This window comes from Streptomyces sp. NPDC029159 (assembly GCF_055564055.1).
Map to the genome: position 1 here is coordinate 115344 of NZ_JBVHWT010000007.1, position 55922 is coordinate 171265.

Annotated in this window: 50 protein-coding genes and 1 pseudogene (2 of these 51 cut by a window edge); 16 read left to right on the top strand and 35 right to left on the bottom strand. The window is 72.6% G+C overall.

Annotation, left to right across the window (positions count from 1 at the left end; all coding sequences use genetic code 11):
• A protein-coding gene (locus ACZ4U4_RS16230; protein WP_467874114.1) for a 3-hydroxybutyryl-CoA dehydrogenase crosses the window boundary here: on the top strand, positions 1-176 show its final stretch. It extends 694 nt beyond the left edge of the window; only the last 176 of its 870 coding nucleotides appear in the window; its start codon lies beyond the left edge, outside the window; its stop codon occupies positions 174-176.
• A 327-nt stretch (positions 177-503) separates the two neighbouring features.
• Here ACZ4U4_RS16230 and ACZ4U4_RS16235 read toward each other — a convergent pair whose 3' ends face one another.
• The gene (locus tag ACZ4U4_RS16235) at positions 504-1202 is read right to left on the bottom strand and encodes a type 1 glutamine amidotransferase domain-containing protein (RefSeq protein ID WP_467874117.1); all 699 of its coding nucleotides are present in this window, start codon (positions 1200-1202) and stop codon (positions 504-506) included.
• A 397-nt stretch (positions 1203-1599) separates the two neighbouring features.
• On the opposite strand from ACZ4U4_RS16235, the pseudogene ACZ4U4_RS16240 reads away from it, so the two are divergent.
• Together ACZ4U4_RS16240 and ACZ4U4_RS16245 are read left to right on the top strand one after the other, a co-directional pair.
• Positions 1600-1836 (top strand): annotated as a pseudogene (locus ACZ4U4_RS16240) (MmyB family transcriptional regulator); the annotation flags it as partial.
• A gap of 150 nt (positions 1837-1986) precedes the next feature.
• A complete protein-coding gene (locus ACZ4U4_RS16245) occupies positions 1987-3363 on the top strand; it encodes an amidase (RefSeq protein ID WP_467874591.1) in 1377 nt (458 codons plus the stop codon).
• Between the two features lie 35 nt (positions 3364-3398).
• Here the strand turns inward: ACZ4U4_RS16245 and ACZ4U4_RS16250 are convergent, their stop codons facing one another.
• Positions 3399-4814, bottom strand: coding sequence for a DUF7507 domain-containing protein (locus ACZ4U4_RS16250; RefSeq protein WP_467874120.1), 1416 nt, complete (start codon positions 4812-4814; stop codon positions 3399-3401).
• A 426-nt stretch (positions 4815-5240) separates the two neighbouring features.
• Positions 5241-5981 (bottom strand): flavin reductase family protein, encoded by a 741-nt coding sequence (locus ACZ4U4_RS16255; protein WP_467874122.1) that lies wholly within the window; start codon positions 5979-5981, stop codon positions 5241-5243.
• A 68-nt stretch (positions 5982-6049) separates the two neighbouring features.
• Between ACZ4U4_RS16255 and ACZ4U4_RS16260 the strand changes: the two genes are divergently transcribed.
• The gene (locus tag ACZ4U4_RS16260) at positions 6050-6769 is read left to right on the top strand and encodes a helix-turn-helix domain-containing protein (protein ID WP_467874125.1); all 720 of its coding nucleotides are present in this window, start codon (positions 6050-6052) and stop codon (positions 6767-6769) included.
• A gap of 18 nt (positions 6770-6787) precedes the next feature.
• Positions 6788-7009, top strand: coding sequence for a hypothetical protein (locus tag ACZ4U4_RS16265; RefSeq protein ID WP_467874128.1), 222 nt, complete (start codon positions 6788-6790; stop codon positions 7007-7009).
• 20 nt (positions 7010-7029) lie between these two features.
• Here ACZ4U4_RS16265 and ACZ4U4_RS16270 read toward each other — a convergent pair whose 3' ends face one another.
• Positions 7030-7995: an NAD(P)-dependent alcohol dehydrogenase gene (locus tag ACZ4U4_RS16270; protein WP_467874130.1), complete on the bottom strand. Its 966-nt coding sequence runs from the start codon at positions 7993-7995 to the stop codon at positions 7030-7032.
• A 100-nt stretch (positions 7996-8095) separates the two neighbouring features.
• Between ACZ4U4_RS16270 and ACZ4U4_RS16275 the strand changes: the two genes are divergently transcribed.
• The gene (locus tag ACZ4U4_RS16275) at positions 8096-8776 is read left to right on the top strand and encodes a TetR/AcrR family transcriptional regulator (protein ID WP_467874593.1); all 681 of its coding nucleotides are present in this window, start codon (positions 8096-8098) and stop codon (positions 8774-8776) included.
• A gap of 472 nt (positions 8777-9248) precedes the next feature.
• Here the strand turns inward: ACZ4U4_RS16275 and ACZ4U4_RS16280 are convergent, their stop codons facing one another.
• On the bottom strand, positions 9249-9635 hold the full coding sequence (locus tag ACZ4U4_RS16280; RefSeq protein WP_467874132.1) for an ArsR/SmtB family transcription factor: 387 nt from the start codon (positions 9633-9635) through the stop codon (positions 9249-9251).
• A 114-nt stretch (positions 9636-9749) separates the two neighbouring features.
• On the opposite strand from ACZ4U4_RS16280, the gene ACZ4U4_RS16285 reads away from it, so the two are divergent.
• Positions 9750-11729, top strand: coding sequence for a heavy metal translocating P-type ATPase (locus ACZ4U4_RS16285; RefSeq protein WP_467874134.1), 1980 nt, complete (start codon positions 9750-9752; stop codon positions 11727-11729).
• A 417-nt stretch (positions 11730-12146) separates the two neighbouring features.
• The gene (locus tag ACZ4U4_RS16290; RefSeq protein WP_467874137.1) at positions 12147-12404 is read left to right on the top strand and encodes a hypothetical protein; all 258 of its coding nucleotides are present in this window, start codon (positions 12147-12149) and stop codon (positions 12402-12404) included.
• 51 nt (positions 12405-12455) lie between these two features.
• Here the strand turns inward: ACZ4U4_RS16290 and ACZ4U4_RS16295 are convergent, their stop codons facing one another.
• From ACZ4U4_RS16295 to infC, 10 genes are all read right to left on the bottom strand, one after another.
• A complete protein-coding gene (locus ACZ4U4_RS16295; protein WP_467874140.1) occupies positions 12456-12986 on the bottom strand; it encodes an NUDIX hydrolase in 531 nt (176 codons plus the stop codon).
• Between the two features lie 57 nt (positions 12987-13043).
• Positions 13044-14381 carry a transcriptional regulator gene (locus ACZ4U4_RS16300; RefSeq protein WP_467874142.1) on the bottom strand — a complete coding sequence of 446 codons (1338 nt, stop codon included), beginning with the start codon at positions 14379-14381 and terminating at the stop codon, positions 13044-13046.
• A 96-nt stretch (positions 14382-14477) separates the two neighbouring features.
• Complete coding sequence (locus tag ACZ4U4_RS16305) at positions 14478-15779, bottom strand: PP2C family protein-serine/threonine phosphatase (protein ID WP_467874145.1); 1302 nt, start codon at positions 15777-15779, stop codon at positions 14478-14480.
• A 457-nt stretch (positions 15780-16236) separates the two neighbouring features.
• Complete coding sequence (pheT, locus tag ACZ4U4_RS16310) at positions 16237-18762, bottom strand: phenylalanine--tRNA ligase subunit beta (RefSeq protein ID WP_467874147.1); 2526 nt, start codon at positions 18760-18762, stop codon at positions 16237-16239.
• A gap of 1 nt (position 18763) precedes the next feature.
• The gene (pheS, locus tag ACZ4U4_RS16315; RefSeq protein ID WP_467874149.1) at positions 18764-19888 is read right to left on the bottom strand and encodes a phenylalanine--tRNA ligase subunit alpha; all 1125 of its coding nucleotides are present in this window, start codon (positions 19886-19888) and stop codon (positions 18764-18766) included.
• A 180-nt stretch (positions 19889-20068) separates the two neighbouring features.
• Positions 20069-21181 (bottom strand): sensor histidine kinase, encoded by a 1113-nt coding sequence (locus tag ACZ4U4_RS16320; RefSeq protein WP_467874151.1) that lies wholly within the window; start codon positions 21179-21181, stop codon positions 20069-20071.
• Between the two features lie 96 nt (positions 21182-21277).
• The gene (locus ACZ4U4_RS16325) at positions 21278-22132 is read right to left on the bottom strand and encodes a TrmH family RNA methyltransferase (protein ID WP_467874152.1); all 855 of its coding nucleotides are present in this window, start codon (positions 22130-22132) and stop codon (positions 21278-21280) included.
• Positions 22133-22249: 117 nt separating this feature from the next.
• Positions 22250-22633 (bottom strand): 50S ribosomal protein L20, encoded by a 384-nt coding sequence (rplT, locus tag ACZ4U4_RS16330; RefSeq protein ID WP_030278319.1) that lies wholly within the window; start codon positions 22631-22633, stop codon positions 22250-22252.
• A gap of 101 nt (positions 22634-22734) precedes the next feature.
• On the bottom strand, positions 22735-22929 hold the full coding sequence (gene rpmI / locus ACZ4U4_RS16335) for a 50S ribosomal protein L35 (RefSeq protein ID WP_030278317.1): 195 nt from the start codon (positions 22927-22929) through the stop codon (positions 22735-22737).
• Positions 22930-23048: 119 nt separating this feature from the next.
• Positions 23049-23744 (bottom strand): translation initiation factor IF-3, encoded by a 696-nt coding sequence (gene infC / locus ACZ4U4_RS16340; protein WP_467874155.1) that lies wholly within the window; start codon positions 23742-23744, stop codon positions 23049-23051.
• Positions 23745-24097: 353 nt separating this feature from the next.
• On the opposite strand from infC, the gene ACZ4U4_RS16345 reads away from it, so the two are divergent.
• Positions 24098-24478, top strand: a complete 381-nt coding sequence (locus tag ACZ4U4_RS16345; RefSeq protein WP_391641798.1) for a DUF1844 domain-containing protein — start codon at positions 24098-24100, stop codon at positions 24476-24478.
• A 73-nt stretch (positions 24479-24551) separates the two neighbouring features.
• On the opposite strand, the gene ACZ4U4_RS16350 is transcribed toward ACZ4U4_RS16345, so the two are convergent.
• Both ACZ4U4_RS16350 and ACZ4U4_RS16355 read right to left on the bottom strand, forming a co-directional pair.
• A complete protein-coding gene (locus tag ACZ4U4_RS16350) occupies positions 24552-25301 on the bottom strand; it encodes an MIP family channel protein (RefSeq protein ID WP_467874158.1) in 750 nt (249 codons plus the stop codon).
• Positions 25302-25414: 113 nt separating this feature from the next.
• The gene (locus ACZ4U4_RS16355; protein WP_467874161.1) at positions 25415-26149 is read right to left on the bottom strand and encodes an SseB family protein; all 735 of its coding nucleotides are present in this window, start codon (positions 26147-26149) and stop codon (positions 25415-25417) included.
• A gap of 127 nt (positions 26150-26276) precedes the next feature.
• Here ACZ4U4_RS16355 and ACZ4U4_RS16360 point away from each other — a divergent pair, with 127 nt between their 5' ends.
• Positions 26277-26717, top strand: a complete 441-nt coding sequence (locus ACZ4U4_RS16360; RefSeq protein ID WP_467874163.1) for a PPOX class F420-dependent oxidoreductase — start codon at positions 26277-26279, stop codon at positions 26715-26717.
• 280 nt (positions 26718-26997) lie between these two features.
• Here ACZ4U4_RS16360 and mycP read toward each other — a convergent pair whose 3' ends face one another.
• Both mycP and ACZ4U4_RS16370 read right to left on the bottom strand, forming a co-directional pair.
• Entirely contained in the window at positions 26998-28182 is a 1185-nt protein-coding gene (gene mycP, locus ACZ4U4_RS16365; protein WP_467874166.1) for a type VII secretion-associated serine protease mycosin, read from the bottom strand.
• On the bottom strand, positions 28179-29555 hold the full coding sequence (locus ACZ4U4_RS16370) for a hypothetical protein (protein ID WP_467874168.1): 1377 nt from the start codon (positions 29553-29555) through the stop codon (positions 28179-28181). The genes mycP and ACZ4U4_RS16370 overlap by 4 nt, the downstream gene beginning before the upstream one ends.
• Before the next feature lie 1152 nt (positions 29556-30707).
• Between ACZ4U4_RS16370 and ACZ4U4_RS16375 the strand changes: the two genes are divergently transcribed.
• Entirely contained in the window at positions 30708-31925 is a 1218-nt protein-coding gene (locus ACZ4U4_RS16375) for an amino acid deaminase/aldolase (protein WP_467874170.1), read from the top strand.
• 119 nt (positions 31926-32044) lie between these two features.
• Here ACZ4U4_RS16375 and ACZ4U4_RS16380 read toward each other — a convergent pair whose 3' ends face one another.
• The 4 genes from ACZ4U4_RS16380 to ACZ4U4_RS16395 all read right to left on the bottom strand — a co-directional run bounded on the left by ACZ4U4_RS16380 (position 32045) and on the right by ACZ4U4_RS16395 (position 36979).
• On the bottom strand, positions 32045-33340 hold the full coding sequence (locus tag ACZ4U4_RS16380; protein ID WP_467874173.1) for an HAD family hydrolase: 1296 nt from the start codon (positions 33338-33340) through the stop codon (positions 32045-32047).
• A gap of 94 nt (positions 33341-33434) precedes the next feature.
• On the bottom strand, positions 33435-34235 hold the full coding sequence (locus ACZ4U4_RS16385) for a 3-oxoacyl-ACP reductase (protein WP_467874176.1): 801 nt from the start codon (positions 34233-34235) through the stop codon (positions 33435-33437).
• Positions 34232-35602 carry an aldehyde dehydrogenase family protein gene (locus tag ACZ4U4_RS16390; RefSeq protein ID WP_467874179.1) on the bottom strand — a complete coding sequence of 457 codons (1371 nt, stop codon included), beginning with the start codon at positions 35600-35602 and terminating at the stop codon, positions 34232-34234. Before ACZ4U4_RS16390 ends, ACZ4U4_RS16385 begins: the two co-directional genes overlap by 4 nt.
• A 9-nt stretch (positions 35603-35611) precedes the next feature.
• Positions 35612-36979 (bottom strand): glutamine synthetase family protein, encoded by a 1368-nt coding sequence (locus ACZ4U4_RS16395; RefSeq protein WP_467874182.1) that lies wholly within the window; start codon positions 36977-36979, stop codon positions 35612-35614.
• A gap of 92 nt (positions 36980-37071) precedes the next feature.
• Between ACZ4U4_RS16395 and ACZ4U4_RS16400 the strand changes: the two genes are divergently transcribed.
• From ACZ4U4_RS16400 to ACZ4U4_RS16410, 3 genes are all read left to right on the top strand, one after another.
• Positions 37072-37803 (top strand): FadR/GntR family transcriptional regulator, encoded by a 732-nt coding sequence (locus tag ACZ4U4_RS16400; protein WP_467874184.1) that lies wholly within the window; start codon positions 37072-37074, stop codon positions 37801-37803.
• A 154-nt stretch (positions 37804-37957) separates the two neighbouring features.
• Complete coding sequence (gene eat / locus ACZ4U4_RS16405) at positions 37958-39427, top strand: ethanolamine permease (protein WP_467874187.1); 1470 nt, start codon at positions 37958-37960, stop codon at positions 39425-39427.
• 48 nt (positions 39428-39475) lie between these two features.
• Positions 39476-40162, top strand: a complete 687-nt coding sequence (locus ACZ4U4_RS16410) for a gamma-glutamyl-gamma-aminobutyrate hydrolase family protein (RefSeq protein WP_467874190.1) — start codon at positions 39476-39478, stop codon at positions 40160-40162.
• 94 nt (positions 40163-40256) lie between these two features.
• Here the strand turns inward: ACZ4U4_RS16410 and ACZ4U4_RS16415 are convergent, their stop codons facing one another.
• Both ACZ4U4_RS16415 and ACZ4U4_RS16420 read right to left on the bottom strand, forming a co-directional pair.
• Complete coding sequence (locus tag ACZ4U4_RS16415) at positions 40257-42866, bottom strand: ABC transporter permease/substrate binding protein (protein WP_467874192.1); 2610 nt, start codon at positions 42864-42866, stop codon at positions 40257-40259.
• Complete coding sequence (locus ACZ4U4_RS16420) at positions 42859-44058, bottom strand: quaternary amine ABC transporter ATP-binding protein (protein WP_467874195.1); 1200 nt, start codon at positions 44056-44058, stop codon at positions 42859-42861. Before ACZ4U4_RS16420 ends, ACZ4U4_RS16415 begins: the two co-directional genes overlap by 8 nt.
• Before the next feature lie 249 nt (positions 44059-44307).
• Between ACZ4U4_RS16420 and ACZ4U4_RS16425 the strand changes: the two genes are divergently transcribed.
• Entirely contained in the window at positions 44308-45222 is a 915-nt protein-coding gene (locus ACZ4U4_RS16425) for a 5'-3' exonuclease (RefSeq protein ID WP_467874595.1), read from the top strand.
• Between the two features lie 50 nt (positions 45223-45272).
• The gene (locus ACZ4U4_RS16430) at positions 45273-46121 is read left to right on the top strand and encodes a siderophore-interacting protein (protein WP_467874198.1); all 849 of its coding nucleotides are present in this window, start codon (positions 45273-45275) and stop codon (positions 46119-46121) included.
• An 87-nt stretch (positions 46122-46208) separates the two neighbouring features.
• On the opposite strand, the gene ACZ4U4_RS16435 is transcribed toward ACZ4U4_RS16430, so the two are convergent.
• The 10 genes from ACZ4U4_RS16435 to pafA form a co-directional block, all read right to left on the bottom strand.
• On the bottom strand, positions 46209-49025 hold the full coding sequence (locus ACZ4U4_RS16435; protein ID WP_467874597.1) for a DEAD/DEAH box helicase: 2817 nt from the start codon (positions 49023-49025) through the stop codon (positions 46209-46211).
• Positions 49026-49218: 193 nt separating this feature from the next.
• Entirely contained in the window at positions 49219-50133 is a 915-nt protein-coding gene (tatC, locus tag ACZ4U4_RS16440) for a twin-arginine translocase subunit TatC (RefSeq protein WP_467874599.1), read from the bottom strand.
• A gap of 121 nt (positions 50134-50254) precedes the next feature.
• A complete protein-coding gene (gene tatA, locus ACZ4U4_RS16445; RefSeq protein ID WP_467874201.1) occupies positions 50255-50536 on the bottom strand; it encodes a Sec-independent protein translocase subunit TatA in 282 nt (93 codons plus the stop codon).
• Positions 50537-50739: 203 nt separating this feature from the next.
• Positions 50740-50970: a hypothetical protein gene (locus tag ACZ4U4_RS16450; protein ID WP_467874204.1), complete on the bottom strand. Its 231-nt coding sequence runs from the start codon at positions 50968-50970 to the stop codon at positions 50740-50742.
• 50 nt (positions 50971-51020) lie between these two features.
• Positions 51021-51278, bottom strand: a complete 258-nt coding sequence (locus tag ACZ4U4_RS16455) for a hypothetical protein (RefSeq protein WP_467874207.1) — start codon at positions 51276-51278, stop codon at positions 51021-51023.
• A gap of 36 nt (positions 51279-51314) precedes the next feature.
• Positions 51315-52265, bottom strand: coding sequence for a helix-turn-helix transcriptional regulator (locus ACZ4U4_RS16460; RefSeq protein ID WP_391641776.1), 951 nt, complete (start codon positions 52263-52265; stop codon positions 51315-51317).
• A 13-nt stretch (positions 52266-52278) separates the two neighbouring features.
• Complete coding sequence (locus ACZ4U4_RS16465) at positions 52279-53262, bottom strand: helix-turn-helix transcriptional regulator (RefSeq protein ID WP_467874211.1); 984 nt, start codon at positions 53260-53262, stop codon at positions 52279-52281.
• A gap of 113 nt (positions 53263-53375) precedes the next feature.
• Positions 53376-53750 carry an FKBP-type peptidyl-prolyl cis-trans isomerase gene (locus ACZ4U4_RS16470; RefSeq protein ID WP_467874214.1) on the bottom strand — a complete coding sequence of 125 codons (375 nt, stop codon included), beginning with the start codon at positions 53748-53750 and terminating at the stop codon, positions 53376-53378.
• A gap of 57 nt (positions 53751-53807) precedes the next feature.
• Positions 53808-54827 (bottom strand): FKBP-type peptidyl-prolyl cis-trans isomerase, encoded by a 1020-nt coding sequence (locus ACZ4U4_RS16475; protein ID WP_467874217.1) that lies wholly within the window; start codon positions 54825-54827, stop codon positions 53808-53810.
• Between the two features lie 133 nt (positions 54828-54960).
• Positions 54961-55922 carry the 3' portion of a Pup--protein ligase gene (gene pafA, locus ACZ4U4_RS16480; protein ID WP_467874220.1) on the bottom strand. It continues 400 nt past the right edge of the window, so only the last 962 of its 1362 coding nucleotides appear in the window; its start codon lies beyond the right edge, outside the window; its stop codon occupies positions 54961-54963.

The window sequence follows — 55922 nt, forward strand, 5'->3', positions numbered from 1 at the left end:
CGATGGGCCCGCTCAGGCTCTCCGACCTGATCGGCCTCGACACCGTCGCCTCGGTCGCCGCCTCGATGTACGAGGAGTACAAGGAGCCGCTGTACGCCGCGCCGCCGCTCCTCGCCCGGATGGTCGACGCGGGGCGGCTGGGCCGCAAGAGCGGTTCCGGGTTCTACTCGTACTGAGCCCGTCGGCGACGCCGTCAAGTGCCTTTATGCAAAGGCGAGTTCATCGGGAGGCAGTGCCACTTTCGGCACTGCCTCCCGGTGTTTTTGCTGCCCGGAGGGCCCTCGCAGCCCGGGCCGTCCGGCAGCACCGCTCCCGTCCGTACGCGCGAATTCCTCGACGCGTTCCAGTAGGAGGCCGTGGGCGCGGCGCAGGATCTCGGCCCGGCGGGGAGGAACGGCCGCCCCGTCGGCCGGCGTGGCGTCGGCCACCTCGCACGGCGTCCGGCCTGTGGCCGGGCCACTCGTACGGGCGAAGGGCCCGCCCGTCGTGCGCCGGGTGGTGGGTCAGCGCAGCGCGGCGATCATGTCCTCGGCCAGCCTGGCGCTGGAGGCGGGGTTCTGGCCGGTGAAGAGGTTGCCGTCGATGATGTTGTGCTGCTGGTACGCCGCCCCTCCGACGTGGACCCCACCCAGCTCCCGCAGGCGGGAGGCGAGCAGCCACGGAGCGCCCTCGGCCGTGCCGAACAGCTGCTCCTCCTCGTCGGTGAACGCCGTCATCCTGCGGCCGGCGAAGAGCCAGTTCCCGTCCTCGTCCTCGGCGCTCAGCAGTGCGGCCGGACCGTGGCAGACCGCGCCGATGGGCTTGCCGTCCTTCTCCGCCTTCGCCAGCAGACGGCCCAGGTCGGCGTCCTGGAAGAGGTCGACCACCGGGCCGTGGCCGCCGGGCAGCACCACCGCGGCGTAGTCGTCGATGTCGATCTCGTCGAGCTTCAGCAGCGGGCCGAACTCCTTCAGCGCCTTCCGGGCGTGTGCCACGTAGTGACCGCACTCCTCGCCCGCGACCGCCGGGTCAGCGCTGTGCTCGTCCAGCGGCTGCAGCACCCCGCCCGGAGAAGCGAAGTCGACCGTGTAACCGGCCGCCACGAACTTCTCGTGCGGAGCGGCCAACTCCTCCGCCCAGTAACCCGTCGGGTACTTCGATCCGTCGGTGCGCTCCCACACCTCGGCAGCCGACATGACGAGGAGAACCTTGCCCTTGCTCATACGCGTTCCTTTTCCATGAAAAACCGTCCGGAGAAAGCGGCGGCTTGCTCCGGGAAAGCCATTGGTCAGGCATGACGCGATGGCGCCGGAGGACATGAGCGCGCCGCGTCCCCTGCCATTCGCCCTGATGAGGACGTGCATTCAGCATGGCCCGCCGCCGTCCCCCCCCCCCCCCCGCGGGCGCCCATAGCAGGGCCTGCGCGACAGCGGACCCGGCAAACCAGGACTGAGAGAGCCACGCGGGAATCACCCCCCATCCTCGATACTGCTTGGTATGGCCCACAACAACCGTGAGTTGGGAAACTTCCTGCGGAAGGCGCGCAGTCAGGTGGCTCCCGAGCAGGCCGGTCTTGCGCCGGACAGCCGTACACGGCGTGTTCCGGGCCTGCGCCGTGAAGAGGAGCACCGGGTCCACCAGCGCACCCACGGCTCCAAACGCCTCCACCACCCCCTGGTCGGTGAACTGACGGTGGAGTACGAGACGCTGATCCCACCGGGAGACCCCGACACCACCCTTTTCCTCTACACCGCGGAGCCCGGCTCGTCGTCCAGACAAGCACTCGACCTCCTGGCCATGTGGACCCTCACCGGCGCCGAAACACCACGGACCGGCTCAGCGCCCGAACACGACTGACACACCGACGGCCGGACCGACGCACCCGCCACATCGGGCCCCGCGGTCCCCCGCGTACGTGGCCTGACACGGTGTGAGGCCGCCCCTCGTAGGGCGAGTTGAACAGGCAGGAACAGGAAGTTTGTTGCGAAGGAAGGGGACTTGGAGCCGATGGAGCCGAGCGATCTCGTATGGCATGACGCGATCGGCCTCGCGAGTCTGATCTCAGCGGGCACGGTGAGCGCCGTCGAGGTGGTGGCCGCCCATCTCGACCGGATCGAGGCGGTCGGGGACCGGGTGAACGCCTTCGTGACCGTGCTCGGTGAGCAGGCTCTGCACGCCGCGGCGCGGCCGGCCGACGGCCCCCTCAGTGGGGTCCCCTTCACGGTCAAGGACTCCTTCGACACCGCAGGGGCCCCCACCACCTGGGGATCGAGGCTCTTCGCCGACCGGGTGCCCGATACCGACGCCACCCCGGTGGCCCGCCTTCGGCAGGCCGGCGGCATCCTGCTGGCCAAGACGAATCTGCCGGAGATGTCCTACTGGACCGAGACGGACAACCGCCTCATCGGCAGGTCCCTGAACCCCTACGATCCGCAGCGCACTCCCGGGGGCTCCAGCGGCGGTGAGTCGGCGGCCATCGCGAGCGGGCTCTCGCCGCTCGGTATCGGGAGCGACGTCGCCATCTCCGTGCGCGGGCCCGCCGCCGACACAGGGATCGCCTCGATCAAACCCACCCACGGCAGGTTGCCGATGACCGGCCACTTCCCCGCCGTGCCGCGCCGCTGGTGGCATGCCGGCCCCATGGCCCGCAGCGTGCGCGACCTGCGCCTGGCGCTCTCCCTCATGGAGGGGCCCGACGGCAACGACCCCTACGCCGTGGCGCTGCCCGCCGCAGGCCGCGCCCACGGCAGGGGCCGGCTGCGCATCGGCTGGACCACCACGGCGTTCGGCGCGGTCGATCAACAGGTCGCCGCCACGGTCGCCGCGGCGGCCACGGCGCTGACCGAGTTCGGGCACGACGTCCGGGAGAGCGAGCTTCCCTGGCTCGCCGAGCGGGACTGCACCCTGCTGTCGGCGACGCTGTTTCCCCCGGAGATACGGCCCGCCCTGCGCGCCGTCACCTCTGGCCGCGAGGCGGAGGTGCACCCGGTCATCGCGGCCACGCTGGAGTCCGCCGACGTTCCGCTCGCCGACCATGTCGCCGCCGAACACGAGGTGGAGCAGATGCGCACGCGATTTGCCGCATGGTTCGCCGACCACGACGTCCTGCTGTGCCCCGTCACGCCCTTTCCCGCGCCGCCTCATGGCCGCAGCCGCCTCGACGTGGGCGGTGTCTCCCTGCCGGCGCGCGCGGTGATGCGCGCGACCGTACCGTTCAACCTGACCGGCCTGCCCGCCGTCGCGCTCCCCTTCGGTGCCACGGACGACGGCCTGCCTCTCGGCGTCCAGTTGGTCAGCCGATGGTGGGCCGAGACCCTCCTCCTCGACCTCGCGGAACGCCTGGAGAAGGTCAGCCCCGTCCGTGGCCGCCGCCCCGCCTTCTGAGGAGGGGCGGGGTCGATGGCGGGCGGCGGGCAGGGTCAGCAGGGGCCGCAGCCACCGGCCGGCGGAGGGCAGGGCGGGCAGGCGGGGGCGGCCTTGACGCAGACGGTGACGGTGTCGGTGTTGTTGGCGGGGTGGAGGTCGGTCTCGTTGCCGTGGGCGGTGGCGGTGTTGGCGACGGGGCCGGTGGTGGTGGCCTTGGCCCGGAGGGTGAGCGTGGCGAAGGCACCGGCGGCCAGCGTCCCGACGGCCCACTGGCCGGTGCCCGGGTTGTAGCTGCCGTTGGCCGTGGTGGCGGAGAGGAACGCCAGGCCGGCGGGGAGGGTGTCGGCGACGGTGACGCCGGTGGCCGTGTTCGGGCCCGCGTTGCGGACGGTGACCCGGTAGGTGACGGTCTGGCCCACCGCGACGACGGTGGCGTCCGCGGACTTGGTCACGCTCAGGTCGGCGGCCGGCAGGACCGGGGTGTCGGCCTCGTTGGACGTCGCGGTGAGCGGCTCCGGGTTGGGGCCCAGACGGTTCTCATAGGTGGCGGTGGCCGTGTTGGCCACCTGCCCGCCGGCGCCGGCCTCGTCGATGGTGACCCGGAACTCCACCGTTGTCCCGCCCGGGAGGGTGTCGGTGTTGGGCAGGCTGCCGCCCTGTCCGCTGGTGGCGCCGTTGCCGAGGTGGAACACCACCTGGTGGTTCGCCGCGTCGAAGAACGCCTGGTCGTCGCCCGTCTGGTCGGTCTTCGCCCCGGCGTTGGGGCCGGTGACGATCCGCAATGAGCCGGGCAGGTACGTCGTACCGGCCGGGACGGCATCGGTCAGGCGCAGGGCCTCGGCGTTGCCGCCGCCTTCGTTGCGGGCGGTGATCCGGTAGGTGATCACGTCCCCGACCTGCAACGGCCCGTCGGGGATCGCCTCCTTGGTGAGAGTCACGGACGGGGCGGTGCCGAAGAAGACCCCGTCGAGGAAGTTCCCGACCGACTGGTCACCGCCGGCAGCGGAGACGGAGCGGAAGGCGAAGCGGGTGGTGGTCTGCCCGGCGGGCACGGTGTAGGTGCCGGTGTAGAAGCCCCACGCGGTGTTGCCGTCGGTGAACTGACGCTGCTGGACGACCGCACCGGGTGCGCCGATGTCCAGGGACATGGTGTCCTGGCCGAGGCGGCCTCGGTGGTAGAGCCGCCAGTACAGCCTCGCGCCGGGGGTGGTGGGCAGGTCCTGGTAGAGGGTGGAGACCTGGTTGGCGTTGAGCTCGGCGAACTGCGAACCGTCGGCGGAGGGGACGCCGTTGAAGCCGGTGTGCCAGATCTCGATGAGGTGGTCGGTGGCCGTGGTCAGCCATCCCGGCACGTGGTTGGGGGCCTGAGTCTGGGAGGCGTCGGGCAGGAACGCGACGCCGCTGGGGACGGTGGGCTGCTCGAAGCTGCCGTTCACCAGAGCGATGCGGGACGGGACGGGCGTGGTCACGGTCTTTCCCCTTCGTTCGGTGCTGTGTGGGAGATCGCCGACCAGCTGGACCGGACGGGGGCTCCGGAAGCAGGCGATCGGTGCACGGGAACGGCGTTCCGGTCGAGGAGACCGGGACGATGCCGTACCTCGATGCGGTGGTCAGGGGAGGGAGTGGTGCGGAGCCCGCGGGACCCACGACGAGGCCCGGTTCCGGAACAGAGGGAGAGCCGCAGGAGGGGCATCCGGCCTCAGCATGCGTGGGGGTTTCTGTCCGCACGAGGGCGTGGAACCCGGCTCGCGAAGCGTGCCGGGTCGCGAGCCGCCCGGCACGCGCCCAGCCGCTGCGCCGCCCGCGCTAGGTCAGCGGCACGCCCCCGCAGGCTTCGCCGACCTCGGCCGTGAGAAGTCCGAACTCCAGGTACTCGTCGGTGGTGTTGAAGCCCTTCACGAGCTTGTTCTCCCACGCGAGCTTCTGGGCGGATGAGCTGCCCACGGACTCCTCCGGAGCGATACAGCAGGTGCCGGCGCAGCCTGGTGCCGCAGGCCAGGTGTCCGGGAGCGAAAGCTGCGGCCGAGTTCGGGGCCGAGTCCGTAGTAGTGGCGGAAGTTGTAGATCAGTGGGCTCCACGCGGCCGGGTCGACGTGTTGGGAGCCGGGGACGACGACACGCGGATCGGCGTGGACCTTGAGCACCTGGGCCTCGACGATGAGGAACGCTCCGGAGACATCGGGTTGGACCCGGGCGGCACGGGCTTCCAGCTGGATGGGGCAATCGGCGACTCGGGGCGGCCGGACCAACTCGGAGGGTTCAGGTCGCAGGCCCGCAGCGGCGAACTTGTCCGGCTCGAAACGGAAGGTGCCGCGCTTGTCCGCGGGTATCGGGGTGCGCCCGGTCAGCGGCGCCAGCCGCTCCACCGCCGGCCACTGAGCCGGCGCGGGGAGGTTGATCACCAGATCGGGGCGGCTGGAGAGGTTGTGCGCGGTCTGTCCCCCGGTGCCCAGACCGAGGACGATCACGTGGCCCAGTGCCCAGGCCGAGGACATCGGCGCGAGATTGAAGGAGCCGTTCTCGTTCTCCGTCGAGAGCAGTACGACCGGCGTTCCGAAGTACAGGATGCTCGGCGTGATGGTCACATGATCGGCCGACGGGTTGTCGGGCATGCTGCTGGGCGTTGCGGTGTTCATGGTGCTCGACCGTAGGGCGGAGATCCTTCGGCACCCGCCGAAGAATCCCGGGTGGATGATGGATGGCGATGAGAAACCATGACGCGCACGTCGGGGGCCCGGACCTGGCGGCCCTGGCCGGACTGCTGGCCGACGGCACCCGCGCAAGCTTCTGCCTGGCACTGCTGGACGGCCGGGCATGGACCGCGATCGAGTTGGCGCGCCATGCCGGGGTGGCCGCCTCGACCGCGACCGCGCATTTGAACCTCCTGGTCGGCGGAGGATTGCTCGCGCAGGAGCGCCAGGGTCGTCATCGCTACGTTCGCCTCGCCGATCCCGGCACGGCCGAACTGATCGAGAACCTTGCCTCCATGGCCCCTCGCCGCGTCACTCCGCCCCGCTCGCTGCCCGCGGTCAACCGCAGCCTGGCGCTGGCCCGCGCCCGCACGTGCTACGACCACCTCGCCGGCGCTCTCGGGGTCGCGATCACCGGGGCAATGACCGATCGGGGGCTGCTGAGCTGGGAACAGGGGCTGACGCTCACCGGTAACGGGACCGCCTGGTTGGCCGAACTCGGCATCACCTTGCCGCCGGCTACGCGGCGTCCGCCTGTCCGTTCGTGCCTGGACTGGACGGAACGCCGCCCTCATCTGGCCGGTGCCGTAAGTGCCGCCTTCTGCCGTCACGCCTTCGACTCCGGCTGGATCACTCGCATCGGCACCAGCCGCGCCGTCGCTCTCACCGACACCGGCCGACGCGCGCTCCAGGACCACCTCGGCATGTCCCACGAGATGCTCGGCGGCAGCTGATCGACGGCATCCGGTTCCGTGTCCGGACCGGAGTTCCATGGCGGGACCTCCCCGTCGCATACGTGGCTCGCGTGGCGGACGGCCGCCGAGTTCGACAAGGGCGACTACAAGCAGCGGCACGCGGTCGAGTGCGGGATCAACCGCCTCAAGAGGCACCGCGCCGTCGCCGTGCGAGACGACGAGCCGGCGGTCCGCCGCGAGGCGACCGTCCTCATCGTTGCCCTCACCGAGTGGCTGTGATCAGCACCTCCACAGACGTCCTACGCGACCCTGACCACGTATTTGCCCTGGACGCCGCCCGCCTCCAGCGCCTGGTGTGCCGCTGCTGTCTCCTCCATGGGGAAGACCGTGTCCACCGCAGGGCTCAGCTTGCCCTCGACCACATGGCGGGCCAGGTCGTCGAAGTCCGCCCGCGTGGGGTTGCCGCTGAAGAAGCGCACCCGCCCGTGTCCGTGGACCGTGCTGGCCGCGAGGTGGCCGAGCGACGCAGCGGGCCGTTTCAGGTCGATGGCGATGGTGACCATGCGCCCGCCGGGATTCAGTAGGCGCCGGAAGGCCCGCAGGTCGGTCCCCGCGGTGTCCAGGACGACGTCGAAGCGGCCCAGTTCCGCCGGCCGCACGGTCCGGTGGTCGACGGCCTTGTGCGCGCCGAGCCCGCGGACGAAGTCGAGGTTGGCTGCGCGGGCCAGAGCCGTGACCTCTGCGCCGTACGCCCGTCCGAGCTGGACGGCGGCGTTGCCGACACCGCCCGCCGCGCCCCGGACGAGAAGCCGTTCGCCGGGGCGCAGCCCGGCTTTGTCCCGCAGCGCGGTGATGGCCGTGGTGGCCACCGGCAGCGCGGCGGCATCCACCAGGTCAAGGCCGTCGGGGAGCCGGCCCACCCGCTCGACGGGCACGGTCACATACTCGGCGGCACTGCCGAACCCGGAGGTGCGGCCCAAGATCCCCCATACGCGATCGCCGGCCGCGAACCGTATGACTCCGGCCCCCGGTGCGGCGACCTCGCCGGTGAAGTCCAAGCCGACGCGCTTGGGGAATGTCCGGCCGCTCAGGAGGCGGACCCGGCCGGAACGGGCTGCCAGTTCGCCGCCGTTGACGCTGAACGCGCGCACCTTCACCAGGACCTCGCCGGGGGCCGGCTCGGGGCGTGGCACGCGGCCCGTGTAGAGCACCTCGGGGCCGCCGTAGCGGTCGTAGAGCACTGCCTTCATCATGCGGTCGTTCATCGTTCCGCCTTCGCCGCCGGGGGCCGTAAGGGATCTGGCATCGAACGTAAGCTCTTAAGTGGACGCAATCGTCCGCTTGGACCGGAAGCGAGAGACAGTGATGGCGGAATCCTCTCGGATCACAGCCCGGGGCGGGGTGCGGGCGGACGCCCGGCGCAATCGGGAGCGCGTCCTCGTCGCCGCCCGTGCGGTCTTTGCGGAGCACGGGATCGACGCCCCGATGGCGACCGTGGCCCGACGGGCCGGGGTCGGCGTGGCGACGCTGTACCGGCATTTCCCGACCCGGGACGCCTTGGTGAGAGGCGCGTTCGCGCAGCAGATGGAGACCTGCGCGCGGGCGCTCACCGAGGCTCTGGCCGCCCCTGACCCGTGGCAGGGCTTCCAGCAGCTGGTCGAGACGGTCTGCGCTCTGCAACGGGAGGAACGCGGGTTCCCGGCCGCGTTCGTCGCGGCCTTCCCGGAAAGCACGTCGGAACACGCGCAGTCCCGGCGACGAGCCGAGCGGGACTTCACGACCCTGGTACGCAGGGCCCAGGCGTCGGGCGCGCTGCGGGCCGATTTTCACCCTTCCGACCTCGCTGTGGTCCTGTTGGCACACTGCGGTCTGGTGACGGCCCTACCGGATGATGGTGCAGCGTCCCGGCGCCTGGTGGCCTACCTGCTCCAGTCGTTCCGCACCGCCCCGGCCAACAAGCCGCTGCCCCCGCCGACCGCGCTGACACTGCGCAGCCTCCCGATGGCAACTGAGAGTCCCCAGGGGCAGCGGTCCCCCAGAGCCTGACATGAAGCGGTGCCTGCCGCAGGGCACGTCCAGTCCGACAACTCCACTTCCGCAACAGGCCTTGGCTGAGCAGACGGCGGCCGGAGCGAGGGGGCCTGGCGGCCACCGGAGGGCCGGTGCCGCAGCCGGTGCGTGCCCTGTTGGCCCCGCCGCCCGTGCACCGTGCGGCGGAGGTGGTGGCCTTCCTCTGTCTGATCGTGGCCTGCTGCGCGAGCCTGGCACTGGCCGCCCATCAGACGACGAGGCTCTCGAGGCCGCAATGCACGCCCACAACGCCACCCTGCGGCTCTCCGCGCGCTGAGCACCCGCCGGTCCGGCGCACAAAAACCGCCGGGACCTGTCGGCAAGTTCGGTACACCGGGTACCTGCCAGGCCAACGACTGACACGTCGGCCCCGTGCGCGACCAGGCCCGGGCGGACACCCGCGCAGTCCGCAACCGGCCTGCTGTGCAGGAACGGTGGCAGCCGCCGACTAGAGCGCGGCCGATGCCTCGCCGGCATCAGCTGCCGGAGTGTCGCTCATTCCCAGGCGGAGGTGCTCGACGTGGTAGAGGGCCTGGTCGAGGAGTTCGGCGACGTGGTTGTCGTACAGGGAGTACACCACCGAGCGGCCCTTGCGGGTGCCGACCACCAGACCGAGGTTGCGCAGCAGACGGAGCTGGTGGGAGCAGGCGGACTGCTCCATGCCGACCTCGGCGGCCAGTTCGGTGGCGGGCAGCTGCCCCTCCCGCAAGCGGGCGAGGATCAACAGCCGGGACGGGGTGGCCAGGGCCTGCAAGGTGGTGGCCACCTTGGCGGCACTGGCCGCGTCCAGGCGTGTACGCGGGACGCTGCTGGCAGGTGCGGCTCCATGACCCATGAGTTCATCCTACGGCCCCGCACCATGAATACATGAAGCCATGTTCATGCGTTCCTGCTACGGTGATGGGGTTGGACCGTGTCCGCCGCTCCCTCTCCGAAGGATCCTGCGTCGATGTCTTCCACCCTCACCCGCCCGGCCCCCGCCGGCGACGCCCTCCGCGACACGGTGGCGCCGCGGCGGCGCACACGGATCTTCGCGCTGCCCGAGGCCCGCTGGGCGGCGACCGCTCTGGTGCTGTTCCTGATCGCGCTGCCGCTGTACCTGGCCGGGGCACCGGCGTGGTCGTGGGCGCCGCTCTTCGCGCTCACCTACGTCACAGGCGGCTGGGAGCCGGGATGGGAGGGGCTGAAGGCCCTCAAGGACAAGACCCTGGACGTCGATCTGCTGATGGTGGTCGCCGCGCTCGGGGCGGCGGCGATCGGGCAGGTGCTGGACGGGGCGCTGCTGATCGTCATCTTCGCCACCTCCGGCGCCCTGGAAGCGATCGCCACCGCCCGCACCGCGGACTCGGTGCGCGGCCTGCTCGACCTCGCCCCGACGAAGGCGACCCGGCTGCGGGACGACGGCGGCGAGGAGAGCGTGGCCACCGAACAGCTCACGGTGGGCGACACGCTCCTGGTGCGGCCCGGTGAGCGCATCGGTGCGGACGGCCGGGTCCTCGACGGGGCGAGCGAGGTGGACCAGGCCACCATCACCGGCGAGCCCCTTCCGGTCGCCAAGGAGGCCGGGGACGAGGTGTTCGCCGGCACCCTGAACGGAACCGGCGCTTTGCGGGTGAAGGCCGAGCGCGACCCGTCGGACTCGGTGATCGCCCGGATCGTGGCCATGGTGGAGGAAGCCTCCGAGACCAAGGCGCCGACCCAGCTCTTCATCGAGAAGGTCGAGCAGCGTTACTCCCTCGGCATGGTCGCCGCCACGGTCGCGCTCTTCACGCTGCCGCTGCTGTTCGGCGCGGCGCTGCAGCCGACGCTGCTGCGGGCGATGACCTTCATGATCGTCGCCTCGCCGTGCGCGGTGGTGCTGGCCACCATGCCCCCGCTGCTGTCCGCGATCGCCAACGCCGGCCGCCATGGCGTCCTGGTCAAGTCCGCGGTGGTCATGGAACAACTCGGTCAGGTCGACGCGGTGGCCCTGGACAAGACCGGCACCCTGACCGAGGGCACCCCCAAGGTGACGGACATCCGTCCGTCACCCGCCTCCGGCCTGAGCGAGGAGGACCTGCTCACCCTGGCCGCGGCGGCCGAACACCCCAGCGAGCACCCGCTGGCCCGCGCCGTCGTGGACGCCGCCCGCAGCCGCGGCCTCCACCTCCCGCTCGCCGAGGACTTCACCTCCGCGCCCGGCACCGGGGTCACCGCCACCGTCGACGGCCGGGCGATCGCGGTCGGCAGCCCCGCCCGGCTGTGGCACGGCCGGGACGGCCACCCCGCCGTCGAGGTGGCCGCGCGGTGGGAGAGCGAGGGCCGCACCGCCGTGCTGGTCACGGCCGAAGGCACTCCCGTGGGCGTGCTCGGCATCGCCGACCGGCTGCGCGCGGACTCCGCCGCCACCGTCACCGCCCTCACCTCGCTGACAGGCACCGACCCGGTGCTGGTCACCGGGGACAACCCGCGCGCCGCCGCCCGGCTGGCCGCAGAGGTCGGTATCACCGACGTCCGCGCGGGCCTTCTCCCGCAGGACAAGGTCACCGCCGTCAAGGAGCTGGAGCAGGCCGGGCACAAGGTGCTGGTGGTCGGCGACGGTGTCAACGACGCCCCCGCCCTGGCCGCCGCCCACACCGGCATCGCCATGGGCCGGGCCGGATCCGACCTCGCCCTGGAGACCGCCGACGCCGTCGTCGTCCGCGACGAACTCGCCACCATCCCCACCGTCGTCGCCCTCTCCCGCAGCGCGCGGCGCCTGGTGGTGCAGAACCTGGTCATCGCCGCGGTCTTCATCACCGGCCTGGTCATCTGGGACCTGGCGGGCACCTTGCCGCTGCCGCTCGGTGTCGCCGGGCACGAGGGCTCCACCATCATCGTCGGCCTCAACGGCCTGCGCCTCCTCGCCGACGGAGCCTGGCGCCGCGCCCGCACCGACAACGGGCGGTGAGCCGACGCCACCGCAAGGCCGCTCCCGGCCGTGAGCCGGCCGACGAGACTCGGCCGCGACGGCAATCACGCCCTGGTGCTGCGCTGCCCGGGGCAGGTCCATCTCCACCGCTCCGACCACGCCACGGCCGACAGCTGCCTCACCGAGGCGGCCGCCCTCGCCGAACGCACCGGGAACTGGCGGCTGGACGGAATCGCATCCGCAGCGGGCGCCGCTGACCGCCGTCGCACTGCCCCCACCTTCCCCCGGAGCCCCTCCCACCCCTCCCCTTCCTCACTCTCCGTAACTTCACACGGGGTGTGCGTCAGTGACTCACAGAAGCCCGGCACACACACTCCCGCCTCTTGCTTCCGGGCAGTTGACTGTTCTCGTAACCGGACGACGGATGTCGCGACAGCGGAAAAGAGGAAACGGAAAGTGACCGCCCACCCTGAACGCAAGCTGGTTGCCACCGATGTGGCGGAGCTGAGGCGGTGTCTGGACGTACGCACCGCCCGCGTCGACGGCGAACTGGCGCTGCTCGCGCAGCGGTCCGCGCAGTACGAGCGCGATGCGGACGAGTTGAACGCCCGCATCGCGCAGTTGGAGCACGGTCGCTGGCCGCTGCCGTCGGTGGCCGCGCTCGCCTCCGTGGCGGCGGTGGCGGTGACCGTCTGGCAGGTGATGGCCAGGTGACCGCACCCGGCACCGCCGCCCGCGGACGGCGGTGCCGGGCAGCTACCCGCCTCAGCCGAGGCGGATCTGATGAAGCATCAGCAGGGCCGCGGCCATGTTCGCCGCGGGCACCTCACCCCGGGCCACCATGTCGGGCACCAGCTTCAGCGGCACCCACTCCCGGCGGTCCGACTCGAAGCCGTCCTGCGGCGGGCCCGTGTAGGTGGCCTCGTCGGACCAGTAGATGTGGTGCCGGGCGTCGGTGAGGCCGTTGGACGGCTCCACCGACATCAGATGGGTCAGCGGACCGGGCCGCCACCCGGTCTCCTCCTCCATCTCCCGCGCTGCCGCCACCGCGATGTCCTCGCCGTCCTCGACGACGCCCGCGGCCAGCTCCCAGCCCCAGGAGTCGGTGATGAAGCGGTGCCGCCAGAGCAGCAGCACCTCATTGGCCTCGTTGACCACCGTGGCGACGGCCACCGGCCGCATCCGGATGAGGTAGTGGTCGAGGTGCCGGCCGTCGGGGATCCGCACATCGGCGAGATTCACCCGGAACCAGCGGTTCTCGTACACGGTCTCTTCCGCGAGATTGTTCCAACGCACTGTCTGCCACCTTCCGCGTAGATCCGGCAAGGTGACACGGGCCCGGTGCGGATCGACCTACAGCGGTATGCGCAGCACCTCGTCGATGAGATCGGCCGCCGCGTCGGTCGCGGAGCTACCGGTCTCCGCCAGATGTTCGCGTACCGCCCGCAGCCGGTCCCGTAAGCGCTGGGACTCCACGCCCCTGGCCCGCTCGGTCATCTGCGCCGCGTTGGCCGCGGCCCGGTCCGCGTCACCCTGGCGCAGCTCGATGTGGGTGAGCATCGCCAGCCGGTGGACCCGGCCCCGGTCGTGTGCGGGAGTGTCCACGGCGGCATCCGCCTGCTCCCGGGCGGCCCGCAGATCGCCGAGGCTCAGCAGCGCCTCCGCGACCTGGACGTTCACCAGACCCGGCTGGACGTAGCCGGTCTCGGCCGGCTCCAGGCCCGGCCGGATGCGCTCGGCCGCCGCCTCCGCCTGCCGGATGCAGGCGAGCGCGCCCGCGCCGTCGCCGAGCCGGGCGTAGGACTTGGCCTGCATCGCGTAGAGGTCGGCGGCGAGCGCCGGGGTGAGCTGCGGGCCCGCGGTCCGCAGCGCCGCCTCCGCGAACGCCACCGCCTGGCGGTACTCGCGCGAGAACAGCGACTGGTTGACCAGCAGCGCGATGATGTACGCGCCGAGCCCCCGGTCGCCGCTCGCCTTGGCCAGCCGCAGCGCCTGGTGGAAGTAGCGCTGCGCGAGGCCGAGCGCGTCCGAGTCGTAGGCGCAGATCCCCGCGACGGCGACCAGCCCGCCCGTCGCGCGGTGCAGCTGACGGCCGGTCGCATCGCTGTAGGCACCGCGCAGCAGCGGCGCCGCCTCGGTGTTGAGGAACCCCACGATCCGCGACCGCGTCGCCACCCCGCCGGCCTTGCGGTACAGATGCTCGTAGTGGGTACGGGCCGAGCGCAGCATCTCGATGTCGGCCATCCCGACCCGCGCCTGCCCGTCCCGCGAGACGTCGGAGTCCTCGGGCGGGTTCTCCCACTCCCATACGGGCATGACCGCCGAGGTGCCGGTGAGCGCCGGGGCGTCGACGACGTGGGCGCGCTGCTGTTCGTCGGAGCGCCACAGGGCGGTGGCGCGTTCGACGAAGCCGGAGAGCGGGGTGGTGGCGGAGCGGCGCGCCCCGGGGCGGCCGAGGCCGATGTCGTCCAGGCCGACCGGGCGGTGCAGCCGCGCCGCGAGGATTTCGCAGATCAGATCGGGCACCTGGCCGCGCGGGCGCTGGCCCTTGAGCCAGCGGGCCACCGCGGTGTGTTCGTAGCGCAGTGCCAGGCCGCGGTGGCGGCCGAGTTGATTGATACGTGCCGCGAGGCCGGCGTGCGAGATGCCCGCCTCGTCGAGGATCGCGTCGAGCAGGGTGTTGGGCTCCATAAACCGGCCTCCCGGTGCGCCGGGCCCGCCCACGGGCCGCTGGCTCCGACCTCGTCGCCGTACAGACTCCGTACGTCCAGGCTAGTGAACAGCGGCTCACACGGGGTGTGAAGACGCCTCGTCACCGGCCGTACGCGGGGCGGCGGCGGAATGCCGCCACTCGCCCGGCCCGCGCACCAGGGCCGGACGCCGGGGGCCGGGGGCCTGCGTCCGCGGACGTGCGGGCTCCTCGACGCGGGCCGCCGGGCGGCCGGGGCCCGAGGGCGCCGGGCCGGGGGTGCGCGGCGGTGCGGCGCTCAGCATCACCAGCGCCACATCGTCGGTGAGCTGCCCGCGGGCGTGCCGTACCAGGGCGTCGTGGACGCCGCCGACCACCGCGTCCGCCCGCGCCCCGGCGAACTGCCGCACCGTTTCGACCAGCGGGAAGAACCCGCCGTCCACGCCCCGTGCGTCATGCGCGCCGTCGGTGTAGAGCAGCAGCCCCTCCCCCGGCGTCAGCCGCCCGCACTCCGTCGTCTCCAGTGCGCAGGGCAGCGGGAACAGGCCGAGCGGCGGCAGCGGTTCCGCGCGGACGACGGGCTCCACCACACCGGGCGCGACGCGGTACGGCCACGGGTGACCGCAGTTGAGCGCCCGGGCCGTGCCGTCCGGCGCGATCTCCAGCAGCAGGATCGTCACGAACTCCTCGGCGTCCGGGCCGAGCGGGGCGGCATGCGGGACCGGGTCGCGCCCGGCCAGATGACGGGCGTGCGCACGCTCCAACCGCCGCAGCAGTCCGCTCAGTTCGGCCTCGTCGTGGGCGGCCTCGCGGAAGCAGCCGAGCATCGCGGCGACCGTGGCGAGGGCCGCCAGCCCGTGGCCGCGCACATCGCCGATGACGGCCCGTACGCCGTACCGGGTGGCCACCACGTCGTAGAGGTCGCCGCCCATCGAGGCGCCCTCGTCGGCGGAGAGGTGGAGGGCGGCGGGGGCGACCGTGCCGATGCGGGGCGGCAGCGGGGGCAGCAGCGCCCGCTGTGCGGTGGCCGCCACCTCCCGGACGCGGACCAGCTCCCGCACCAGTCGCAGCCGCCGCCCGGCCGTCAGATAGCTGGCACACACCACCGTGAGGATCGCGGCGCAGTTGACGGCACGGGCGGGCAGGCCCGGGCCGATCGGCGGGGCGCCGTCGAACGGTACGAGCGCGAGGAGGGCGCAGAGGCCGCCCATCACCACGCAGAGCCGGCGGCCGGTGCCCGCGCAGGCGATCGCCGGGGCGGCGGCGAGCAGTTGGAGCAGCTGTCCGCTGCTGGGCCAGGACAGCTCCCAGGCCAGCACGGCGAACACCCACAGGCCGGGCAGGGCGAGGACGAAGGTCCACCGGGTGCGTGTGACGTCGGCGCGCGCTCCGTCGCTCACGCGACTACGGATCATGCCGATGGTCCCCCTTGCCTGTGGTTTCCACAGCGGGCTGCGCGGCGGTCGAGCCGCCCCTGCCCTGCGGACGGCGGGCCGTATCGGCCGCAACGATTGTGTCGACGTTACGTGCCCGGACCCCCACGGTGCGCATCTGTATCACTCCATCGGGTGAGGTGGTACGGGGTGCGTACAAGGGCGCACCCGGACCTGCGCGGATGCGCCCCGCCGGGGTCCGCGGGGCGTTCGGGAGGGGGTGGCGCGGGGTGGCTGAAGAACCGGTACACCGCCTGTCGCGCGGGAGGTGTCGTCGCCTCGTCCGGGCCTTTCAGAGCCCTGCGGACGGCCCTGCGGAGGGGTGGCGCGCACCCCCGGAAAAGGCGAGGGCGCGACCGGCGGCGGTGCCGGTCGCGCCCTCACTCCTTCGTGTGCCCCGTGCCGTCAACGGCACGGTCCGCCGTCAGCCTCGCAGCACCGCCCCGGTGTGCTCGGCGGCGGCCGCGACCGCCGCGTCACGGGCGGCCGACGCCTCCTCGGCGGTCAGCGTGCGGTCGGCGGCGCGGAAGCGCAGCGCGTACGCCAGCGACTTCTTCCCGGCGCCCACCTGCTCGCCGCTGAAGACGTCGAACAGCCGCAGCGACTCCAGGAGCTCGCCCGCGCCGGAGCGCAGCGCGGCCTCCACGGCGGCGGCCGGGACCGAGGCGTCGACGATGAGCGCGACGTCCTGCGTGGCCACCGGGAACGACGAGATCCGCGGCGCGCGCAGCGGGCCGTCGGCGGCGGCCTCGACGCGGTCCAGGTCGATCTCCATCGCGCAGGTGCGCTCCGGCAGACCCAGCGCCTTGATGACGCGCGGGTGCAGCTCACCGGCGTGGCCGACGACCTCCTCCGCGCCGTCGACGGTCACCACGAGCGCGGCACAGCGGCCCGGGTGCCACGGCGCCAGCTGGTCCTGACGGACGATCAGCTCGACACCGGCCTCCCGCGCGACGGTACGGCCCGCCTCGACGGCGTCCGCCCATGTCGCCGGGTGGCCCTTGCCCCACCAGCCGGCCTGCTCGCGGGCGCCGGCCAGCACCACGGCGGCGCGGCGCGGCTGCGCCGGGAGCGCGGCGTTCAGCTCCGCGATCTCCTCGTCGGTCGGACGGCGGTCCACGGGCAGCCGGACCGCGGGCTTCTCGTCACCGGTCGGCAGGAAGACCTGGCCGGTCTCGAAGAGCGCGAGGTCGTGCGTGCCCCGGCCGTCGTTCCGCCGCAGCGCGCCGAGGAGGCCCGGGATCAGCGTCGTGCGCAGATCGGGCTCCTCGTCGGAGAGCGGGTTGACGAGCGTGACGGTGCTGCGGCGCGCATCGCCCGGCTCGATACCGAGCTGGTCGAGGACGGCCGCGCCCAGGAACGGGTAGTTCAGCGCCTCGGTGTACCCGGCACCGGCCAGCGCCCGGCCGACGCGGCGGTGCAGCCGCTGCCGCTCGGTCAGCCCGCGGCCGGCGGGCGGCAGCGGGAGCGTGGCGGGGAGGTTCTCGTACCCCTCCAGCCGGATGACCTCTTCGGCGAGGTCGTTGGGGTCGGTGAGGTCCGGCCGCCAGGACGGCACGGTGACGACCAGCTCGTCCTGACCGTAGACGTCGCAGCCGACCTGCTGGAGGCGGCGGACGACGGTCTCCCGGCCGTACTCGACACCGGCGACCTTGTCGGGGTGCGAGGCGGGGATGGTGAGGGTGCGCGGGGCGCTGGGCGAGACGACCTCGGTGACACCCGGCTCGGCGGTGCCGCCGGCCAGCAGCACCAGCAGGTCGACGGTGCGCTGCGCGGCGGCGGACGACGCCTGCGGGTCCACACCGCGCTCGAAGCGGCGCGACGCCTCGGACGACAGCTTGTGGCGCCGGGCCGTACGGGCGATGGAGAGCGCGTCGAAGTGCGCCGCCTCGATCACCACGTCGGTGGTGCCGCGCACCTCACCGGTCTCCGGGTCGCTGACGCCCCGGGCGATCTCGGTGTTGGCGCCGCCCATGACACCGGCCAGGCCGATCGGACCGCGGTCGTCGGTGATGACCAGGTCCTCGGTGTCCAGCACGCGCTTGACGCCGTCGAGGGTGGTGATCTCCTCGCCGCCGGTGGCGCGGCGGACGCCGATCGGGCCCTGGAGGGTGGCCCGGTCGTAGGCGTGCAGCGGCTGGCCCAGCTCCAGCATCACGTAGTTGGTGATGTCCACGGCGAGCGAGACCGGGCGCATCCCGGCCTTCTGCAGCCGCCGCTGGAGCCAGATCGGCGAGCGCGCCTCGGGGTTGAGACCGCTGACCGTACGGGCGGTGAAGCGGCCGCAGCCGATCGGGTCGGAGACCTTCACGGCGTAGCCGCCGGAGTTCGGCGGCGGGACGTCGAGCAGCGCCGGGTCGCGCAGCGGCAGGCCGTACGCGGTGGCGGTCTCGCGGGCGACGCCGCGCAGCGAGAGGCAGTAACCGCGGTCGGGGGTGACCGCGATGTCCAGCACCTCGTCGACGAGCTGGAGCAGCTCGATGGCGTCGGCGCCGACCTCGGACTCCGGGGGCAGCACGATGATGCCGCCGCTGCCGTCGTCGCCCATGCCCAGCTCGTCGCCGGAGCAGATCATGCCGTGCGACTTCTTGCCGTACGTCTTGCGCGCGGAGATCTTGAAGTCGCCGGGGAGGACGGCGCCGGGCAGGACCACGACGACCTTGTCGCCGACGGCGAAGTTGCGGGCGCCGCAGACGATCTCCTGCGGCTCACCGGTGCCGTTGGCGTCGCCGACGTCGACGGTGCAGAAGCGGATCGGCTTCTTGAAGCCCTCCAGCTCCTCGATGGTCAGCACCTGGCCGACCACCAGCGGGCCGGTCAGACCCTCGCCGAGCTTCTCGACCGTCTCGACCTCCAGGCCGACGGCGACGAGCTTGGTCTGTACGTCACGGCCGGTCTCGGTCGCCGGCAGGTCGACGTACTCCCGCAGCCAGGAAAGCGGGACACGCATCTCAGATCTCCATCCCGAACGGCCGGGTGAACCGGACGTCGCCCTCGAACATGTCGCGCATGTCTTCCACGTTGTGCCGGAACATCAGCATCCGGTCGATGCCGAAGCCGAAGGCGAACCCGCTGTACTTCTCCGGGTCCACACCGCAGGCGGTCAGCACCCGGGGGTTGACCATGCCGCAGCCGCCCAGCTCGATCCAGCCCTCGCTGGAGCAGGTGCGGCAGGGGCGGTCCGGGTTGCCGACGGAGGCGCCACGGCAGACGTAGCAGACCATGTCCATCTCGGCGGACGGCTCGGTGAACGGGAAGTAGTTGGGCCGCAGGCGGGTGGTCATGTCCGGACCGAAGAGCGCCTGGACCATGTGGTCGAGGGTGCCCTTGAGGTCCGCCATGGTCAGGCCCTCGTCGACGGCGAGCAGCTCGATCTGGTGGAAGACCGGGGAGTGCGTGGCGTCCAGCTCGTCGGTGCGGTAGACCCGCCCGGGGCAGACGACGTAGACCGGCGGCTCGCGGTCGACCAGCGTACGGGCCTGGACCGGCGAGGTGTGGGTGCGCAGCACGACGCCGGACTCATCGCCCTTGGTGTTCTCACCCTGGACGAAGAAGGTGTCCTGCATCTGGCGCGCGGGGTGGTCCGGCACGAAGTTGAGCGCGTCGAAGTTGAACCACTCCGCCTCGACCTCGGGCCCCTCGGCGACCTCGTAGCCCATCGCGACGAAGACGTCGGCGACCCGCTCCATGAAGGTGGTCAGCGGGTGACGGGCGCCGGCGGGCGTGCGGTCGTACAGCAGGGTGACGTCCACCGCCTCCTCGACCAGCACGCGGGCGTCACGCTCCGCCTCCAGCTCCTCCTGGCGGGCCTTGAGCGCCTGGTTCACCCGGCCGCGGGCCTGGCCGACGCGCTTGCCGGCCTCCGCCTTGGCCTGCGGGGGCAGGGCGCCGATCTCGCGGTTGGCGAGGGCGAGCGGCGAGGTGCCACCGGTGTGCGCGATCTTCGCCTGGGCGAGCGCGTCGAGGTCGCCCGCGGCGGCGATGGCGGCCAGCGCCTCGTCCAGCCGGGCGGCGATCTCTTCCGGTTTCAGGGCTTCGACCTCAACAGGGTCGTACGACTTATTGGGTGCGGACATCTCTTCCCGTGCTTCCGGTGGTCTGGCTTGGCTTCACGCCTCTTCGATCACAAACTTCGGATGCCGAGCCCGCGCTGTGCCCGCGATGCTTGTGCGCCAAAGGTGCCAAAGGGCAAGTCTAAGGGGACGGGCCGACAACGCCGGTCCGAGCCCCGGGCGGGGGCGCCCGCCGCCGGGCGGTCAGGCCATGAAGGCCGGAGTGGCGGCGGGCAGCACGAAGCGGAACTCGGCGCCGCCCGCGGGGGCCCGGCCGACGGTGATGACGCCGCCGTGTGCCTCGACGATGCCCTTGACGATGTAGAGGCCGAGGCCGGTACCGCCGCGTTTGCTGCCGCGCCAGAAGCGGGTGAAGACCCGGCCCATGGACTCCTCGGGGATCCCCGCCCCCTCGTCGCCGACCGTCACCGCCGTCCCCTCCCCGCTGGTCACCGTGGCTGCCGCGACCTCGATGGTGACGGTTCCCTCGCCGTGCCGCACCGCATTTTCCAGCAGGTTGCTCAGCACCTGGTCGACCTTGTCCGGGTCGGCCCACAGATCGGGCAGCGCCCCGCACACCCGGATCATGAAGCGGCCCGGGGCGCGCCCCGCGGTGATCTGCGCCTGGACGTGCCGCCGCACCGCCGCGACCATGTCGATCCGCTGGCGGCGCACCTCCAGCCGCCCGGAGTCGATGCGGGAGATGTCCAGCAGCTCGGCGATGAGCCGGGTGACCCGGTGCGCGTCGGCGTCGACGGTCTCCAGCATCAGCCGCTTCTGGTCGTCGGTGAACCGCTCCCACTTCTGCAGCAGGGTGGCGGTGAACCCCTTCACGGAGGTCAGCGGCGAGCGCAGTTCATGGGCGACGGTCGCGATCAGCTCGGCGTGGCTGACCTCCGTACGCCGCCGGGCCTCGGTGCCGCGCAGCGAGACGACCAGCCGGCGCAGCGGCCCGCACCGGCCGTCGCGGAGATAGCGGGCGGAGACCAGCACCTCGCGGCCGCCGAGCAGCAGATTGCGCTCGGGCTGCCCGCGCCGGATGGCGAGACCGCCGTACGGGTCGGTCAGCCGCCACCAGCGGCGGCCCTCCATGTCCTGGAGCGGCAGCGCCTCGTCCAGGGGGCGGCCGAGGGCGTCGGCCGCGGGGATACCGGTGATCTTCGCGGCGGCGGCGTTGAAGCAGACGACGGTGGCCTCGGCGTCGGCGACGACCAGCCCGTCGGGCAGTTCGTCCGGCGCCACCACCGGCCCGCCCACCTCTTCGGCCACCCGGCCCGGCGGCCGCCCGTCCCTGTCGTCCGATGTCCTCGTGTCCATCCCCACCAGCCCCCTCCGGCCCCGGCCCGTCACCCTACTGACAACACCGGCGGACGGCTCGGGGTTGCGCCGCCGGGGCACACCCGGCGGGACGGGTCAGGCGGACGAGGCGGCGCGGCAGCCGCCGGCGGTGCGCTGGGCGCGGGCCGAGGCGTAGAGGCAGACGGCGGCGGCGGTGGCGAGGTTGAGGCTCTCTGCCTTGCCGTGGATGGGCACCCGGACGACGGCGTCGGCCAGGGCGCGGGTCTCCTCCGGCAGGCCCCACGCCTCGTTGCCGAAGACCCAGGCGGTGGGGCCGCCCATGGAACCGGCGTCCAGCTCCGCGTCGAGATCCCGGTCGCCCGCGCCGTCGGCGGCCAGCAGCCGCGCCCCGACGCCGTGCAGCCCGGCCATCACCTGCTCGACGGGGACGCCGACGGCGACCGGCAGATGGAAGAGCGAGCCGACCGAGGCGCGGACGGACTTGGGGTTGTAGAGGTCGACGGAGGCGTCGGTGAGGACCACCGCGTCGGCCCCGGCGGCGTCGGCGCAGCGCAGGACCGTACCGGCGTTGCCGGGGTCGCGGACGTGCGCGAGGACGGCGATCAGCTTCGGCCGGGCGGCGAGGACGTCCTCGAACGGTGTGTCCAGGAAGCGGCAGACGCCGACCAGGCCCTGCGGGGTGACCGTCTGGGAGATGTCGGCGACGGTGCGGTCGTCGGCGTGGTGGACGCGGATGCCGGCGGCGTGCGCGGCGGCGACGATCTCGGCGTGCCGCTCGGCCGCCTCGACGGTCGCGAACAGCTCGACGAGGGTGGGCTCGCCGCCGGTGCGGTGCGCGATGGCCTCGCGTACGGCCTGCGGGCCCTCGGCGATGAACCGGCGCTCCCTGGCCCGGAAGGCGCGGCGGGCCAGCCGCCGGGCGGCGGAGACTCGCGGGGACCGCGGGGAGATCAGCTCGGGGGTGCCCATGGGCGGCGGCTCGCTTCTGTGGTTCGGTGCGGGGAGAGGCGGGGGCGTCCGGTGAAAAGGCGGCGGACCCGCAGGCCGGTGCCTGCGGGTCCGCTCGTCACGTCGTCAGGCCGGTGTTCAGGCGGCCTTCGGGGCGTTGACGTCGCTCGGGAGCGCCTTCTGGGCGACCTCGACGAGCGCGGCGAACGCGTTCTCGTCGTTGACGGCCAGGTCCGCGAGGATCTTGCGGTCGACCTCGATGGAGGCGGCCTTCAGACCCTGGATGAAGCGGTTGTAGGTCATGCCGTTGGCGCGGGCAGCGGCGTTGATGCGCTGGATCCACAGCTGACGGAAGTCGCCCTTGCGCTTCTTGCGGTCGTTGTAGTTGTAGACGAAGGAGTGGGTCACCTGCTCCTTGGCCTTGCGGTACAGGCGCGAACGCTGACCGCGGTAACCGCTGGCCTGCTCCAGGATCGCCCGGCGCTTCTTGTGGGCGTTGACCGCCCGCTTGACGCGTGCCACTTCTTAACTCCTTGTAGCGGGGCCGTGGTGGTCGTCACACGGCCCGGTTCGATTAGTCCCGGTCCTGGTCGCGCGCCCCGTACGGAGCGGGGCGCGGCGACTCACTTGCCGAGAAGCTTCTTGATCTTCTTGGCGTCGCCCGGGGCCATCTCGGCGTTGCCGGTGAGGCGACGCGTCACGCGGGACGACTTGTGCTCGAGCAGGTGGCGCTTGCCGGCGCGCTCGCGCAGCACCTTGCCGGAGCCGGTGACCTTGAAGCGCTTGCTGGTCCCGCTGTGCGTCTTGTTCTTCGGCATGCGCCGTTCTCTCCTCGTCAGTGGCGCCCCCTACCGGCCCGAGCCGTACGGGGGCGTCAGATGTATCGGTTGTGTCCGGGGCGGGTGCCCCGGCGCGATCTCCGGGGCGCGCCCGGGAATCACGCCTCGGCGGGCTCCTCGTGGGACTCCGCGGCCCCGCCCTGGCGCTCCGCCTTGCGGGCGGCCTGCGCCTCACGGGCCTCGGCCATCGCCTCGGTCTTCTTCTTGTGCGGACCGAGGACCATGATCATGTTTCGGCCGTCCTGCTTCGGGTTCGACTCGATGAAGCCGAGGTCCTCCACATCGGCCGCGAGCCGCTGCAGCAGCCGGAAGCCCAGCTCGGGGCGGGACTGCTCGCGACCACGGAACATGATCGTGATCTTGACCTTGTCACCCTGCTTGAGGAACCGAACGACGTGACCCTTTTTGGTGTCGTAGTCGTGCGGGTCGATCTTCGGCCGGAGCTTCATCTCCTTGATGACCGTGTGCGCCTGGTTCTTGCGCGCCTCACGGGCCTTCATGGCCGACTCGTACTTGAACTTTCCGTAGTCCATGAGCTTGCAGACCGGCGGACGTGCGTTCGCGGCCACCTCGACCAGGTCGAGGTCGTACTCCTGCGCAAGCTCCAGGGCCTTGGCAAGCGGCACGATGCCGACCTGCTCGCCGCTGGGACCGACGAGTCGCACCTCGGGGACGCGAATCCGGTCGTTGATGCGGGGCTCGGCGCTGATGGATCCTCCTCGGTAGCACCACGCGACGGCCTGGCGGACTGCCGCGTCAGTTCTGTTTCGGTGTGACCAACCGCGCCGGTACATCAAAAAACGCCCCGGACGGGACACAGGCGGGGCTCCGTGAAAGGTTCAGGAACACCGCCGCGAAGGTCTCCGCGGGGCGCAGCCGGACCGTTGACCCGCCAACCCTGAGGTCGGTCGGGTGGGAGATCGGAGCCTCCACTTGTGGGCCGGTCACCTGGGTGTCCGGCCGGTCGGAACACCAGAATACACGAGTCAAGAGGTGGGCCCCAGGCGGATGCGGACATCCGTGCGGAAGGCGGCCGACGCCCGGGGACAGCCCACGGTCACCGGAGCCCCGGCCGGGGGCAGAAGCCGCGCGGACGGGTCTTAGGCTGGACGCGATCCCCCTCCAGCAGGAAGCGAAGCGCCCCGACATGAGTGACCAGACCCCGCAGCAGCCCGACGCCCCGGACGCGTCGGAGACGGACTTCGACGCGATGACCCGCGACATCGCGGACGTCCCGGCGGTCGAGGTGATCACCACCGTCGCCGTGCACCTGATGAGCTCCGCCGCGGTCAACCTCGGGCTCGCCGAGGAGGGCGACGCCCACAAGGACCTCGACGAGGCGCGGAAGCTGATCCACGCACTCGCGGGCCTGGTGACGGCGAGCGCCACCGAGATCGGCTCGTACCACGCGGCGCCGCTGCGCGACGGCCTCAAGTCGCTCCAGCTGGCCTTCCGCGAGGCGTCGGTCGTCCCGGACGAGCCGGGCCAGGGGCCGGGCGAGAAGTTCACCGGGCCGGTCTACGGCTGACCCGGCGCATGTCACACGACGGAGCCCCGGACCGCCGCGCGGTCCGGGGCTCCGTCGTGCGTACGGGGCGCCGTCAGGCCGTCTCCGGCTTCTCCCGCTTGCCCGCGGCGACCTCGTCGGCGACGACGGCCGGGGCGTACGGCGGGTGGGTGTAGCGGTGCACCACCGCGGCGAGTGCGCCGCCGATCAGCGGGGCGACGATGAACATCCACAGCTGGGTGATGGCGGCGCCGCCGGCGAACAGCGCCGGGCCGATGCTGCGGGCGGGGTTGACCGACGTCCCGGTGAGCGGGATGCCGACGAGGTGGACCATGGCCAGCGCCAGGCCGATGGGCAGACCGCCGAAGCCGACGATCGCGACCTTGTGCGTCACGGACAGCACCACGAAGACGAAGGCGAAGGTCAACACGAGCTCCGCGACGAAGGCGCCGCCGGTGTTGAGATGCACGGCGGAGCGGTCGCCCCAGCCGTTGGAGCCGAAGGACTCGCTGGTGCGCAGGCCCGGGATCTGCTTCGCGATCAGGAAGAGCACCGCCGCGCCGACGATGGCGCCCAGCACCTGCGCGATCCAGTACTCCACGGCCGTCCGGAGGGTGATGCGACGGGCCAGCAGCATGCCCATGGTCACCGCCGGGTTGATGTGGCTGCCGGAGATCGGGCCGAGCGAGTAGGCCATGGCCAGCATGACGAAGCCGAAGCTCAGCGCGATGCCGAAGGTTCCGATGTACTCACCGGCCAGCACCACGGCGCCGACGCCGAAGAACACCAGGAGCAGCGTCCCGAGGAATTCGGACAGGACCGTGCGGGTCTCGGTGGTCTCCATAGGTGCTCTCCTCGCGTGGATCCGAGCTGTCCTCGCATTCTGCGACCGGGGAGAGCGGCGCGCCCGTCGGGCGGGCGCGGCCCGGGGCCGGGTGGAGGTACCGGCTGCCGGGGTCAGCGGCGGTAGAAGGGCTCCTCGGGCGGCTCCGCGCCGGGCGGCAGCAGGGCCAGGTCGAGGCCGCGGACCAGCCGGGCACGCAGCTCCTCGTCGGTGGCGAGGGACTGGGCCAACCGGTGGGCGACGTCGGCGGCGGAGGCGTCGGCGGCGAGGCCGAGGGCGAGGGTCGCATCGGTTTCGGCCGAGGGGGCCAGGTGGGCGATGCGGACGGCGGGCTCGGCGGCGAGGAGGGTGCGCAGCGCGTCGAGGACGGCCGGGTCGGTGCGCGGGTCGGCGTCCTGGCGGCCCTCGGCGAGGGCGCGCAGGGCGGGGCCGGTGAGCTGGTAGGTGACGGGCCCGGCGAGGTCGACGACGACGGTGTCGGCCTTCTCGTGGGAGGCGGCCAGCAGCGCCTGGCGGAGCGGGACCGCCACCGGGCGGGCGTCGGCGCGCCAGCGCTTGAGGGTGTCCATCGAGGTGAAGGCGGGCAGCGCGCGGCGGCCGTCGGGGGCCTGGAGGGTGGGGACGGCCATGTCGCTGGTCTTCTCGCGGCGCAGGCCGTCGGGCCCGGTCTCGCTCTCGCCGAGGACGGCGACGACGGGTACCAGCACGCGGGCGCCGGAGAGGGCCGCGAGGAGCTGCGGTTCGGCGCTCCGGTCGCGGTCGTAGGCGGCCAGCGCGGCCGCGAGGGCCGGGTCGGCGGAGCCGTCGTCGTCGGAGAAACCGGGGTCCGGGATGTTCTTCTGCGCCACGGGGCGAGCCTAGCGGCACGGGGGTGCGCGGCCGGGGGCGGGTGCCGCGGGGCCCGCGGGCGCTGTGGTCCTCACCACGCACGGCGGAGAGAGGTGTATCCGCCGTGGTGGGGGCAGTATCGGTTCCATGATCGAATTGCCGAACGACATCCGCCGCCGGATCGAGGCGCCGACCTTCTGGTACGTCGCCACGGTCAACCCGGACGGATCGCCGCATGTGAGCCCCATGTGGGTGGGGCTCGCCGGGGACCTGCTGCTGTTCAACACCTCCGTCGGGCGGATCAAGGAGCGCAACCTCCGCCACGACCCGCGGGTGTGCCTCTCGCACGCGGACCCGGACGACCCGTACGACCGGGTGCAGATCCACGGCCGCGCCGTCCGCTTCGTCGAGGGCCCGGAGGCGGAGCGGAACATGGACGAGCTGGCGCGCGTCTACCGCGGCGCGGCGGGGTACGAGTGGCTGCTCCCGGGTGAGCAGCGCGTGATGGTGCTCATCGAGCCGGACCGGGCGCGCCGCATCACGGGCGTCGAACCGCTGCCCTCGGGGGCGCCGGGCGCGGCGTCGTAGGGGAAGGATCCGGGGTGACCCGCAGGGGCCCGGGCCTGCCGTCGCCGGCGGGTCCGGGCCCTTCCGTCGCCACGGGGCCCTCTCGTCCACGGCGGGCGAGCCGCACCGCGGAGCCCGAATGCGCCGCCGGTCGATTCCTGGGTGGCGAGGTACGCGGTGGAGCCGTCGGGCGTGGAGACCTCCGGCGGGATGGCGGCCGGGCGGGCGCGGGCATCGGGCCCGGGCATGATCACTGCGGGCGTCCGGACGAGGTCCTGCGGCCTGGGCGGAGCGCGGGCCGTCAGCGGAAGAGGCGGGTGGGGTGGCGGTCGCGCCAGAGGGCCGCGGCGGCGGCGAGGAGGGCGGTGCCGGCGGCCGCGGCGGTCCAGGGGAACCAGCCCGCGGGGGCGGTGCCGTGGGCCTCGGCGGTGCGGCCGGGGCCGAAGTGGCGTGCGGTGTGGGTGGCGGGGACCGGGTTCTGGGCGGCCGGTTCGAGGTCGGCGGCGGCCTTGAGGGCGGCTGCGGGGTCGACGGTGCCGGCGCCGCGGTCGTCGTCCCGGCCGCCGTCGGGGCGGTCCTGTGCGGTGTCCATGAGGAGCTGGCGGATCTGCGCGGGGCTCAGGCGGGGGTGCGCGGCGCGGATGAGGGCGATGGAGCCGGAGACGAAGGCGGCGGCCGGGCTGGTGCCCCACCCCTCGTAGTAGGTGCGGTCGGGGTTGGCGGTGGCGACCTCGTCGCCCGGGGCGGCGACGGTGGCGTACCAGTGGCGGGTGGAGAAGTCCGTACGGCTGCCGTAGCGGTCGACGGCGGTGACGGCGATGACGCCCGGGTAGGCGGCCGGGTACGAGGCGCGGTTGCCCTCCTCGCCGCCGTTGCCCGCGGAGGCGACGACGGGTATGCCCTTGCCGAGCGCGTACTGGACGGCGGCGTCCTCGCGGGGTTCGGGGTGGGCGGAGGCGCTGTCGTCGCCCAGGGAGAGGTTGATGACGTCGGCGCCGTGGTCGGCGGCGTAGCGGATGCCGTCGGCGAGGGCCCCGGCGCGTTCGGCGCGGGCGCGTTTCCGGGCCGGGTCGTCGTCCTCCAGGATCACCCGGACCGGGAGTATCCGGGACTCCGGGGCGATGCCGAGCACGCCGTCACCCTTCCCCGGGCCGTGGCCGTGACCTGCGATGATCCCGGCCATGCCGGTGCCGTGGACGGCCCATTGGGGGTCGCCGGGGCCGGCGCCGAAGCCGATGAGGTCCTTCTCGGGGGCGACCGAGCCGCGCAGGTCGGGGTGGTCGGCGTCGACACCGGTGTCGAGGACGGCGACGGTGACGCCCTTGCCCTTGGTGGTGCGCCAGGCGTCCTGGGCGTGGACGGCCTCCAGGGCCCACTCCTGGGCGCGGATCCCGTCGGCGCGGGCCGGTGCGGCGGTCAGCAGCGGCGCCAGGGCGGCGGTCAGGACCGTGGTCAGGGCGGCGGCGCGCAGCGGGGCTCGGGTCACGGGGATGCCTCCGTGGTGCGGGTGGTGCTGCCGGCCGCGGCGCGGAAGGTGGCCTCGATGCGGTCGGCGAGGCCCTTGGCGTCGTGGCCGAGCCCGGCTTCGGCGGCCACGGTGGTGGTGCCGGGCCGGACGGCGTCCGCGGCGGGCTGCGGTGTGGTGACGGTGCGGCCGTCGGCGAACCCGGCGACGGCGGAGACGACGACGGGGATGTCGGTGAGCACCCGCACGGTCCAGCTGGCGCGCTGGTCGGCGCCGAAGGGGGCGGCCGGGGTGCCCTCGGGGGCGTAGGTGCGGGGCATGAGGTCCGCGTCGTCGGCGAGGCCCTTGGCGGCGAAGCGGTGGCGCAGCGCCTTCATGGTGTCCTGGTCGGCTCTGGCGGTCCGGACGCCGATGGTGACGAGGTCGGTGCGGGTCGCGTCGAGGTAGGTGGCGCGCAGCTGGCGTACGCATCCGGCCGGGGCGAGGGCCTTGGTCAGCTCCGGGTTCTCGGCGCCCGGGCAGGAGCGGTCCGGGGCGACGGCGACACGGGTCCAGCGGCGGTCGGAGCCGCCCGGCCCGGCGCCGATCCCGTCGACGACCGGCGGGAAGAGAGCGTCGACGGGGGCGTTGTGCCAGGCGTCGCGGCCGTTGTCGTACGCGATCTGGGCGGCGGTACGGGTGTCGGCGCCCTCGGTGAGCCAGCTCCCGGCCACCGCCCCGCAGAGGAGCCCGGTGCCGAGCACGAGGCAGGCCGCGGCGGCGAACGCCCGGGAGAGCGGGCGGCGGGGCGCGGACAGCGGACGGGGCGGGCCCAGCGGCCCGGCGGCCTGCGGCGGCAGCGGGGTACGCGGCCGGAACGGCCCGCCGGAGCGCCCCGGGGGCGGGCCGGCACCCGGGCCCCGGGTGGCGGCGCGGGCGCGGGGCCCGGCACCGCCGCGGGGCGCCCACAGGCCCTGGCTGCGGGCGAGGTGGTAGGCGGCGGTGTCCCGGAAGCCCGGTACGGCGGCAGGCGCGGCGGCCGGGCGCGGGGGTGCGGCCGGGGCGGGCGGTGCCGTGGGACGCGCCGGTGCGCCGGGCGCGCTCGCGGGGCGCGCGGCGGCGCCCGCACGCCCCGGGCTCGGGACGGTGTCCACCGGGGGCACGACGGGCGGCGCGGCCGGGCGCGGCGGGGGCGGGAGGGCGCCGCCCGGTCCGCGGACGGGGATCGCGGGGTCCGGCGCCGGGGTCGCCGAGGCCGAGGTCCGCACGGGTGCGGCCGGCGGCGTGCGCGGCGGGGCGGGCGCCTGCTCCGGAGCCGGGGCCGGCTCCGGGGTGCGCTCGAAGACCGAGGCGGAGGTCGCCTTGGGGGCGTCCGCCCTCTGGGCACCGTCCCCGGCGGGCGCCCGACGCAGCACGGCCGTTGCCTCGTCCTCCTCGGGGGGCGCGGGGGCGGAGCCCGGGGAGGAGGGCCGGGGCCGCGGCGGGGTGGGCGGCGTGGGCGAGCCGGAAGGCATGGACGGACCCGGCTCGGGTGGGACGGGCGACGCGGGCGGACCGGACACAGCCGATCCAGACACCGGGGCCGCCCCCGAGCCCCCCACCCCCACCGGAGCAGACGCCCCCATCGCCGCAGGTCCCGCCGAACGCCCGGGCCCGGGCGGCGTGGGCCCGGCAGCGGGTCCGTCCCCGCCCGCGGGCCGTCCTGTCGTGGACTCCCGCACCACGGGTACCTCCGGAAGGGATCGTGAGGACGCGGACGGCGCGGGGCCGTCCAGTTCGGCGGCGGGGCGGGACGGTTCGGGCGGGGCGGAGACGGCGCGTCCGGGGGGTGGCTGCGGCGGGGCGACGGAGACCGGGCCGTCCAGTGCCGCGGCGGGCGGGACGGGGACGCGGCGGGACGCGGCGGAGACCGGCGAGGTGCCCGCCGGGGTCCGGGAGACGCCTGCCGGGCCGCCCTTCGCCGGGTCTCCGCCGGGGCGGCGGGGGCCCTCCGGGGACGACTCGTCGCCCCGGCCGCGCGGGCCGGAGGCCCGGGCCGGGGACTCGGGGGCGGCCTCTCCCCCACGGCGGCGGGCGCCCGCCGAACGGCCCTTCAGCAGCCTGCCCTTCGCCGCCCGGACCTTTCCGCCGCGCACCTTCGGCGACCGGCCCTTCGCGGGCGGTGCGGCCGGTTCGGCCCCCGCGTCCGCCACCGGGTCCGCCGACGGACGGGGCGGCAGCGGCGGCGTATCCGGCACGGGCGGGGCGTCGAGGCGGATCACCGGCAGGCTCGCGGTGTCGCGTTCCAGGTTGGCCGGGGGGTAGGACGGGGGCGGGGGTATCGGGGGGAGTGTCCGCTTTCCGGCAGAGTCCGCCTCGGTGCTCACCCGCGCCCCCCTCGCGCCGCACACCCGCCCCCGCACGGCAATCGGGGCAAGGTGGTCGATATCCCGTAAAACGCCGCTGACCTGCTGGTTACGGCGTCCGGACACTCTACGGTCTCCGGTGGACCGGCCCGTACCCCCGTGGCCGGTCCGCCGGGTTCCCGGCCCCTACCCAGCGGTAGCGGGGTCTGGCAGGCTGCCGCCATGTCCCAGGACCCCGCCGTCGCGTATGGCGACAAAGCCCGTTACGACCGTGCGACCGCCGGAATCGACGCGCCGCTGGCCGTCGTCGATCTGGCCGCCTTCGACGCGAACGCCGACGATCTGGTGCGCCGCGCCAAGGGCAAGCCGATCCGGGTCGCGAGCAAGTCGGTGCGCTGCCGGGCGCTGCTGGAGCGGGTGCTGGCCCGGGACGGCTTCGCGGGGATCATGAGTTTCACGCTCGACGAATCGCTGTGGCTGGCGCGTTCGGGCTTCGGTGACGTGCTGCTGGCGTACCCGACGGCGGACCGCGCCGCGCTCACCGAGCTGACGGCGGACGCCCGGGCGGCCGCCGCGGTGACGGTGATGGTCGACGACCCGGCGCAGCTGGACCTGATCGACGCCTGCCGCCCCGCAGGCCGCGGCGCGGAGATACGCGTCTGCCTGGAGCTGGACACCTCGTACCGGATCGGCGGCGGCGCGCTGCGGATCGGTACCCGCCGGTCGCCGCTGCGCCGACCGTCCCAACTGGCCGCGCTCGCCGGTGAGGTGGTGCGCCGCCCCGGCTTCCGGCTGGTCGGGCTGATGGCGTACGAGGGGCATGTGGCGGGCGTCGGGGACGAGGTCGCGGGGCGGCCGGTGTTCTCGCGAACGGTGCGGATGATGCAGGCGGCGGCGCGCAAGGAGCTGGCGGCGCGGCGCTGGGAGGCGGTGCGGGCGGTGCGGGCGGTGGCGCCGCGGCTGGAGTTCGTCAACGGCGGCGGCACCGGCAGTGTGCAGCACACCGCGGCGGAGGCGGCGGTCACCGAGATCGCGGCCGGGTCCGGGCTGTTCGTCCCGCGGCTGTTCGACAACTTCCGGTCGTTCCGGGGGCGTCCGGCGGCGCTCTTCGCCCAGCCGGTGGTGCGCCGCCCCGGGCCCGGTGTGGTGACGGTGCTGGGCGGCGGCTATCCGGCGTCGGGGGCGGCGGGCACCGACCGGCTGCCGGAGCCGTACCTCCCGGCCGGGCTGCGCTACGACCCGCAGGAGGGACCGGGCGAGGTGCAGACGCCGCTGCTGGGGGCGGCCGCCGACCGGCTGGCGCTCGGCGACAAGGTGTGGTTCCGCCACGCCAAGGCCGGTGAACTGTGCGAACGGTTCGATGCGCTGCGGCTGGTGGACGGCGACCGGGTGGTCGCGACGGTGGCGACGTACCGGGGCGAGGGCCGCACGTTCCTGTGAGGTGACGGAAGCGGGGAACCCCGGGCGCCGTGACGGGCCCGGGGCTCCCCCGGTGCCGGGCCCCGTGGGAGCCCGGTGGCCGGACCGCGCGCACAACCCCGTGCGGTCCGGCCGGTGGTTCAGCCGTGGATGCGGTCCTTCTGGTCGGGAACGACGGTGGTGTCGGGGCGGCGCAGCGGGCCGAGGACACCGTCGGTGTTGATGTAGCCCTGGGTGGCGCAGGGGTAGCTGCCGGACTTGCGGGGCAGCGGGTCGATGAACATCGGGTTGATCACCCAGCGGCCGTCGGCGTTGTCGTAACCGCGGCACATGACCTCGGTCTTGTTGCGGTTGATGACCAGGTGGGAGCCGGTGGCGTCGGCGACGAAGGTCGAGTCGGTGTCGGCGTCACCGCCGCCGAGGGCGATGCGGTGCGCGGGGTCCTGCTTGCGCCACGCCTCGGCGCCCTTGATGTGGAAGATCTCCTGGTTGATCCAGCAGCGCTTGCCGTCGATGTAGGGGATGGCGTCACCCTGGGAGTCGGGCATGTCGCCGCAGCCCTGCGTCCGGTACGTCAGCTTCCGCTCGTCGTCGAGGATGCTGCGGATGGCGATGGTGTGGGCGCGGTCGAAGCCGAGGGAGCGGGACCACACCTCGGTGACCGGCTTGGAGCCCGCCGAGACGATGTAGACGTCGAACCCGGCCTTGCGCAGGGTACGGACCAGGTCCTTCTGCTGGTCGTAGTAGCGCACGTACGCGGGGAGCGTGTGGGTGCCGACCTTGACGGTGGCGCCGACGGGGGCGGCGAGGGCGGCCTTGCGGCCGGCGGCGGCGTACGCGCGGACCTCGTCCTCGGTGTGGCCGGCGAACAGCTGCGGCACCCAGGCGTATTCGGGGACGGTGCGGCGGTGGTTCCAGGTGCCGGAGAAAGCTTCCTGCCCGCTCATCGTCTTCGCCTCGGCGCGGATCTGGAGGATCTCGTCGGCGCAGTCGGCGTCGGTGGAGGTGGGCAGCGGGGAGCCGACGGGGACGGCGGTGCCGCAGGCGGCGGTCAGCGCGCGGTCGGCGGCGGGCGTCATCCACTTGCTGGTGTCGCGCCAGTGGGCGGGCCGCAGGATCTTGTCGTTCAGCAGGGACCAGTTGAGCGTCGCGTCGGTGACGTCGTTCTTGGTCATGGTGTTGTCCCAGTCGAACGCGGCGACGGGGGCGCGGCCGTGGCCGTGGGCGAGGCCCGGGTTCTCGCAGGTGCCGCGCGTGTCGATGGTGCGCTGGAGCTTGGCGCGGTTGTCGCCGTACCAGGGCAGGTCGCGGGAGAGCTGCGGGCAGCGGGTGGCGTGCGACGGCTCGGTGCGGGCGGGGGCCGCGGCGGTCGCCGGGACGCTGCCGGCGAGGAGTGCGGCGGTGGCCAGGCCCAGGGCCAAGGCGGATCTGCGCATGGGGGACTCCGGTGTCCGGTGCGGATGGGAAACGTGTCGGGACCGGCACCTGCTGGCGCCGGTCCCGGCCGTGACGTGCGACTTTACCCAGTCTTCACACCGGGGTGACATAGGCCCCGGCGATACCGCCGTCGACCAGGAACTCGGCGGCGTTGACGAAGGAGGAGTCGTCGCTGGCGAGGAAGGCGACGGCGGCCGCGATCTCCTCCGGTTCGGCGAAGCGGCCGACGGGCACGTGGACCAGGCGGCGCGCGGCGCGCTCGGGGTCCTTGGCGAACAGCTCCTTCAGCAGCGGGGTGTTGACCGGCCCGGGGCACAGGGCGTTGACGCGGATGCCCTCGCGGGCGAACTGCACGCCCAGTTCGCGGGACATCGCGAGGACGCCGCCCTTGGACGCGGTGTAGCTGATCTGGGAGGTGGCGGCGCCGAGGACGGCGACGAAGGAGGCGGTGTTGACGATGGAGCCGCCGCGCCCGGTCTGCTCGAACTGCCGCCGCATGTAGGGCAGGGCGTGCTTGCAGCAGAGGTAGACGGAGGTGAGGTTGACCTCCTGGACGCGCTTCCAGGCGTCGAGTCCGGTGGTGAGGATGGAGTCGTCCTCGGGCGGGGAGATCCCGGCGTTGTTGAAGGCGATGTCGACGGAGCCGTAGGTCTCGAAGGCGGTGCGGTAGAGCGCCTCGACCTGATCGGAATCGGTGACGTCGACCTGGACGTAGAGGCCGCCGGTCTCCTCGGCGGCGGCCTTGCCCGCCGCCTCGTCGATGTCGGCGCAGACGACGTGGGCGCCTTCGGAGGCCAGACGGCGGGCGGTGGCCAGGCCGATGCCGCTGCCCGCTCCGGTGACGACGGCGGTGCGGTCCACCAGGCGGCGGCAGACGGGGGTCTGGTCGGTCACGAGCTCTCCTCGACGTGGATGAAGACGTTCTTGGTCTCGGTGAAGGCGGTGAGGGCGTCGGGGCCCAGTTCGCGGCCGATGCCGGACTGTTTGAAGCCGCCGAACGGGGTCTGGTAGCGCACGCTGGCGTGGGAGTTGACGGAGAGGTTCCCGGCGGCGACGGCGCGCGAGACGCGCAGGGCGCGGCCGATGTCGCGGGTCCACAGGGAGCCGGAGAGGCCGTAGTCGGTGGCGTTGGCGAGGCGGACGGCGTCGGCCTCGTCGTCGAAAGGGAGGACGACGGCGACCGGGCCGAAGATCTCCTCGACGGCGGCGCGGTCGCCGGGGTGGCCCGCAAGGACGGTCGCCGGGTACCAGAAACCCTTGCCCTCGGGGGCCTCGCCGCGGATGGCGACGGGCGCGCCCTCGGGGACGTAGGACCGTACGCGCTCGCGCTGGGCGGCGGAGATCAGCGGGCCCATGCGGGTGTCCGGGTCGGCCGGGTCACCCGCGGTGAACGCCTTGACGGCGGGCTCCAGCAGCTCCATGAAGCGGTCGTGGACGGAGCGTTGGACGAGGATCCGGCTGCGGGCGCAGCAGTCCTGGCCGGTGTTGTCGAGGAAGGAGCCGGGGGCCGCCGCGGCGGCGGCCTCCAGGTCGGCGTCGGCGAAGACGATGTTGGGGCTCTTGCCGCCGAGTTCGAGGGTGAGGCGTTTGGTCTGCGCGGCGCAGCGGGCGGCGATGTGGCGGCCGGTGGCGGTGGAGCCGGTGAAGACGACCTTGGCGACGCCCGGGTGGTCGACGAGGGCGGCGCCGGTGACCTTCCCCTCGCCGGGCAGCACCTGGAAGAGCCCTTCGGGCAGCCCGGCGTCGAGGGCGTGGCGGGCGAGGCGGAGGGCGGTGAGCGGGGTGGTCTCGGCGGGCTTGAGGAGGACGGCGTTGCCGGCGGCGAGGGCGGGGGCGGCGCCCCACGCGGCGATCGGCATCGGGAAGTTCCAGGGGGCGATGACGGCGACGACGCCGAGCGGTTCGCGGAAGGTGACGTCGAGGCCCCCGGCGACCGGGATCTGGCTGCCCGTCAGGCGTTCCGCTCCCCCGGCGGCGTAGTGGAGCAGATCGCGGACGTTGCCCGCCTCCCAGGTGGCGTTGGCCAACGGGTGGCCGGCCTCCAGGAGTTCGAGGTGGGCGAGGGAGTCGAGGTGGGCGTCGACGGTGTCGGCGAAGCGGCGCAGCAGACGGGCACGGTCGGCGGGGGCGAGGGCGGCCCATTTCTCCTGGGCGGCGGCGGCCCGCCGGACCGCGGCGTCGACCTCCTCGGGGGAGGTGACGGGGACGGTCGCCACCGTCTCCTCGGTCGCCGGGTTGATGATGTCCAGCTCGTGCGGCACGGGCAGTCCTTACATGCGCTCGAAGGAGCGGAAACGCTCCCAGTCCGTGACGGCCGCGTCGTAGGCGTCCTGTTCGACGCGGGCCATGTGGCGGTAGTGGTCGACGACGTCGTCGCCGAAGGCCTCGCGGGCGAGGGCGCTGCGCTCCCAGAGGTCGGCGGCCTCGCGGAGGGTGGCGGGGACGTGGGCGGCGTCGCCGTCGTAGGCGTTGCCGGTGCAGGCGTCCGGCAGTTCCAGCGCGCGGTCGATGCCGTGGAGTCCGGCGGCGATCATCCCGGCGACGGCGAGGTAGGGGTTGACGTCGCCGCCGGGCAGCCGGTTCTCCAGGCGGAGGGCGGCGCCGTGGCCGACGACGCGCAGGGCGCAGGTGCGGTTGTCGGGGCCCCAGGCGACGGCGGTGGGGGCGAAGGAGCCGGGGCGGTAGCGCTTGTAGGAGTTGATGTTGGGGGCGTACAGGAGGGTGTAGTCGCGCAGGGCGGCGAGCTGTCCGGCGAGGAAGTGGCGCATCAGCGCGGACATGCCGTGCGGGCCGTCGGGGTCGGCGAGGACGGAGGCGCCGTCGTCGTCGCGGAGCGAGAGGTGGATGTGGCAGGAGTTGCCCTCGCGCTCGTCGTACTTGGCCATGAAGGTGAGCGCCATGCCCTCCTGGGCGGCGATCTCCTTGGCGCCGGTCTTGTAGACGGCGTGCTGGTCGCAGGTGGTGAGGGCGTCGTCGTAGACGAAGACGATCTCGTGCTGGCCGAGATTGCACTCGCCCTTGGCGGACTCGACGGTCATCCCGGCGGCGCCCATCTCGTTGCGGATGCGGCGCAGCACGGGCTCGACACGGCCGGTGCCGAGGACGGAGTAGTCGCCGTTGTACTGATTGGCGGGGGTCATGTCGCGGTAGCCGCGTGACCAGGCGTCCTCGTAGGTGTCCTTGAAGAGCTGGAACTCCAGCTCGGTGCCGGCGAAGGCGTGCAGTCCGCGCTCGGCGAGGCGGTCGAGCTGGCGGCGGAGTATCTGCCGGGGCGAGGCGGTGACGGGCGTGCCGTCGTGCCAGGTGAGGTCGGCGGTGATCAGGGCGGTGCCCGGGTTCCAGGGGGTGCGGCGCAAGGTGGCGCGGTCGCCGTGCATCGCGAAGTCGCCGTAGCCGCGTTCCCAGGACGACATGGCGTAGCCGTCGACGGTGTTGAGGTCGACGTCCACGGCGAGGAGGTAGTTGCACCCCTCGGTGCCGTGGTCGAGGACGGAGTCGAGGAAGTGGCGGGCGGCGAACCGCTTGCCCTGGAGCCGTCCCTGCATGTCGGTGAAGGCGAGCACGACGGTGTCGATCTCCCCTGCGGCGACGAGTGCGCTCAGCTCCTCCACGGAGAGCGGGGGCGTGCGGTGGGCCACGGTGTTGCCTCCTGTCGCTGCGGTCCGGAGTCGCCAGGGCCTCCGGCCGGAATAAGGTATGCATACGAACCATTGGTTGGGAAGGGGTCGGGATGGACGGTGCGGCGGATGGGCTGGCACCCGTGCTGCGGCCGGTGCGGGCGGGCAACGGCTTCGAGGAGGCGCTGGAGCAGATACTCCAGATCGTCCGGCTGGGCCTGGTGGCACAGGGCGAACGGCTGCCCGCGGAGCGGGAGTTGGCCGACCGGCTGCACATCAGCCGGGTGACGCTGCGCGAGGTGCTGAAGGTCCTTCAGGACGAGGGGCTGGTGGAGAGCCGGCGCGGGCGGTACGGCGGCACGTTCGTCCGGGCGCGCGACGGGCATCCGGGCGAGGCGGAGCTGCGCCGCCGGACCGACCTGATCGATCTGGAGGACGCGCTGCGCTTCCGCGAGGTGCTGGAGACCGGCGCCGCCGGACTCTGCGCGGCGCACGGCCTGCCGGACGCGGACGCCGCCCGGCTGCGCGCCTGCCTGACCGCGACCCACGACGCGCCGCTGGCCGAGTACCGCCGCTGCGACACCCTGCTCCATCTCACCCTCGCGGAGCTGTCCGGCTCCCCCTCGCTCGCGGCGCAGTACGCGGCGGTGCGCGCCCGGGTGAACGATCTGCTGGACTGCATCCCGCTGCTGGTCCGCAATCTGGAGCACTCCCAGACGCAGCACGACGCGCTGGTGGAGGCGGTGCTGGAGGGCGACGCGGACGGCGCCCGCGAGGTGGCGCGCGAACACTGCGGCGGCACGGCGGCGTTGCTGCGAGGGTTTCTCACCCGCCCCGGAGGGTGAGACTGCGAAGATGCCGGGCGCTCCCCCGGTCCGGCCGCCGTTTCCCGCACGGGTCTTGCGCCCGCCCCGCCGGCCGGGCAAAGGTATGCCGCTGAACCTTTATTCGGGCCGTCCGTCCCGGGCGCCCCGGACCACCGGCGAGCAGGAGCGGCTGATGGCCGACCGTACGGAACCGCAGAGCGCACCGCCTGGGACCGGCCCCGGGGAACCCTCCGCCGAGGACGCCTATCTGGAGCGGCGGTCGCTGCGGCGCGGCAGCGCGGGCCCGCTGCTGCTGACCGGGCTCGGCGTCGCCTACGTCGTCTCCGGCGACTTCTCCGGCTGGAACAACGGCCTGGCGCACGGCGGGTTCGGCGGACTGGCCGTCGCCGCCGTGCTGATGGGGCTGATGTACACCTGCCTGGTCTTCGCGCTGGCGGAGCTGGCGTCGGTGCTGCCCACCGCGGGCGGCGGCTACGGCTTCGCCCGGCGCGCGCTGGGCACCTGGGGCGGCTTCCTGACCGGCACCGCCATCCTCATCGAGTACGTTCTCGCGCCCGCCGCCATCTCGATCTTCATCGGGGACTACGTCGAATCGCTCGGCCTGTTCGGCCTGCACTCCGGCTGGCCGGTCCACCTGGCCTGTTTCGTCGTCTTCATCGGCATCCATCTGTGGGGCGTGGGCGAGGCGCTGCGCTTCAGCCTGGTGGTCACCGCCGTCGCGGTGGCCGCGCTGCTGGTCTTCGCCGTCGCCGCGTTCAGCGACTTCCATGTGGACGCGCTCGACGACATCCCGGTCCGCGCGCACGCGTTCGGCGCCTCGTCCTGGCTGCCGTTCGGGCTGCTCGGCATCTGGGCGGCGTTCCCGTTCGGGATGTGGTTCTTCCTCGGCGTGGAGGGCGTGCCGCTGGCGGCGGAGGAGACCCGGGATCCGGCGCGGGTGCTGCCGCGGGCGATGGCCTCCGCGATGGGCGTCCTGCTGCTGCTCGCGCTGGTCACCTTCACCGCCGCGACCGGCGCCCGCGGCAGCGCCGCGATCCAGTCGGTCGGCGACCCGCTGGTGCAGGCGCTCCAGCCGCACGGCACCCCGACGGTGGTGAGCCGGATCGTCAACTACGCGGGGCTCGCCGGTCTGGTGGCCTCGTTCTTCTCGCTGATCTTCGCCGGCTCCCGGCAGCTCTTCGCCCTCTCCCGGGCCGGGTACCTGCCACGTTTCCTCTCCCTGACGAGCCGCCGCAAGGCCCCCTACCTGGGCCTGCTGGTGCCGGGCGCCCTCGGCTTCGCCCTCGCGGCGGCCACCGGCGACGGCGCCCGGATGCTGAACGTCGCGGTCTTCGGCGCCACCATCTCGTACGCCCTGATGGCGCTCTCGCACCTGGTGCTGCGGCGCCGCGAGCCGGGGCTGCACCGGCCGTACCGCACCCCGGGCGGGATGCTGACCTCGGCCGTCGCCTTCGTGCTGGCCTGTGCGGCGCTGGTGGCGACGTTCCTGGTGGACAAGGACGCGGCGCTGATCGCGCTCGGCGTGTACGGCGTGGCGCTGGTGTACTTCGCATGCTGGTCCCGGCACCGGCTGGTGGCCGCGGCGCCCGAGGAGGAGTTCGCCGCGCTGGCCGCCGCCGAGGCCGAACTGGACCGCGGCTGACCCCGCAGCCGCACCCGACTCCGCCCCCGACCCCGTACGGAGGACCCGATGCACCGGCCGCTCATCGGTATCAGCACGTATCTGGAGGACGCGGCGCGGTGGGGCGTGTGGACGCAGCCCGCCGCCGTGCTGCCCGCCGGGTACCACCGGCACGTCCAGCGGGCGGGCGGGATCGCCGCACTGCTGCCGCCGGACGCCCCGGAGACCGCCGCCGCCACCGTCGCCCGGCTGGACGGGCTGATCATCGCGGGCGGCGCGGACGTCGCCCCCGAGTGCTACGGCGCCGCACCGGACCCGCGGACCGGGCCGCCCGCACCCGCCCGGGACGCCTGGGAACTCGCCCTGATCGACGCGGCGTCCGCCGCGGGCGTCCCGCTGCTCGGCATCTGCCGCGGGCTCCAGCTGCTGAACGTCGCGCGCGGCGGCACGCTCGTCCAGCATCTCGACGGACACAACGGCCCGCCCGGCACCTTCGCCCGGCACACCGTCACCCCGGTCGGCGGCACCGCGCTGGCGGCCGTCCTGCCCGAGGAGGTCTCCGTCCCGACCTACCACCACCAGGCCGTCGACCGCCTCGGCCGGAACCTGCGGGTCTCGGCGTACGCGGCGGACGGCACGGTGGAGGCGGTGGAGGACCCGGACGCGCGCGCGTTCACGCTGGCCGTGCAGTGGCATCCGGAGGCCGGCGACGACCCGCGGGTGGTGGCGGCGCTGGTGGCCGCGGCCGGGGGCTGAGCGGCACGGGCCGGTGCGCGGACGGAAACGGGCCCCGCCCCCGGCGTACTGCCGGGGGCGGGGCCCGCACCGTGCGACGGGTGTGCCGTGCGTGTTACTTCACAGGAGCCATCTTGTCGACGATGCCCGGGTGGGCATCGATCCACTTCTGGACACCCTTGTTCTCGTTGCCCTTACCGGCGTCCTGAATGTCCTTCTCCAGGCTGTTCAGCTCGTCGGGGGTCATCTTCCAGTTCTTCAGCCAGCCGTGGAACTCGGGGAATTCCTTCGGGAAGCTCTTGTTGCCGATCGAGGTGATGTGGTTCTCGGCGCCCCAGGTGCCCTTGGGGTCCTTCAGCTTGGTCAGGTCGTACTTGCTGTACGCCCAGTGCGGCGACCACAGGACGACCGCGATGGGCTCCTTCTTGGCGTACGCCCGCTGGAGTTCGGCGAGCATCGCACTGGTACCGGCGGAGGTGACCTGGAAGTCCTGGAGGCCGTACGCCGGGGCGACGGTGCTCTTGAGGCGCTTCATCGCACCGGTGCCCGGCTCGATCCCGATGATCTTGCCGCCGAACTCGTCCTTGTGCTTGCGCAGGTCGTCGAGGGTCTTGACGTCCTTGACGTAGGACGGCACCGCGATCTCCACCGACGTCTTGTCGTACCAGGGACCGATGTCGACGAGGCTCTTCTCGTACTTCTCCCAGTACTGCTTCTGCATGACCGGCAGCCAGCCGTCGGTCTCGACATCGATCTGGCCGGTCGACAGGCCGGTCCACATCGGGCCGACGTCGAGGTTGTGCAGCTTCGGCTTGTAGCCGCGCTTCTCCAGGACGTTCTTCCACAGGTACGTGGTGGCGATGCCCTCGTCCCACGCCGGGTAGCCGATGTCGGGCGCCTTGCCGGCGTCCTTGCCCTTGGCGTACGAGGCGTGGCTGGACGGCGCGATCTTGTCGACCAGACCGGGGTTCTTCTTCAGCCAGGCGCGGACACCCTCCTGCTCGTGTCCGATGCCGGCGGACTGCATCTCGTTCTCCAGGCTGGTGAGCTGGTCCTCGTCCAGGTGGAAGTTCTTCATCCACCCGGCGACCAGCGGCTCGTCCTTGGAGAAGCCCTTGCGGCCCAGCATGTGCAGGCTGTCACCGGAGCCGAAGGCGCCCTTGGGGTCCTTCAGCTTGGTCAGGTCGTACTTGTTGTACGCCCAGTGCGGCGACCACAGCGGGACGGCGATCGGCTTCTTCTTCGCGTACGCCCGCTGGAGCTCGGCCAGCATCGAGGAGGTCGTGGAGTCCTGGACCTTGTACTCGCCGGAGAGGCCGTACTCCTTGAGGACCTTGCTCTTCAGGATCTTCATCTCACCGGCACCCGGCTCGATGCCGATGATCTTGCCGCCGAAGGTGGAGCCCTTGCCCTTGAGGTCGTCGAGGGACTTGAAGTCCTTCATGTACGACGGGACGGCGATCTCCAGCGACGTCTTGTCGTACCAGGCGCCGAGGTCCTCCAGCTTGTCCTTGTACTGCTTCCAGTACTCCGCGTGCGTGGTCGGCAGCCAGGCGTTGGACTGGACGTCGATGTCGCCGCGGGCCTGACCGGCGAAGAGCGGACCGGCCTCCAGGGCCTGGACCTTCGGCTTGAAGCCGCGCTGCTCCAGGATCTCCTTCCACAGGAAGGTGGTGGCGCGCCCCTCGTCCCAGTTGACGTAGCCGAGGCTGATCGGACGGCCGTGGCCGTCGTTGCCGGCCGCGGCGCCGCCGGAGTCCTTGCCGGCGTAGCTCATACCGCCCGCGACCAGCGCGAGGACGACGACGCCGACGGTCGCCAGCGAGGTGGCCGGCTTCCAGCGCAGGAACTTCAGCCCGCCGAGCGCGGCCTGCGCCTTGGCGAGGGCGCGGCGGCCCAGCGGCGAGACCCGCTGGTTGAGGGCGCCGGTCATCCGGTCGAGGTAGACGGCGAGGATGACGACGGAGAGACCGGCCTCGGCGCCCAGCTTCACATCGACGGAGCTGAGCGAGTTGTAGACCGAACCGCCCAGACCGCCGCCACCGGCGGTACCGGCGATGACGACCATGGACAGCGCCAGCATGATGACCTGGTTGACACCGGCCATGATCGTCGGCAGCGCCAGCGGCAGCTGCACCCGGAAGAGGGTGCGCCGCGGGTGGGTGCCGAAAGCCTCGGCCGCCTCGACCAGTTCCTCGTCGACCTGCCGGATGCCCAGCTCCGTCATGCGGACGGCGGGCGGCATGGAGAAGACGATGGTGGAGACGATGCCGGGGACGACACCGAGGCCGAAGAAGAGGATGCCCGGGATCAGGTAGACCATCGCGGGCATCGTCTGCATCAGGTCGAGGACCGGGCGCAGCGCACCGCCGACGACGCGGCTGCGGGCGGCCCAGATACCGAGCGGCACGGCGACCGCGATGGTGATGATGCAGGCGACCAGCACCAGCGAGAGCGACGAGATCGTCTCGTCCCACTGCTCGATGGAGTCGATCAGCGCGAAGCCGAGGAAGGTGAGGACCGCGGCGGGCAGGCCCCGCAGCCACCAGGCGATGATCGCGAAGATCCCGGCGAGGATCAGCGGCTCGGGACCGGCGAGGACCGCGTGGATGCCGGTGTAGAAGCCGTTGAGTACGTACGTGACGAAGTCGAAGAGCCAGGCGGCGTGGTGGGTGAGCCAGTCGACGGCGTCGCTGGCCCAGCTGCCTATCTGAATCCTAGGCACCGGCGCTCACCTTGCCCTCGGGGTCGTTGTCCTCGGGCGCTTCCGCGTCCTTCTTCGCGTCCGCGGCGGCGGCCTTCGTGAGCTTGTCCGCCGGGGCCGGGCGCGGCGCGGGGGCCGCGGGCTCGCCGTCGTCCTCACCGATCGCGGCGAGCAGCCGGTCGGCGCGGACGGCGCCGATGGCCTTGCCCGCCTTGTCGGCCACGGCGACCGGCACGGTGCTGACCGAGCAGGGCGTGAAGAGGTCGACGATCGGGGCGTCCTTGCCGACGACGGCGGGCGCGGCGGCGAGGAAGTCGTCGAGGGTGGCGATCTCCTTGCCGTCCGGGCCGGTGGTGCCCAGCACCTCGTCGGTGCCGGTCATGATCGCGCCGGCGGTCAGCACCCGGGTGCGGTCGACGTCCTGGGTGAAGGAGGCGACGTAGTCGTTGGCCGGGCGGACGAGGATGTCCTCGGCGCTGCCGATCTGCACGATACGGCCGTCGCGCATGACGGCGATCTTGTCGCCGAGGCGCATCGCCTCGTTGAGGTCATGGGTGATGAAGACGATGGTCTTCTTCAGCGTCTTCTGGAGCTCCAGCAGCTGATCCTGCATGTCGCGGCGGATCAGCGGGTCCAGCGCACTGAAGGACTCGTCCATCAGCAGCAGGTCGGCGTCGGTGGCGAGCGCGCGGGCCAGGCCGACGCGCTGCTGCATACCGCCGGACAGCTCGTCCGGCCAGGACTCCTCCCAGCCCTTGAGGCCGGTCAGCTCCAGCGCCTCGTAGGCGCGCCGCTCGCGCTCGGCGCGCGGAACGCCCTGGACCTCCAGTCCGTAGGCGGCGTTCTCCAGCACGCTGCGGTGCGGGAAGAGCGCGAAGTGCTGGAAGACCATGGAGATCTTCTCGGAGCGGACCTTGCGCAGTTCCTTGGCGCTGAGCGAGGTCAGGTCCTCGCCGTCGAACCGGACGGTTCCGGCGGTCGGCTCCAGCAGCCCGTTCAGAGTCCGCAGCAGCGTGGACTTACCGGACCCGGACAGACCCATGACGACGAAGATCTGGCCCTCGTCCACCTCGATCGATGCGTCGATCACCGCGGCGGTGGTGCCCTCGGCGCGCAGTTCGTCGCGGTCGGCTCCCTCCTGGAGCCTGCGCACCGCGTCCTTCGGTCGTCTGCCGAACACCATGTACAGGTGCTCGGCTTGAAGCCTGGACACATACACCTCTCTTGTCGCACGAGAAACGACCTGCCACCCCCGTAGACAGGTCGTGGAGAGGGACGGGATCCGCCCGCCTACACCGATAAAAATGTTGAAACGCTTATCGGGTCCGCTCCGGGTGCGCGCCTGCCCCCCTTTATCTGGCTCAAACCATCCGGTGACCCACCTCACATCTGGGGCACGTTTGAGCCGTACTCCTGGGAGGTTTCCGCCGTACGGCATCATGCGGGGGTGACTCGACGCCTGATGCTCCTCGACACCGCCTCCCTCTACTTCCGCGCGTACTTCGGCGTCCCGGACTCGGTCCGGGCCCCGGACGGCACCCCGGTGAACGCGGTGCGCGGCCTGCTGGACTTCATCGCCCGGCTCGTCCAGGACCATCACCCCGATGACCTGGTCGCCTGCATGGACGCCGACTGGCGCCCCCAGTGGCGGGTCGACCTGATCCCCTCCTACAAGGCACACCGGGTCGCCGCCGAGGCCCCCGCGGGCTCCGCGGACCCGGACGAGGAGGAGATCCCCGACACCCTCTCCCCGCAGGTCCCGGTGATCGAGGAGGTCCTGGACGCGCTGGGCATCGCCCGCGTCGGCGCGGCGGGGTACGAGGCGGACGACGTCATCGGCACGCTCACCGCCCGCGCGAGCGGCCCGGTCGACGTCGTCACCGGCGACCGCGACCTCTACCAGCTGGTCGACGACGCACGCGGCATCCGCATCCTCTATCCGCTCAAGGGCGTCGGCACCCTCCAGGTCACCGACGAGGCGCTGCTGCGCGAGAAGTACGGGGTCGACGGACGCGGGTACGCGGACCTGGCGCTGCTGCGCGGCGACCCGAGCGACGGCCTGCCGGGCGTGCCGGGCATCGGCGAGAAGACCGCGGCCAAGCTGCTCGACGCCTACGGTGACCTGGACGGGATCATCGCGGCGGCCGCCGACCCGGCTTCCAAGCTCACCCCCACCCAGCGCCGGCGGCTGACCGATGCCGCGCCATATCTGGCGGTCGCCCCGAAGGTGGTGCGGGTGGCCACCGACGTACCGGTGCCGCGGAGCGGCTTCGCGCTCCCCCGCGAGCCCGCGGACCCCGTACGGCTGGAATCGCTCGCCGCGCGGTGGGGCCTGGGCGGATCGCTCCAGCGTTTGCTCGACACACTCCAGGGGTGAGCTGCTAAGTTAGGTAAACCTAACCAATTATCGCGTCAGGGGAGACCGCCGTGGCAGCAGAGCGACCCGCCCGTAAGAAGCAGACGCTGCACCGCGCCGAGGTCCGGCGCACCGAACAGCTCACCCCGCACATGGTGCGGCTGGTCCTCGGCGGTGAGGGCCTCGCCGCCTTCGCCGCCGGCGCCTACAGCGATCACTACATCAAGCTGGTGTTCCCGCTGCCCGGCGTCGTCTACCCCGAGCCGTTCGACATCGCGCAGATCCGCGCCGAGCTGCCGCGCGACCGGTGGCCCCGGACGCGGACGTACACGGTGCGCGCCTGGGACCCGGAGCTGCGCGAGCTGACCGTCGATTTCGTGGTCCACGGCGACGCGGGCGTCGCGGGCCCGTGGGCGGCCGCGGCGCAGCCGGGCGACGAGGTCCTCTTCCTCGGCCCCGGCGGCGCGTACGCCCCTGAGACCACGGCGGACTGGCATCTGCTCGCCGGGGACGAGAGCGCGCTCCCGGCCATCGCGGCGTCGCTGGCCCGGATGCCGGAGGGCGTACCGGTCCACGCCTTCATCGAGGTGGCCGGGCCCGAGGAGGAGCAGGCGCTGACGGCACCGGCGGGCGCCGAGATCACCTGGCTGCACCGCGGCGACGCACCGGTCGGCCGCCGCCTCGTCGCCGCCGTCGAGGCGCTCGCCTTCCCCACCGGGCGGATCCAGGCGTTCGTCCACGGCGAGGCGGGCTTCGTCAAGGAGCTGCGCCGCGTCCTCCGCGTCGAGCGCGAGGTTCCGCGCGAGGCCCTGTCGATCTCGGGCTACTGGCGCAACGGCCACGACGAGGACGGCTGGCAGGCATCCAAGCGCGACTGGAACCAGCAGGTCGAGGCGGAGCAGGAGCCCGCGGCGGCCTGACCCGGCACCGACGACGATGCGGCGCCCGTCCCCGGGCAGGGGGCGGGCGCCGCATCGTGAGCGGGCACCGCGTCGGCGCCCCCGGTCTCACCCCACCGACGAGTACGCCACCACGCCGCGCAGCACGCCGTCCACGGCCTTGCGGGCCGTGCGGGCGACGGTGCCGCCGGGCGGGGCGGCGACCGCGATCTGTCCGAGGACGTCGATCAGCTGCTTGCACCAGCGGACGAAGTCACCGGCCGGCATCTCCGCCTCCCGCAACACCTCGTCGAGGCCGAAGCCGGACGCCCAGCGGTAGGCGGCCCAGGCGAAGCCGAGATCGGGCTCCCGCTGGCCGACACCCTCCGCCTGGTTGATCTTGTGGTCCTCCTCCAGGGCGTCCAGCCGGCCCCAGATCCGCACCATCTCCGCCAGCGCGTCCCGCGCCTTGCCGGACGGCAGCTTCGGCGCCACCGCGTCGTCCGCCTGCCGCGCCTCGAAGACCAGCGCCGACGCACAGGCCGCCAGCTCCGCGGGGCCGAGCCCCTCCCAGACGCCCTCGCGCAGACACTCGCTGGCCAGCAGGTCCAACTCGCCGTAGAGCCGGGCCAGTCGGCGGCCCTCGTCCGTGACGGTGTCGGCCTCCAGGTAGTCCAGCTCGGTCAGGAGCGCGCAGATCCGGTCGAAGGTACGGGCGATGGTGTTCGTCCGCCCCTCGATCCGGCGCTCCAGCTGCCGGGTGTCCCGCAGCAGCCGGTGGTAGCGCTCCGCCCACCGGGCGTGGTCCTCACGCTCGTCGCAGCCGTGGCAGGGATGCGCCCGGATGTCCTTGCGCAGCCGTGCGATCTCACGGTCGTCGGCCGCCTCCGCACGCGGCTTGCGGTGCCGGGAGGGGACGTGATGCCCCGCCTTCGTCCGCAGCGAGGACGCCAGATCGCGGCGGGACTGCGGGCTGCGGGCGTTGAACGACTTCGGGATCCGCATCCGGTCGAGCGCCTCGACCGGCACCGGGAAGTCCATCGCCGCCAGCCGCTTGACCTGCCGCTCGGCGGTCAGCACCAGCGGCCGCGGCCCGTCCTGCACCTCGTAGCCCCGCTGCCGGTCGGTACGGCCCGAGGACATCCCCGGATCCAGCACCAGCGCGAGCCCCGCGTACTTCCCGGCCGGGACATGGATGATGTCGCCCGGCCGCAGCTTCTCCAGCGCCGCGGCCGCCGCCACCCGGCGGTGCGCCGCGCCCTGCTTGGCCAGCTCCGTCTCCCGGTCCTTCAGCTGCCGCCGCAGCCGGGAGTACTCCTCGAAATCGCCGAGGTGGCAGGTCATGGAGGCGCGGTAGCCCTCAAGACCCTCCTCGTTCTTGTGCACCTGCCGGGAGATCCCGACGACCGACCTGTCGGCCTGGAACTGCGCGAACGACATCTCCAGCAGCTCGCGCGAGCGGTGCCGCCCGAACTGCGAGACGAGGTTGACCGCCATGTTGTACGACGGCTTGAACGACGAGCGCAGCGGATACGTCCGCGTCCCGGCGAGACCGGCCAGCGCACCCGGGTTCATCCCGCGCTGCCACAGCACCACCGCATGGCCCTCGACGTCGATACCGCGGCGCCCGGCCCGCCCGGTGAGCTGCGTGAACTCGCCCGGGGTGATGTCGGCGTGCTGCTCGCCGTTCCACTTGACCAGCTTCTCCAGCACCACGGAGCGGGCCGGCATGTTGATGCCCAGCGCCAGCGTCTCGGTCGCGAAGACGGCCTTGACCAGGCCCTTCACGAACAGCTCCTCGACGACCTCCTTGAACGTCGGCAGCATCCCGGCGTGGTGGGCGGCGACACCGCGCTCCAGGCCCTCCAGCCACTCGAAGTACCCCAGCACATGGAGGTCGTCGTCGGGGATGCCCGCGGTCCGCGCCTCGACTATCCGCCGGACCTTCTCCCGGCCCTCCTGGTCGTTGAGGCGCAGCCCCGCGTGCAGACACTGCTGGACGGCCGCCTCGCAGCCCGCGCGGCTGAAGATGAAGGTGATCGCGGGCAGCAGGCCCTCGTTGTCCAGCCGGTCGATCACCTCGGGGCGGCTCGGCGTCCAGATGCGGCTGCGCTGGCGCCGCTCGCGCTCGCGGTCCGCCTCGCGCAGATTCCGGCCGCGGCGCTTGTCCCGGCCGGAGGTCGGGCGGCTGTTCTCCAGCCGGGCCAGCCGCTCCAGATCCGGGTTGACCTCCCGGCGGGCACCGCCGCGGCCCTCCCGCTCCTCGAACAGGTCGTACATCCGGCGGCCCGCGAGGACGTGCTGCCACAGCGGCACCGGCCGGTGCTCGGAGACGATCACCTCGGTGTCGCCGCGGACGGTGTCCAGCCAGTCCCCGAACTCCTCGGCGTTGGAGACCGTCGCGGAGAGCGAGACCAGCGTCACCGACTCGGGGAGATGGATGATCACCTCTTCCCAGACGGCGCCCCGGAAGCGGTCGGAGAGGTAGTGCACCTCATCCATCACCACATAGCTGAGCCCTATCAGCGTCTGTGAGCCCGCGTAGAGCATGTTCCGCAGCACCTCGGTGGTCATCACGATCACCGGTGCCTCGGCGTTGACGCTGTTGTCGCCGGTCAGCAGGCCGACCTTCTCGGGGCCGTACCGCCGCACCAGGTCCTGGTACTTCTGGTTCGACAGCGCCTTGATGGGGGTGGTGTAGAAGCATTTGCGGCCCTGGGTGAGGGCCAGATGCACGGCGAATTCGCCGACGATCGTCTTGCCGGAGCCCGTCGGAGCCGCGACCAGCACACCCTTGCCCGCCTCCAGGGCACGGCAGGCGTCGAGCTGGAACGGATCCAGGGGGAAGTCGTACATCTCACGGAAAGGGGCGAGTGCGGTGGCCTGCTCGGCCGCACGGAGCTTGGCGGCGGCATAGCGCTCAGCAGGAGACATGTCCTCGGTCATCGTGCTCACGAGCCTACCGGCCACCTCTGACACTCGACCCGGCTTTATCCGGCACCGCTCCCTCCGCGCTCCGCCCGCTCCGTGCGTACGGCAGGGTCGGCGGGGAGCGGGAACGACGAAGGCGGGGAGCCACCGGCTCCCCGCCTTCTCCCGGGCGCGCGCGAGATCATCTCCCGCGCCGCCCCGGTGGAGGTCAGGTCACATCGTCCAGCTCACCGCGGTGGCGCCGGTCGTCACCGGGTCCGCCGGCCTGCTCGGGCAGCTCGGGCACGGCACCCACCGGCTCCATCTCCCCGATCGGCTGCGGCGTCAGATCCAGGTCGGACGCCTCGTCGTCGGACGGCCCGGACTCGTCCCGGCGCCGCCGCCGGGCGTCCCGGGAGAGCGCGATCAGCACGGCGCCGAAGTACAGCACGCAGATCGGCGAGGCCAGCAGCAGCATGGTGATCGGGTCGGTGCTGGGCGTCGCTATGGCGGAGAAGACGGTGATGCCCATGATCATGCCGCGCCACCAGCCGAGCATCCGCTTGCCCGAGAGGATGCCGGCGAAGTTCAGCATCACCAGCAGCAGGGGCAGCTCGAAGGAGAGACCGAAGACGATCACCATGCGGGTGATCAGATCGAGCAGCTTGTCCAGCGTCAGCAGGTTCTCCACGCCCGCCGGGGTGAAGTCGATCAGCACCCGGGCGGTGGTCGGCAGCACCTTGTACGCGAAGTAGGCACCGGCGACGAAGAGCGGGAAGCCCACGGCGACGAAGCTCAGCGCGTACTTCTTCTCCTTGCTGTGCAGCCCGGGAGCGAGGAAGGCCCACAGCTGGTACAGCCAGACCGGCGAGGCGAGGATGACACCCGAGACGAGCGAGACCTTCAGCGCGAGGGTGAAGGGACCGAGCAGGTCCATCATCACGATGTTCGCGCAGCGGCCCGAGTGCTGTTTGGCCAGGTCGGTGAAGAGCGAATCGCAGCCGACCGTGTGCAGGATCGGTTTGGTGAAGAAGTTGATGATCGACTCGTAGAAGAACGCAGCGACGATCATCATCACGACGATCGCCAGCACGCCCTTGGCAAGGCGGTTACGCAGCTCCCGCAGGTGCTCCACGAGCGGCATACGCCCCTCGGGATCCTTCTCCCGCTTCTGCTTCTTGGGGACGGACTTGCGCACCCCTCGTCCTCATCTCATCCGGTGGGGGCGGCCGGATCCGCCACCCGGTCAGGGCCCTCGGTCTGCGCTACGCGGTGCGGTCGGTCTCGGTGACCGGACGCGCGCTGTTCACATCACCGGGTGCGGCCTTGATCGTCCGGGGTGCGGCCTGGGTGTCGTCCTGCGGCGGGTCGGCGGGGGCGGCGTCCTTCTGGGCGCTCTCCGACTTCATCGCCTTCGCCTCGCTCTTGAGGATGCGGGCGGACTTACCGAGTGAGCGGGCCATGTCGGGAAGCTTCTTGGCACCGAACAGCACGACCACGATGACCAGGAGCAGTACGAGCTCGGGCCAACCGATCTTTCCAAACATAAGCGAATACCTTCTCACCGAGGCGGCTGAGGATGGGACTACCTGACTTGGCCGGACATCCGTCCGTCCGCCGTGCTCGAGCGATCGTAACGCTCACCGGTGAACGCCGGGCAACCCCCGTGCGCACTCCCGGACACGTGCACACCACGCCCGTCGGACCCGCGCTCCAGCCTACCGTCCCCGGGCACGGCGCCGACGTCGCGTCAACCCCTGTTCTCCCCTGATCCCGGTTCCCCGGCGGCGGACCGGCCGGCCCGGGCCGCCAGCGGCGTGGCCGCCCGCTCCAGATCCCGCGCGGCCCGCTGGATCCGCTCCGACGCGGCCCCCACCTGCCCGGCCAGCCGCCGCACCTCGATGAAGACGCGGAGGGCGAGCACCCCGAGCACGGCGATGCCGAGGAAGCCGAGGACGACAGCGATCATGGGCCAGAGCATGGGACGAGCCTAACGGTGACGCGGAACCACACCGTCCACGGGCGGCCCGGTCAGCCGGTGTGCAGCCGCAGGGTGCGCACCCCGCCGCCGGTGAGCAGCTCCACGATCCGCTCCCCCGCCGGGCGGCGCACCGCGCGCCCGCAGTCGGGGCAGGTGAAGGAGTAGAACGTGGTGCGCCGGCTGCCCCCTATGGCCAGCCGGAAGGCGTCCGACGCCAGCTCGAACCGGCCCCGGCAGTCGGGGCACGCCGCCTTGAAGAACACCGGGGCGGGCGCTTCCGCCAGGGTGCCGGTCGCCGTCGTCGTCATCCTTCGCTGCCTCTCCTCACGGTGACAGGGGCGCGCTCACTCGCCGTACGCGGCGAGCGCCTCGGTGGCGGCGCGCCGTGCGCTGTCGGCCAGCTCCCGCGGGGCGGTGATCCGCCCGTCGCGGCCGAGCCGCAGTGCCAGGCGGCGCAGTGACGCGGGGTCGGGGGTGCGCAGGGTGATCCGCAGCCCGCCGTCCGGCAGCTCCTCGGCGCTGTCGTGCGGGTAGTACTCGGCGACCCAGCGGCCGCCGGGCCCGACCTCGATGCACACCTCGGGGTCCTCGGCCGCGGGCTGGACCAGCCCCTCGGAGAGGTCGCGCAGCTCGACGGGGGGCGGGTCGGCGGGCGCGTCCAGCAGCCTGATCTCCGCGACCCGGTCGAGGCGGAAGGTCCGCCGGGCCTCGGAGAGACGGCACCACGCCTCCATGTAGGTGTGGCCGACGGCGAAGAGGCGGATCGGGTCCACCTCACGCTCGGTCAGCTCGTCGCGGGCCGGGGAGTAGTAGCGCAGCCACAGACGGCGGCGCTCGGCGATGGCCCGGTCCACGTCGGCGAAGACGCCGCCCTCGGACTCGAAGGTCACCGACACCCGCGAGCTGGCCCCGGCCGCCTCGCCCGCCGCGGCCTCCAGCTTCGCGGTGGCCCGCAGCAGCGCCTGCCGGTCGCCCTCGCGCAGCCCCGGCAGGGTCGCCACGGCGCGCGCCGCGACCAGCAGCGCGGTGGCCTCGTCGGCGGCGAGCCGCAGCGGGGCGGCGACGTCGTCGGGGTTGTGCCACCAGATGCGGTCGCCGTCGGTGTCGATGTCGAGGAGGTCGCCGCCGCGGAAGCTCGTCCCGCACATGGGCAGGACGTCGAGGTCGGCGATCAGCTCGTCCTCGGTAATGCCGAAGGCGCGGGCCACGTCGCTGACGCGGGCGCCGGGGCGCTCGCGCAGATATGTCACCAGGGACAGCATCCGGCGGGTCTGGTCGATCGCGTTCGTCGCCACGGTGTCCGTCTCCTCAGCCCTTGGCCACGGCGCGCAGCCGGTCGATGACGTCCGCACGCAGCTCGGCCGGCTCCAGCACCACCACGTCGGGTCCGAACTCCACGAGCCAGGCGTCGAGCCCACGTCCGTTCGGGATCTCCAACTCGTCCCAGCCGTCGCCCAGCTCACGGACGGTCAGGGCGCGGGCCCGCAGCGGGTAGCCGTGGCCGGCGCGCAGCCGGATCCGGGCGGTGCCGGTCGCGGTCTCCCCCGCCCAGACCTCGACGGTCTCGCGGACGGTGACGTGGTCGGGCACCGGCGCGGTGAAGGCGCCCTGCCGGGAGCGGACCTTGCCGGTGATCCGGGAGAGCCGGAAGACGCGTTCGGCGTGGCGGTCGCGGTCCCAGCCGGCGAGGTACCAGTGGCCGCGCCAGCACTCCAGGATCCACGGCTCGACCTGGCGGCGCTCGGGGTGGGCGGCGTTGGACTTGCGGTAGTCGAAGACGACCGGGCGGCGGTCGCGGCAGGCCAGCATCAGCGGTTCGAAGGCGGCCTCGTGGGCGGGGATGCGCGGCTCCAGCGCGCTGTGCGGGGTGTCGACGGCGTCACCGCCGGCGGCCTCCGGCATCCCGGCGGCGCGCAGCTTCTGCAGGGCGCCGCTGGCCGCACCGGCCAGCCGGGCCTGCTGCCAGATCTTGGCGGCGAGTCCGAGGGCCGCGGCCTCCTCGGCGTCCAGGGTGATCGGCGGGAGGCGGTTGCTGTCGCGGCGGGCGAGGTAGCCGACGTCGCCCTCCAGGCCCTCGACGGTCTCGATCACCAGGCCCAGCTCGCGGAGGTCGTCCTTGTCCCGCTCGAACATGCGGTTGAACGACTCGTCGTGGCCGCCGTCGTCGCCCTTGCCGAACGACTCGACGTACGCCTCGATCGACGACCGCAGTTCGCGCTTGGTCAGCGGACGACGGGTACCCAGCAGGCACAGCGCCAGGTTCATCAGCCGCTCGGCCTTGGCAATCGCCATCGGCGCCCTTTCTCGTGGAACTCCCGATCCGTGACCGTACCGCCACGGGCGCCCGGGGCAAAAGCCGAGGGCCCGTGCGCTACGGCACGGGCCCTGGCGGGTGCGGCGTGGTCTCAGACGGAGACCAGGTCGCAGACGAAGATCAGCGTCTCGCCGGGGGCGATGCGGCCGCCGCCGGCGCCGCGGTCGCCGTACGCGAGGTGCGCGGGGATGGTGAGCCGGCGGCGACCGCCGACCTTCATGCCCTGCACGCCCTTGTCCCAGCCGGCGATGACCTGGCCGGCACCGAGCTGGAACTGCAGCGGGGTGCCGCGGTTCCAGCTGGCGTCGAACTCCTCGCCGGTGCTGAAGGAGACACCCACGTAGTGGACCTTGACGTTGTCCCCAGCCTTGGCGACCGGCCCGTCACCCTCCCACAGGTCCACGATCTCCAGATCGGTGGGAGCCGGGCCCTCGGGGAAGTCGATCTCGGGCTTGTCGATGCTCACGGATGTGCTCCTACGTGTGTTTCCTTGCGATGGCCGCGTCAGTCTCGCAGACCGTGATCAGAACGCGTCGACGATGTCGACGGAGAAGACCAGGGTGTTCTTGGCGAGCTCGGACTGCGGGTCGGCACCGTAACCCAGCTTCGGCGGAATCACGATTTCGACGCGGTCGCCCACGTGCTTGCCGACCAGCGCGTCGTCCCAGCCCTTGATGACCGAGCCGGTGCCGATCTGGAAGGTCGTGGCGCCGCCGTGGTCCCAGGAGGAGTCGAACTTCTTGCCGTCCTCCCACTTCACGCCGGTGTACTGGGCGACGAGCGCATCGCCCTTCTTGACCTCCTTGCCCTTCCCCTTGACCAGCACCTGCTGCTTCAGGTCGGCGGGGGCCTTCTCCCCCTTGGGCACGGTGATCGTGGCGGCCTTCTCGCCCTCGGCCTTCACCTCGGGCATACCGTCCTCGGGCTTGGCCTGCTCGCCCTCGGCCTTGGCCTTCTTGTCGACCTTCTTGGCCCCGGCGATGTCGACGACGTACACCATGCCGTCGTCGGGCTTGAGCTGGGAGCCCTGCGGCACGTCGCCGATGAACGCCTTGACGGTGCCCTCGACCTGGACGCGGCTGCCCGCCTTCTTGCCCTTGAGCGCCTCCAGCACCTTGACCGGCACCGGCAGCTGCCGCTGCATCTGCGGCAGCTGGTCGTTCATCTCGACGACGATCTGGTGCCGCGCGTCACCCTTGGCGACCTTGCCGCCCTTGGCGTCCTTGCCCGGGCCGGGCGGGATCTCCCAGCTGCTGCCGAGGCTCTGCCCCTTCACCATCTTGCCCTCGTAGTCGACGCGCACGGTGGTGCCGTCGCCGACCTTCTCGCCGTCGCCCTCGACCAGGGTCTTGGTGACGAGATCGGGCGCGACCTTGGCGTTCTTGGAGACCTTGATCGCGGGTTCGTCGCCCACCTTGCCCTGGACATCGGCGACCGTCTTGCCCGCGTCCTTGTCGTCGGACCCGCAGGCGGCGGTGAACAGCAGAAGGGGCACGGTCAGCGCGGCGGCGGCAGCGCGACGGGTGTTTTTCGTGAGGTTCATCAGTCCCACTCGGGATCGGGGGGTGGTGGCCAGTCCCGCCACTCTACGACCTGAGATCCACCGCGGTTCCCGTTCGAACACGGCAAAGTGCCGGGAGCCACACGGGCTCCCGGCACTCCGTTCCCGGACGCGCTCACATTCCGGCGATCAGCTTCTCCACCCGGTCGTCCACCGAACGGAACGGGTCCTTGCACAGCACCGTCCGCTGCGCCTGGTCGTTCAGCTTGAGATGCACCCAGTCCACCGTGAAATCGCGGCGCTGTTCCTGGGCCCGGCGGATGAAATCGCCGCGCAACCGCGCGCGGGTGGTCTGCGGCGGCACCGATTTGCCTTCGAAGATCTTCAGATCGTCGCAGATCCGCGCCGCCTGCCCCTTCCGCTCCAGGAGGTAGTAGAGCCCCCGGCGGCGGTGGATGTCGTGGTACGCGAGGTCTATCTGCGCGACCCTGGGATGCGACATGGTGATGTTGTTCTTGGCGCGGTACCGCTCGATGAGCTGATGTTTCATCACCCAGTCGATCTCGGTCGCGACGCGGTCGAGTTCCTGCTCACGGATTGCGCCGAGGGTACGGCCCCACAACTCCAGTACGCGTTCGACGGTGCCGGTACGGATTCCGCGGCGGTCGCAGAAATCCACCGCCTTTTCGTAATACTCCTGCTGGACCTCGAGCGCCGACGCCTCCCGCCCGCTGGCGAGGCGGACCTTGCGCTGACCGGTGATGTCGTGGCTGACCTCGCGGATCGCCCGGATGGGGTTCTCCAGCGTCAGATCCCGCATGACGGTGCCCGCTTCGATCATCCGCAGCACGAGATCGGTGGCGCCGACCTTGAGCAGCATCGTCGTCTCGGACATGTTGGAGTCGCCGACGATGACGTGCAGGCGGCGGTAGCGCTCGGCGTCGGCGTGCGGTTCGTCGCGGGTGTTGATGATCGGACGCGAACGGGTCGTCGCGGACGAGACGCCCTCCCAGATGTGCTCCGCGCGCTGACTGACGCAGTAAACGGCGCCGCGCGGGGTCTGCAGCACCTTTCCCGCGCCGCACAGCAACTGCCGGGTGACGAGGAAGGGAATGAGGATGTCCGCGAGCCGGGAGA

What these genes read in the sequence shown, in the direction of transcription:
- ACZ4U4_RS16235 (WP_467874117.1), bottom strand. Translation starts at nt 1,202, where the DNA reads ATGAGCAAGGGCAAGGTTCTCCTCGTCATGTCGGCTGCCGAGGTGTGG.
- ACZ4U4_RS16245 (WP_467874591.1), top strand. Translation starts at nt 1,987, where the DNA reads ATGGAGCCGAGCGATCTCGTATGGCATGACGCGATCGGCCTCGCGAGT.
- ACZ4U4_RS16255 (WP_467874122.1), bottom strand. Translation starts at nt 5,981, where the DNA reads ATGAACACCGCAACGCCCAGCAGCATGCCCGACAACCCGTCGGCCGAT.
- ACZ4U4_RS16260 (WP_467874125.1), top strand. Translation starts at nt 6,050, where the DNA reads ATGAGAAACCATGACGCGCACGTCGGGGGCCCGGACCTGGCGGCCCTG.
- ACZ4U4_RS16270 (WP_467874130.1), bottom strand. Translation starts at nt 7,995, where the DNA reads ATGAACGACCGCATGATGAAGGCAGTGCTCTACGACCGCTACGGCGGC.
- ACZ4U4_RS16275 (WP_467874593.1), top strand. Translation starts at nt 8,096, where the DNA reads ATGGCGGAATCCTCTCGGATCACAGCCCGGGGCGGGGTGCGGGCGGAC.
- ACZ4U4_RS16280 (WP_467874132.1), bottom strand. Translation starts at nt 9,635, where the DNA reads ATGGGTCATGGAGCCGCACCTGCCAGCAGCGTCCCGCGTACACGCCTG.
- ACZ4U4_RS16285 (WP_467874134.1), top strand. Translation starts at nt 9,750, where the DNA reads ATGTCTTCCACCCTCACCCGCCCGGCCCCCGCCGGCGACGCCCTCCGC.
- ACZ4U4_RS16300 (WP_467874142.1), bottom strand. Translation starts at nt 14,381, where the DNA reads ATGGAGCCCAACACCCTGCTCGACGCGATCCTCGACGAGGCGGGCATC.
- pheT (WP_467874147.1), bottom strand. Translation starts at nt 18,762, where the DNA reads ATGCGTGTCCCGCTTTCCTGGCTGCGGGAGTACGTCGACCTGCCGGCG.
- pheS (WP_467874149.1), bottom strand. Translation starts at nt 19,888, where the DNA reads ATGTCCGCACCCAATAAGTCGTACGACCCTGTTGAGGTCGAAGCCCTG.
- ACZ4U4_RS16320 (WP_467874151.1), bottom strand. Translation starts at nt 21,181, where the DNA reads ATGGACACGAGGACATCGGACGACAGGGACGGGCGGCCGCCGGGCCGG.
- ACZ4U4_RS16325 (WP_467874152.1), bottom strand. Translation starts at nt 22,132, where the DNA reads ATGGGCACCCCCGAGCTGATCTCCCCGCGGTCCCCGCGAGTCTCCGCC.
- rpmI (WP_030278317.1), bottom strand. Translation starts at nt 22,929, where the DNA reads ATGCCGAAGAACAAGACGCACAGCGGGACCAGCAAGCGCTTCAAGGTC.
- infC (WP_467874155.1), bottom strand. Translation starts at nt 23,744, where the DNA reads ATGTACCGGCGCGGTTGGTCACACCGAAACAGAACTGACGCGGCAGTC.
- ACZ4U4_RS16345 (WP_391641798.1), top strand. Translation starts at nt 24,098, where the DNA reads ATGAGTGACCAGACCCCGCAGCAGCCCGACGCCCCGGACGCGTCGGAG.
- ACZ4U4_RS16350 (WP_467874158.1), bottom strand. Translation starts at nt 25,301, where the DNA reads ATGGAGACCACCGAGACCCGCACGGTCCTGTCCGAATTCCTCGGGACG.
- ACZ4U4_RS16360 (WP_467874163.1), top strand. Translation starts at nt 26,277, where the DNA reads ATGATCGAATTGCCGAACGACATCCGCCGCCGGATCGAGGCGCCGACC.
- ACZ4U4_RS16375 (WP_467874170.1), top strand. Translation starts at nt 30,708, where the DNA reads ATGTCCCAGGACCCCGCCGTCGCGTATGGCGACAAAGCCCGTTACGAC.
- ACZ4U4_RS16380 (WP_467874173.1), bottom strand. Translation starts at nt 33,340, where the DNA reads ATGCGCAGATCCGCCTTGGCCCTGGGCCTGGCCACCGCCGCACTCCTC.
- ACZ4U4_RS16400 (WP_467874184.1), top strand. Translation starts at nt 37,072, where the DNA reads ATGGACGGTGCGGCGGATGGGCTGGCACCCGTGCTGCGGCCGGTGCGG.
- eat (WP_467874187.1), top strand. Translation starts at nt 37,958, where the DNA reads ATGGCCGACCGTACGGAACCGCAGAGCGCACCGCCTGGGACCGGCCCC.
- ACZ4U4_RS16410 (WP_467874190.1), top strand. Translation starts at nt 39,476, where the DNA reads ATGCACCGGCCGCTCATCGGTATCAGCACGTATCTGGAGGACGCGGCG.
- ACZ4U4_RS16425 (WP_467874595.1), top strand. Translation starts at nt 44,308, where the DNA reads ATGCTCCTCGACACCGCCTCCCTCTACTTCCGCGCGTACTTCGGCGTC.
- ACZ4U4_RS16435 (WP_467874597.1), bottom strand. Translation starts at nt 49,025, where the DNA reads ATGACCGAGGACATGTCTCCTGCTGAGCGCTATGCCGCCGCCAAGCTC.
- tatC (WP_467874599.1), bottom strand. Translation starts at nt 50,133, where the DNA reads ATGCCGCTCGTGGAGCACCTGCGGGAGCTGCGTAACCGCCTTGCCAAG.
- tatA (WP_467874201.1), bottom strand. Translation starts at nt 50,536, where the DNA reads ATGTTTGGAAAGATCGGTTGGCCCGAGCTCGTACTGCTCCTGGTCATC.
- ACZ4U4_RS16450 (WP_467874204.1), bottom strand. Translation starts at nt 50,970, where the DNA reads ATGCTCTGGCCCATGATCGCTGTCGTCCTCGGCTTCCTCGGCATCGCC.
- ACZ4U4_RS16455 (WP_467874207.1), bottom strand. Translation starts at nt 51,278, where the DNA reads ATGACGACGACGGCGACCGGCACCCTGGCGGAAGCGCCCGCCCCGGTG.
- ACZ4U4_RS16465 (WP_467874211.1), bottom strand. Translation starts at nt 53,262, where the DNA reads ATGGCGATTGCCAAGGCCGAGCGGCTGATGAACCTGGCGCTGTGCCTG.
- ACZ4U4_RS16475 (WP_467874217.1), bottom strand. Translation starts at nt 54,827, where the DNA reads ATGAACCTCACGAAAAACACCCGTCGCGCTGCCGCCGCCGCGCTGACC.